Origin of the sequence: Anabaena sp. AL93 (assembly GCF_001672085.1) — a bacterium.
GTDB lineage: Bacteria > Cyanobacteriota > Cyanobacteriia > Cyanobacteriales > Nostocaceae > Dolichospermum > Dolichospermum heterosporum.
The window spans coordinates 1-57,671 of record NZ_LJOU01000021.1; the positions used below are offsets into that span (position 1 = coordinate 1).

Here is a 57,671-nt window from a genome sequence, read left to right on the forward strand (position 1 = left end):
CTCAGTTATCCCAGTTTCAGGCACTGCCTTAAATATTTGGGTTCTTGCCCTGATTTCGTTGGCCCTGGCGGGCGAAATCATATCTGACAAGCGTAACTTTCCGAGAGTCCCTCGGTAGCTTTTTATGTCTTTAGTGACAATATAGTTGTATCACGAATATGGATTAAAATCAATGCAGGATTTATCCTGCCTCTAGTACAAAACGGCGTAAATAAACCAACCATTCTAAATCCTCCAAAAGCCTATACTGTCTTCATTTTGACTTTTGACTTTTGACTTTTGACTTCCGCCTTGCGGTAATCCCTTGTCTAAAGCCCAAATGTGGCTTCCTGAGTCACCCACATTTTCAAGGGTTTTCGGCGTTCTTCCTTATAAATCGGTAAATTATTGATTAAATAGTAATTGCTGAACAGTGATGGCTGAATGCTTATTTCTTAATAACAGTGAAATCTGCATCTACAAATTTTATAAATTATGAATAGCAAAATTTTACTATCTTTGATTGCTGCCACCTTTTTATCTAGCAATTACGCCGTCGCCGAAGTCCATTTATCCAAACCCAAAGTTGCCGAAAAAAAACCTATTGTTCCCGCAGTAATACAGCCCAAATGGCGAACATTTACATCCCCTGATGGATATTTCACCGTATTAATGCCAGGAATGCCCAAGCGAAAAACCCAAATCCAAAAAACCTACATGGGAAAAATAAAATTAGAAATATTTTTAATCCAACCACCGCAACAAGAAGCTGCATATATAGTCACATACAATGAATTTCCTGATAGCTATGTCCAGATGACTAACCCCCAAACAATCATGGATCAAGCCCAATATGTAGAACTAACAACCACCAAAAGTAGATTACTAAATCAGCGCAATATTCGCAGTTCTAACTTTCATCCCGGCAAAGAAATTGAATATGTTAATGCTATCGGTAAAATTACTAAAACCAGAATGTTTGTTGCTCATGGTAGATTATATAAAGTTATGGCTATCGTCTCCAAAAAACAGCATGAAACTTTAAATAAAACTATTACAGGCTATTTAAATTCCTTCAGCTTAGTTGTTAAACCTTAATTGAGAATGAGTAATATCGGTGAAATATTCAGGAGTCCGAAAAAATGATCATCACTGAAATGCCAACGCAATTACTAACTAACACTTGGATAACAGCAACTTGGGATGAATATATTCAGGTTATTGAAAATTATCCTGATCAAAAAGCCAAAGGCTATTATCACAATGGAAAAATGAGGATAGAAATGCCACCAATCGGAAATGATCATGCCAGTGACCATAGTATGATTATTTTTGCTGTTAACCTATTTGCGACTATTAAAGGAATTAAATTTAATAGCAAAGATAATTGTACATACAGAAAAATCGGATTTCAAGAAGTCCAACCAGATGTTTCTTATTACATTGCTGAAAAAGCAAATGCTATTCCCTATGGAACTTCCATTGTTAATTTAGATATTTATCCCATACCAGATTTAGTAATTGAAGTTGCGAGTAGTTCCCTAGCTGATGATAAAGGGGAAAAACGCCTGATGTATGAAGATTTAGGTGTAGCCGAATACTGGGTACTTGATGTGCAGAATGTCCAAGTTATCCCTTTTATGATTGAAAATGGTGGCAGTAAAAGAATTAGTGAATCTCAAGTATTACCAGGGTTACAAATTTCTTTACTAAACGAAGCATTAAGAAAAACTCGACAAATGGATCATAGTCAAGTTTGTGCTTGGTTGTTAAGCCAATTTCAGCAATAAGCGACACGAGCAGTTCGACAAGCTCACTGACCACGGTTTTAACCGCAGTGGTATTTCATGCTAAAATGAGGTTGTGAGTAAGAAAACCAGATTGCTATATAATATTTATAGTCAGTAGGACGGACAGAAATAACAATGTCAGAAAAAACTTTCGATATTGCTTACTTATCAGATAATTTACTTGATTTATTATCAGATATCCAAAATCATGTGGAAATTACGCTAACTCGTCAGGGAGTTCCCTGGGCAAAAGTTTTGCCTCTGTCTCAAGCAGAACCTACAATTGAAAAAGCGGGTTTAAATCATAGTTCGATAGTGATGAGTAATGAAGGTACTTTAGAACCAAGGGTTGCAGGTTTTTGGCAAGGACAGGTTAAGATTTCTGATAATTTTGATGACACTTCAGAAGAAGTAATTGCTGCTTTTTATGGAGAAGAACAATGAGTTTTCTGCTAGATACTCATATTCTGTTATGGTTTTTAGAAAATGATTCTAAGTTGTCAAATCAGGTACGAGAAGTAATTATTAATCGTGAGAATTTAATTGTTGTTAGTGCTATTAGTGCTTGGGAAATTTCTATTAAACAGTCTTTAGGAAAGTTAATAGCTCAGGCTTTGGTAGAAGGGCTAACCATAATTACGGTAGATCAAAAGTTTAAATTTTATGATGTCCCGTTGTTAATAACTGAATCATAAATTAGTTGTGCAAAATAGATTATCTATATTCGACCTCTCCCATAATTGTTTCTGTGGTGTGATAAGCAGGTTTGCTTTTTATGTATTTTTGTTGTTAATCGGCTGGATTATTATATATACTCAAAACGGGTAGAAGCTGGGCTTTTTTATCATACAAAGAACAAGGTTCAAAGCCTCTCCAATTATAAAAGCTGCTCCTTTTCCCTCCCTTGTAGGGGAGGGTCAGGGAGGGGTGCGGGGAGAGGTTTACCAGAGGGGTTTCCTATTTGTGAGCAGAGTATTAATAATTTTGGTGATTATGGCAGGACATAGTAAATGGGCAAATATTAAACGTCAAAAAGCCGTAGTAGATGCAAAAAGGGGAAGTATATTTACCCAACTATCACGGGCAATAATTGTGGCTGCGAGAAACGGTGTACCAGATCCAGCAGGTAATTTTCAACTACGGACAGCCATTGATAAAGCCAAAGCAGCGGGGATTCCCAATGATAATATTGATAGAGCCGTTGCTAAAGGTGCAGGTACTTTCAGTGATCACAGCATCCTTGAAGAAATTCGCTACGAAGGTTACGGTCCCGGTGGTGTCGCCATTTTAATTGAAGCCCTCACAGATAACCGGAATCGAACTGCGGCAGATTTGCGCGTCTCTTTTAGCAAAAATGGCGGAAACTTGGGAGAAACAGGTTGTGTAAGTTGGATGTTTTCCCAAAAAGGAGTTTGTGTCGTCGAAGGTGTAATTGATGAAGACAAGCTTTTAGAAGCTTCCTTAGAAGGAAATGCCGAATCTTATGAAATCATGGCAGAGGAAACAGTTGAGGTATTTACAGAAATAGCAAATTTGGAGAAACTCAGCCAAACCTTAAAAGCAAAAGGTTTTAAAGTCACAGATATAGAATTGCGTTGGCTTCCTGGTAATCAAGTAGAAGTTACAGATGCAGATCAAGCTAAATCTCTCCTCAAATTAATTGATACTCTAGAAGGGTTAGATGATGTCCAAAGTGTGACAGCTAATTTTGAAATGGCAGATGGTTTAATGGAACTTAGTATAATCTAGCACTAAATCAATAAAAAGGCTTGGTAAATCGCCAAGCCCATATATACCAAGTGTTTACTATAGTCGCTTAATGTACCTGAATTAATGCTGAAATTCATCTATCTATGGTAGTGTATCAATAACCCCCTGTGGTTGCCCTAAATACCGGGGTAGGCACAAGGCCTACCCCTACATTAAATCTAAACTCAAGTTGACACTCTCAGCGGCTTTAGCCACTGAGCTTTACCCTTACCGGATATTCCTGTAAAATACATTTGTGACTATATCTGAGCAAATCTTACCACTGTATAAAAACCCAGAACGGTTAGAAAATCGGCTGGGAGAAATTCCCCCAGAACCGGGGGTTTATTTGTTGCGGGATGGCAGCGATCGCCTAATATATATAGGTAAATCTCGTAAATTGCGTTCTCGTGTCCGTTCCTATTTCCGCGACTCCACCAACAAGACGGAACGGATTAACACAATGGTTAAATTAGTGACAGAAATTGAATTCATTGTCACTGATACCGAAGCCGAAGCATTAGCCCTAGAAGCCAATTTAATTAAACAGCATCAGCCATATTTTAACGTCTTACTCAAAGATGATAAAAAATATCCTTATCTGTGCATTACTTGGTCAGATGAATATCCGCGCATTTTCATTACCCGCAAACGTCAATTAGGAAAAGCCAAAGATAAATATTACGGTCCTTATACAGATTCCGGTTTATTACGAGAAATTGTCCATTTGTGTAAAAAGATTTTTCCTTTACGACAAAGACCACAACCTTTATTTAAAGATCGTCCCTGTTTAAATTATGATATTGGTCGTTGTCCTGGTGTTTGTCAAAAATTAGTTTCCCCGGTTGAATATGCAAAAATTGTCCAAAAAGTAGCGATGGTTTTTCAAGGCAGAACTCAGGAACTAATTGATATTTTAACAGCACAAATGGAAACAGCCGCAGCAGAATTGAATTTTGAAACTGCGGCAAAAATTCGTGATCAAATTGGAGCATTAAAATCCCTCCATGCTGCTCAAAAAGTATCCTTACCTGATGATACAGTATCACGAGATGCGATCGCTTTAGCCGCCGATGATCAACACGCCTACATTCAATTATTCCAAATTCGCGCCGGTCAATTAGTGGGACGCTTGGCTTTTGTTGCTGACTCCCACCCTGAACCGGGAGCAATTTTACAACGAGTTTTAGAGGAACATTATCAAACAGCAGAAAGTGTAGAAATTCCCAGCGAAGTCTTAGTACAGCATGATTTACCAGATAGTGAAATTTTGTCCGCTATTCTAACAGAACGCAAAGGTAGAAAAGTGACAATTTTCAATCCTTTGCGACAAAGTAAGGCAGAATTAATAGAAATGGTCGAAAAAAATGCCCAATATGAATTACAAAGAATGCAAAAATTGGGTGATAGTAATTTGCAAGCAACCCAAGATTTAGCCGCTATTCTCGACTTACCAGATTTACCCAAACGCATTGAAGGATATGATATTTCTCATATTCAAGGAACTAATGCAGTAGGTTCTCAAGTCGTATTTATTGATGGTTTACCAGCCAAACAATATTACCGACATTATAAAATTAAAAATCCTGATATCACAATTGGTCATTCCGATGATTTTGCCAGTTTAGCAGAAGTTATTAAGAGAAGATTTCGTAAATATATTGAAGATCCGAAATTAGCAAGATTAGGTAATACTGACTGGCCTGATTTAATTATGATTGATGGTGGTAAAGGTCAACTATCTGCCGTTGTGGGGATTTTAACGGAAATGAATCTATTCGCAGATTTGCGGGTTCTCAGTTTAGCCAAAAAACGAGAAGAAATCTTTTTACCCCACTCATCAAAACCTTTAGAAACAGACTCAGAACAACCAGGAGTCCAGTTATTACGAAGATTGCGAGATGAAGCTCATAGATTTGCTGTCAGTTTTCATCGTCAACAAAGAAGTGATAAACTAAAGCGATCGCATTTAGATGAAATTCCCGGTTTAGGACAAAATCGGCAAAAGTTGTTATTAGCGCATTTTCGCTCTCTTGATTATATTCGTCAAGCTACAACTACACAATTAACTGAAGTTCCCGGAATTGGTTCACGGTTAGCGCAAGATATTTATGATTATTTCCATCCTGTTTAAATATATTTTTTCAGAGATACGAACCACAGAGGACACAGAGGACACAGAGGTAAAACAATTTCTTAATCAATACCTTCTCCATTTTTTGTAGGTCGGGTTAAGCGACAGCGCAACCCGACGCATTTGTTGGGTTATGGCTATGGCTCCTACGTCGCCACGCAAGCTATCGCCACACTTCGTGAACGTACCTCAACCTAGAGGTATTGTTAATTGAATTGTATTGGTTCTTGACTTCTGCTGTATTATTAACCAAATTTGTAAATACCATAGTGTTACCAGATGAAAATCAGTCTCTGTATGATTGTAAAAAATGAAGAAACTAGCTTACCAAAATGTCTAGGAAGTGTTAATAATTTTGTTGATGAAATTGTAGTTCTTGATACGGGTTCAACTGACAAAACCCCACAAATTGCTCAACAATTTGGGGCTAAAGTGTATTATTTCCCCTGGAATAATAACTTTAGTTCGGCTCGAAATGAAGCTTTAAAATATGTGACAGGTGATTGGATTTTAGTTTTAGATGCTGATGAAACTTTGACAGATGAAATTATCCCCTTACTTAAAACAGTTATTAGCAAAGAAGAATATTTGGTAATTAATTTAGTACGTCAAGAAGTCGGTTCAACACAATCACCTTATTCTCTGGTTTCTCGACTATTTCGTTATCATCCTAATATATCTTTTGATCGCCCTTATCATGCTTTAATTGATGATAGTGTCACCGCAATTCTCACTCAAGAACCACATTGGCAAATTGGTTATTTACCAGGAGTAGCAATTCTCCATACAGGTTATCAAAAAGCTGTAATTAATGAACAGAATAAATATGCTAAAGCCGCAGCCGCAATGGAAGAGTTTTTTGCCAGTCACCCCAATGATGCTTATGTATGCAGTAAATTGGGAGCTTTGTATATGCAAATGGGGAAAATTGATGCGGGTATGGAGTTATTAAATCGAGGATTAAATCAATTAATTGGTAATCAGGTTAATGAAGAAAAAAAAACGTTAAGTAAATTTAAACATTCGCAGTCACAGAAATTTGCAGTTGATTTTGATGAAGATATAAATTACGATATTTTATATGAATTACATTACCATTTAGGAATTGCCTACACGAATTTACAAAATTTATCCCCAGCTATTTCTCATTATCAAGCTGCGGTGAAATTGCCTATCTATCCCCTTTTGAAATTAGGAGGATATAATAATTTAGGAAATTTACTCAAAAATGTAGGAGATTTACCAGCAGCAAAAATTGCTTATGAAACAGCCATAAAAATTGATCCTAATTTTGTAACAGGTTATTATAATTTAGGCATGGTATGCAAAGCAATGAGGTTATTTAGTGAAGCTATTGATGCCTATAATAATGCCATTAATTTGAATCCTGATTATGCAGAAGCTTATCAAAATTTAGGGGTTGTACTCTTGAAAATTGGCGATGTTCAAGGTAGTTTAGAAGCTTTTGAATATGCCATTTCTCTCCATGAATTAAACAACCCTGAAGAAGCAAAACGACTTTATCAAGGTTTAAAGGAAATGGGTTTGATTTGATTTTAGGTTACTTTTTTAACAAATAGAACCCGATCATTTCTTTCATAGATTTTATACCAAATTCTATCTTTATCATTAACTTGATATATTTCTTGGGTATTGATAATCTCTTGATTATCAATGTTTCTAAATTCATATTTACCAACTTTTTTAATTTCTTTATCTGGCTGAATTTCCAGATGATTAATTAACTTTGGATCATATTTTGCATAAAATAGATAATAGATATATGGCTGATTTATTTGATTATCAATGACTATTTTATTAAATCTATCCTGATTAATAATTACATAATTCATGAAATCCTTAATTCCATATTGGAACATTTCTCTAGTCAGGGTTTGTTGAGGATATCTATGAAAATAAACATAACTAAAACTAGGAATATTCATTATTCCTAGAAAGATCACAATCACAATCAACTTCTTTTTTAGTTGGATATCTTTTATGGAATCAACTATTATTTTTAACCCAAAAATCACAAATATAATAGTTAAAGGTAATCCATGAATCATTCTTAATGTATGGTAATATGTTTCTGTTAAACTGGCAGGAATTGGGGCAATAAAAAGCCATGCAAGTAATAATAAGATGATCTGACGATGTGGATAAGTTAAACTATCTTTCTTAAAAGCTAGAGTAAAACATCCCAGAATTCCTATATAAAAAAATACTGATAGAAAATCATAATTAGCACCAAAGCCGGGAACTCTCTGCATAACATTAGAATCACTAATACCAAAGTTAAACTCTGGTGAAAAATAGCTCAAATATCTTAATAAAAATTTCCCAAAAATAATAAATATATTTTCTTCTTGACCAAAAATTGAAACAATCTTAAACCTACCGTTGTATCTATCAGGATCAGCAAAAGTTAATAAATATATTGGCGATACAAAAATGATATAACTTAATAAAAATATGGTTATTTTAGTGATATTCTTACGCAAGAAAATTATCATTAATGCTATTAATAGAAGTGGCACAAATAATTTTTGACTTGGGTAAGAATAGGTTAGTATTCCTGCACAAATGGATGCTATAATTAACCTATAAGATTGTTTTGGATTGTTTTTAACAGCCCATAAAAATACTGTCATAAATAACAGCATAAAAAATGGCACAATGCTGGGAGGAATAGCCCATCTGGAAAGGGTGATATGCCAGGGTATAATTGCCAGAAGAAAAGCAGCTATTAAGGCTAATTTTTTATCATTAAGAACTTGTAGACTAAATAAGTATATGAGAACGACCGTACCCACTCCTAATAAGGCAACAGGTAAGCGGATCGAAAATTCTGATAATCCGAATAATTGTACAAAAGGAATTGTGATATAAGTGATAACAGGTGATACCCAATCACCAAAAGATTCCAACATAATTGGCAGAAAATTCCCATGATGATCCCGCATGGTAGCAATTAGGGAGTATGCGTCATAACCATTTATGGCTTCATCTTGATTTAAGGCAATAGGATTATTAGCAAGATTATATATTCTCAGTAATAGAGAAATCGCAATTATTAACACCGAATAGACATTATTCATATTGAGAATGCACCCTAAAAAAAGTCACTGATACCGAAAACTCAAAACTTTTAAGTCTTGAGTTTCGGGAATTAGAAATTATGCTAAATCCGAGAACGGACGAATTTCTCTAATCTATCCATTCCCTTTTCAATTGTCGTCATATCAGTAGCGTAGGAAAGACGAATATTTTTATCAGCGCCGAAAGCAACACCGGGAATAAGTGCAACTTGATGTTCTGCTAATAAAGCATCACAAAATTCCAGGGATTTCAAGCCGGTTTTGCTGATATCAGGGAAGAGGTAAAATGCACCGTCTGGTTTAGCGGTACTCAAACCCGGAATAGCTTTGAGTCTTTCAAACATTACCTGACGACGTTTAGCGAAAGCTTGACGCATTTCCTCTACACAGTCTTGGGAACTTTCTAAAGCGGCGATCGCTCCATATTGAGCAAAAGTACACACATTTGATGTACTATGTCCTTGGATATTGCTGGCGGCTTTGATAATTTCCACAGGTCCAGCTAAATAACCCAAACGCCAACCGGTCATGGAGTAACCTTTAGCGAAACCGTTACTAATTAAGGTGCGAGAAAAGATTTCCTCACCTAAAGAACCTATGCTGATATGTTCTACACCATCATAGAGAATCTTTTCATAAATCTCGTCAGATACAACATAGATATCTGCATCAACTATTACCTGCGCCAAGGCTTTGATTTCCCCCGGCGTGTAGACCATTCCCGTGGGGTTAGAAGGGGAATTAAGGACAAACAACTTTGTTTTTGGGGTAATAGCTTTTTTTAGCTGTTCTGGGGTGATTTTGTAGCCAGTGGAAGCATCTGTTTCCACAATCACCGACTTACCACCAACTAATGTCACCATTTCGGGATAACTTAACCAGTAGGGTGAAGAAATAATCACCTCATCACCTGGGTCAATAAGTGCCACAATCAAATTATACAGAGAATGCTTACCGCCATTGGTGACAAGGACATTCTCTGACTTATAATTAAGACCATTATCATTTTTCAGCTTGTGTGCGATCGCTTCCCGTAATTTTGGTTCACCAGCGGCTGGACCATACTTGGTTTTACCTTCATCCAAAGCCTTTGCGGCTGCGGCTTTGATATGCGCTGGGGTATCAAAATCCGGTTCACCCGCGCTAAAACTACAAACATCTATCCCCTCGGCTTTCATAGCCTTAGCTTTAGCTGCGATGGCTAAAGTGATGGAGGGTGTTACCTGACTTACTCTTGCTGCCAGCTTCATTCTACTTTAATTTCGCCAATATCCTTTCTATCTAAGGATATCCCAGAATCATATCCGAGATTTGCCCTTTCTAAATTCTTTTCTCTCCCAGATGGGGACAATTTAATTTACTTCAAGACTTGACAAGACGAAAATTTTGGTTTACACTTATGTTAAGATTAGAAATCTGTGCGCGCATATATATACTAAACATGGGTGAGATTTAAACTTTTGCCAAATGACAAAGAACCCAGATGCGTAGTAGGGGTAAAGCAAAAGCTGATATGTGTCAACTTAAGCTCAAATCCCTACCACATCTCGTTCCTAGTCAGAGACTAGGAATGCAGTTGATGAGGCTCTGCCTCTAATATCATTGAAGGCAGAGCCTTCTAGAATTCATTCCCAGTCAGAGACTGGGAATGAGACGACTTGAGGTTTTTCGTAATTTTGTAAAAGTCCATGTCTGAACCGTGTTTAGCTTAAACAGTAGAAGCCTCTCACCTACCCGATAGGGAAGTGATGAGATGAATACAATACGCGCGAGTCAGGAATTGCCCAACGAACAAAATTAAGCGCAGCTTAATCAGTGTTGTTGGGCGATGTTAGCGAAGCGGCACGAAGTGCGGAATGAACACTTTCTTGATTTTTTTTCAAATATTTGATATAATTTTCAACACTAGGTGTAACTCAATTAAATGTACCAAAAGCAGCCTATCAAAATAAAAGCTAATTGTTTGGCTTAACCAAAGAACCGTGGGACACACGGTCTTAAAGCTCAGTTAATGTCTTCATAGAAGAGTCGCGCTCGTTGCCCACACTCACCTGAAAGGGAGTGTGTGGAGTATGTCACTAAGTAGGTTGGTGTTGAAAATTGTCGTTATGGCAAGGCAAAAGGCAAAAGGCAAGAGGCAAGAGTGAAGAGGGTTTGGGCGATTTTACATTTCTTTACACAGTTTGGTTTTATTGTGTTCACCTACTTATAGTAAATTTTTGGATTGTCGGAATCAGGATATCTGGTTACTGAGCGAAGTAGAAGTACAGGATTAAAGGATATACAAGATTATGATATTATCATTACCTGAATATCCTGGAAATCCTGATTCAGACAAATAAAAATCACCAACCCCCCACCAAACATCATCCAATAACATCCTGTAAATCCTGAATATCCTGGAAATCCTGATTCAAACAAATAAAAATCACCAACCCCCCACCAAACATCATCCAATAACATCCTGTAAATCCTGAATATCCTGGAAATCCTGATTCAAACAAATAAAAATCACCAACCCCCCACCAAACATCATCCAATAACATCCTGTAAATCCTGAATATCCTGGAAATCCTGATTCAGACAAATAAGAATCACCAACCCCCCACCAAACATCATCCAATAACATCCTGAATATCCCGATTCAAACAAATAAAAATCACCAACTCTTAAAGTAATTTCTCTCCCCGGCGGTAAATTTCCTGGGCGTAGTCTGTCCAAATACCTTGCCCCCAATAACGAAAACAGCTAGTTTGTAATAAGAGATTATGTAATAGTAGTTGGCGGTAGTGACTGTCTTGAGTCAAATTTACACTGGATTGCTCTGATAATAAATCGTCGAATTTCTCATGAAATAAATTGCTCAATTTGTACATGGGAGATAAAACATTTTCGTATCCTTGCACCCAACTAATATGATTAGTCCATGATGCCCCATCAATATGAAAATTGGGGTGTTTTTTTTTCAGTTCTTGAATCGCATTTTCTACAACATCTGGTTGATAATTATCTTCGGCAATTTGCGCCCAGATTTGATGTTGCCCACTTGCTTGACAAATAGGAAAGTCTTCGGGTTGACAACCTGCTGCTGCCAATAATTCTAAATATTCTGTACCGCAAACACCAACAACACCAGTTTTACCTCCCCCATTTTGCACCATATCCCCCCAAGCTCGTTGAAAACCGCCGGGAAATTCGTTCATCATTACACCACCATTTTCACCATCACCTATTTGACTAACTATGGGGGGTACAACAACATCACCTAATTTTTGTTTAGTTAAAGTTTTGGCTTCATAGTATGGCTGCATTTGGGCAACTAATTTAGTATCTGAACCTTGGGTTTTAATCAATGCAGTAATACTAATTTCTTCTCCGTAGGAATTGCGAGCTATTAACCGATGGGGTAAATGTTTAGAATTTAAAGGCTGACCATTAATTGTTTCTACAGTATGTTCTTGCACTAATAACCAACGATAACCACATTCTTTCAATGCTTTAATAAATGCAAATAAGGTATCTGGATGGTTTGGTAAGTGCATTTCTGGAGGGGAAAATCCTTTGACTCTTGCTAATGCTTCCCATCCGAAAATTGCCGCAAAATAATGTTGCCAAGCGATAATGTGTAGTTTAATATCTGCTATAGGTGTGGAAGGGATGACGGCATGACTCCACATAGTCCCCAACCATTCCACATAGGGTTGGTAGGTAGGATTGCAAGTGATGTGTTTGAGATTATCTAGAATATCACTTCTGCCCATTTGTACCAATCCCCATAAAAGATTACCCGAATAATCCAACATCACACGGGGATTACAACCTTGTGCAACTAATTCAGGAATAAAATCTCCCATGCGACTATAACAACTAGCAAAAGGGGCAGCATTGTGGTTATCTCCCTCTTGCTGATGTGTAAACATATATTGCAAATTGCTGATTAATGCACCATTATTCCCGGCTGGGATAGTGGGTTGGTGCATATGTAGAGCGATCGCAAATACTGCATTAATATCTGCTAATTTCAGATTAGTAATCGGTAAAAAAATAGGTTCATTGTGGTTAACTACAGTCAACACTTCCTTTTCCCAACCGCAGATATTTGGCAGATCATCAATAATTTCGGGTAATGTAGGTATATTTGGTAATTTAAACATTCATAATGCCTCAAACATAATGTATAACTAACAATCTTGCACCGAAATTGGCAATTTATGCGTAGTTATTCACTCCCCCCCTACGTCCTGATAGCGCAGGGTGGCGTTAGCCATACTTCTAGCCCTCACAGACAACTTTTTGGTGCAAACCCTACTTAAGCATTTTTAAGACGAAGAGAAAACTGATCTTAAAAGTTTGAAATATTCCCAGATAAATATTCATATTACACAGCCAAGATCAATAATTGGAACCAGGTGGGTGGCCCCAATTTGCCGATCTAGCGTTATCAGTGCCGCGTTCTTGATGAAGGCACTAGAGAACTTTTCGTCCCAGACGTATTGCATTTCATACCCGATTACCCAAAATCTGCTTGTGGTGGTCAAACAGATTGGTGAAGATGAGGAGCAGGCTGACAGAACTAATTACCCAACTTGGATTAGTTAGAATCCGCTAATACCTGTCATTGGTGTGTCCGAGAGTGGCAAGCTCTCAGTTAACATCTATCAATCTACTGCTCATTAGAGATTTGAACTACGTTCTAGCTGGCTCTATTGATAGATTCAGCGGGTAGGCAAATCAGATTATCTCCTTGGGTAAGGATTAAGCCACGTTGACGTAATTTACCCATTAAACGAGTGACAGTAACACGGGTTGAACCAATGGCGCTGCCAATTTGAGCATGGGTAAGGGGGAAGGGTAAGCAATAACCACGAATGACATCAGGATCGGTTTCGCTCATTGAAGGCTCTCCATATTCCTCAATCAGTAGGGTGAGGAATCCTAAGAGTCGGTCAATTGTACGACGTTGTCCTAAAGCGCTCAACCATAACAACTTGCGCTGGTGCTGATATCTAAAAGCATCCATAACTTCACGGCGGAAGTGAGGCCAGTTGTCTAGGTCATGCCAGTACATCCACAGCACTGCTGTTTGGTCAACGTGGGCGTAGGACTGGAGGGTGAATGGAGATTGAGCAACAATTTCAAAAGGTTGTCCTGCTCCCACAAAACCCAAGAAGGCTTCTTCGGGTGTTCTGTTAATGCGTCTAGATGTTAACTGACTAGCAGTAGCACTGACTTGGGCAGTTCCTACCATGCGGATAGCACCTCTTTGGACTAAATAGAGCAAACCAGGTCTAGCTGGAATGCGCTCGTCTTTACTGAAGGTGCGGCAGCGGTAGTGTTCTTGGGCCCAGTCAAGAATACGTTGCCAGGTTAAGAAAGGACGCGAAGCTTCGGAAAAGGAAGATGGAGATTGCATAGGTAACAAAGAGCTATTGGCTGAAAACAAAGACTTGATAAGAAAAGTGCAAGGAGTGTCTTTGTGTTAACGGGGTAGGCATAACGCCTAACAGCGCCAGCCCTCCAATGGGATAGAAAGCTAAATTGCTCTCTATTTTTTCTTATACTTCCTACTGTACAACAAGGGTAGTAAAGATTACCCATTTTTTATACATTATTTATCAAATTTCATCCTACTCTCATTTTTCCCGACATCAGTAAACTTCTATCTCAAGGTAGATGGAACAGGATAAAATGATGCACACCATAATTTTTTTACAAAAGGATACGTGTCGCATAGACTACTTTTTGGGCAAAATAAAGCAATTAAACAGTTAATAGCTGGGTATTTAATGTCTTCTCTCAGTATTTTTACTAATAAGGAGGAAATTACAAGCATAAAAGGGATAAAAGTTCCTCTCTACCAAGGAGGATATAATCAAAAAATTTTATATATCTCTGGTGTGGCTATGAGAATATCAAAATCTCAGAATTTAACAGTTATGGACGGTGCTGGAGCTATCGCCACGCTTGCCGAAAGTATTGCCGGACATTTATCCCAAAACAGTGATAGTTTATTTAGGGTGAAAGTAGTTCCCCCCGGTGAGATTCATATAGAACTCATGGACTCTACTTTAGCTGCTTGGTTACAAAATTTAATAGTTGCCAAAAAAACTGGAGATTTGGTGAATAATTTTTTAGATGACCAATTACCAACTTCATTAAGTTCATTAAAGGTTTTTGCAATTCAATATGCTCATTCCCGCTGCTGTTCTTTGCTGCGCTTAGGACAGAATGAAGGATTGATTGAACTTGATAGGACAGATTTTAATGGTTTTATGGCTGTCAACTCTATACCTTTGCTAAATTGTGAGCAGAAACTTCTTCTTGATCACTTGGATGAGAGGTTTCTAATTTATCAATTAGTTAAGGTGGTAGATGATTTGGTTTGTGCTGATAGTAGTTCTATTGACTGGGAAAAGGCAGGTGGGAATTTAAGTCAAGCTTTTGAGCGGTTTTGGTGTAATTGTCGGATTTGGGGGGAAGTGAAAATTCATGATCCAGAATTAGCTCAAGCTCGCTTGGGATTGCTGATAGCAACTCAGTTGGTTTTAAGGTGTGTGTTAGAGGACAAGTTGGGAATTGTTGCACCTGTGGAACTTTAAGCGGTTATCGCCAGGATGCAATGCAATCGAGGGCGCAGGCCCTGCGCCCCTACAGGTTTTGCGATTTATTGATATTCACACCAACTTTACAAAATCTTTGAGAAATTATCTTGACAAAATAAATATCTCCGCATAAAATCGCAGGTGTGTGAGGAGCGAAATTAGGAAGGACACCGAGACGAAACACGGCCAGTCGTCGGTGTCTTTTCTTATGTGTAGATTTTTAATTAAGTAAGAATTTTTCCATTGCTATGGCTGCACCATCTAATTCTACACTAGGTGCTACCCAGTGAGCGATCGCTTGCACTTCGGCTGGTGCGTCACCCATGGCGACACTAATGCCAGCATAACTGAGCATTTCTACATCATTGAAATTATCACCAATAGTCATGACATGATGACTTTCTAAACCTAGTATTTCTTCTGCTAGATAGCGGACAGCATTGCCTTTATTAACATGAGTATTAGCTGCTTCCAAGAAAGTAGCCACAGATGTTGTCATATATAATTCTGTGGGTTGATATCTGCGGCGTAAATTAGCCAAAAGTTGTTGAATTAAGTTTGCGTCATCACATAAGGCTAAAATTTTAGTGGGTGCATGATCTAATAATTGACGTAAATCACCGACGGGAATGGCGTTTACACCACAGCGTTGTTGATAATTTTCCGTTTCTTTGGTAATTTCTCGGACATAAAGTTGGTCGTTGATGTAAAAATGCACGGAGAGGAGCGATCGCAAATCTGGCTGTTCAAAGTATTCTAGTAGTTGTAAGGCAATTTCTCTAGACACAGATAAATGACGGTGAATTTCCTGAGTATTTGGATCTTGAATCCAAGCGCCTTGATAAGCTACTAAAGGCAGTGTAGATCCAATTTCCTGATGAAACCGCAAAGCCGAGCAATACATTCTTCCTGTTGCTATAGCGACTTTAATTCCCTTTGCTTGTACAGCAGCAATCACTTCCTTGACAATATGACTGAGAGTATTGGAATGTCCAGCAATTGTCCCGTCTATATCTAAAACCAACAGTTTAATATCACTCACTTCAGCAGGTGCTTTGTGCATAAATTCCCCAAAAATTGAAGTTCCAGTAAAAAATTAACAGTAGAGACTTAAGTAGGTTGGCGTTGAAAATTATCGTTATAGCAAGGCAAGAGGCAAGAGTAAAGAAGTTTTCAGCGATTTTACGTTTCTTTACACAGTTTGGTTTTATTGTGTTCACCTACTTAGTTGCGTAAACTTGATTATAAGGGAAATGATGATAATTACAAGAATTACAGCAAAACCAACCTGATTAATTTGTTTTAGGATTTTATTTTTCACTCTAAGTAGGTGAACAGAAAAATTTAAAGGTATGTGAAGAAAAGTAAAATCACTCAAAACTCTCTTCCTGTTCCCTGTTCCCAGTTAAGAGTTCCCTGTTCCCTTGCCCCAACGACAATTTTTAACGCCCACCTACTTACTTTAGAAACAGAAATGGTTTAACAGATAAAATCATCCGTTCTAACTCAGGTTTATTGTGTATTAGAAGATCATGTCCCCATAATCCATTTCTGTTTTCAGCGCATTCTTTAGCAAGTTCTTCTCCGATATTCTGAAGACTTTTAATATGGTTAAAATTTTTAAGCACATCTTCTTTCAAATCTCTTGGTTCAGTTTTTACCCCCAGAATAAATACTCTATCTCTTAGATCCTCTGGAATATAATCTTTTGCATAACTAAATCTATCTTCTTGAGCATCGAAATCAATCAGCAATAACATATTTCTTTGTGGAAATTGTCGCATACTACTAATATGATTATTTTTAAATTCCTCTAGAACTTTTTTCCAACCACCAGCTATTCTCAAAGTTTGAATAACACCAAAATTTACACTTAAATCTTCTTTAAATCCATTAGCAATCTGACGATTATGATCATCTTCCGGTAAAATAATAAGGTGTGGATTATACTTGTCTACACTCATAATTCTATGTCTCCACAAATTAAAGCATTGATCAGATCACCACTACTGGGTATCTCACTAAGCAATCTAATTAAAGTTGGTTCTAAGTGACTTTTTCGATCTAGGAAAAAGGTATTTTCATCAGAGAATTCTCTAATTGCTTCAGGATTATGAGAAGTTACTAAAATTTGTCCACTATTTTTAAATGAACGTTGTAGAGATTTGGTAAAATGACCTACTTCTGATAGAGAAAGATAATTATCAGGTTCATCCCAAAAACAGAAAATTGGTCCATAGAATTTATTGGCAGCTAAGACCACAGCACAAAGAAAAAAGCATTTTTCACCATCTGATAAATCTTGAAAATCAACATTCAAAGTCGCATTATTTTTTTCGAATCTAATAATTAGGGTTTTCAAGTCTTTACCAATAATTTCAGTGACAAAATCTTGAAAATCCGGCATAATATTTCGGAGATATTTGTCAATTTCTCTATAGGCAGCAGGATAACGACCAAGTATCCCAGAAAGCCATTCTCCAACATTTGAACCATCTCGCTTTGGTTCTAAAGTTTCACCAGGGGAATTTCCTGTCATTGAACTGGGAATTGGTGCTAAAATAATCATCTCAGAAAGCCAATTCTTGAAAACATGAAGACTATCATTACCAATTATTGGCATTGCCACTAAATGCCAATCTACTAAAAACTGAGCTTCCTTATTTTGTGCGTTATCGTTATTATGAATAGTTACTTGGGCGGCTTTTCGAGAATAAATTAAATTTCCTGCAACTAGAAGTTGTTCTTCAAAAACTCGCAGTTCTTTAAATTTTTCTGGCAACTCTAATGCTAAGACATATTTATATAATTTATTTTTAAGTAATACTTCTATTTCTAATCGAATAGGAACGTCAGACTTGCCATGAGCGAAATCTTTGGGGCCAATAAGGCGAGGCTCTTTCTCAAGATCCCGCAATCTATTTGTACCTCTAGCAATAGATTGAAGTACCTCCAATGCCTTAGCAATAGTTGATTTACCTACACCATTTTTGCCAATCAAAAGAGCAGATGGCATCTCTTTCATGGTCAGTTCAAAGTTTTCTAAACATCTGAAGTTATTTACGTATAGTCTTTGTAGCATAATAAAATTATTCCTAGAACTGGAAACAGAAAAGCAACCCAAGCGTTGCTGTATTTTATCAACACCTGATTAATGGTAAGGAAGTTATCACAAAATTTAACAGTATAAGTAAAAATTATGTAAAGATGGTAATACTTTTAATATTCATAACTTATGATAATTCACCTTTAGATTTTCTTAAGAATTAATTGAGAATAATTTTTATTTAGCAACGAGCTTGCAATACTTTCAGCAATTTGGTAGGATTATCAAGAATTTCATAATTGGTTTTTTACTGTCAATTTTTTATAAGTCTGAGAAGGTTATCTTCAAAAGCCCTTATTTATGGTTATTTGAGAAATAAATTCTGAAAAATAATACAAAACTTTACTAATTAATAGCAAGTTCTGAGACGAATTTTTAGACAGGAATTATCTCAGAAATTATGTAGAACAAATATACTATTGACAAATAGGACGTTTCATGGATTAAAGGATGATTTTCGGTTGTATAAGTAATGAGACAGAATTAATTACACAATGTCATTGCGTTAGCGCAGCGTGGCGTTAGCGCAGCGTGGCGTTAGCCATATGGAACGAAGTGAAATTAAGCAATCACAACCCTTGCGATTGCTTCCCTTCGCTCGCAATGACTGTAAATATTTTTGTCCAATTACTTAGAGACTTCCAAGAAATAAATTATCCTAAGAAACGAACCACAGAGGCACAGAGTACACAGAGAGAGAATTTCTGCATCAGTTTTGGGACATTTTTTTATTTGGAAGTCTCTTATTAGTTCGTCAAATTTATTTTGATGGGTAATGATCGGAAAAAACGGCGTTGCTGATTAAGGGTATGAATTTTAGTCTCACGCAAAGGCGCAATCACGCTTCGTGATCTCGAAGAGTAGACGCACTGAGGTTTGATTTTTAAAGGTTCAATTTGGAAATTTCATACCTCGATTCAGCAACGCCAAAAAACTTCTGTTCTTCCCTCCTCCCCCTGCTTGCCTTCACCCGTCATTTTCGGGTTGATAGACTACTATGTTGCATATTAAATCTGGAGAAAAAAAATTAGAATGTAATAAGTTTCTAATTTGGTTAAGCAGTTGACTTTTAATTCTTCCGTTATCAACAAACCCATATTCATCCTTGTAGATGGACATTCTCTAGCTTTTCGTTCCTACTTTGCTTTTGCTAAAGGTAGAGACGGAGGACTTCGCACAAAAGCTGGTATCCCCACCAGTGTTTGTTTCGGTTTTATTAAATGTTTACTAGAGGTAATAGCCACACAACAGCCGCAAGCTATAGCTGTAGCTTTTGATTTGGCTTTACCTACTTTCCGTCATGAAGCTGATGATACTTACAAGGCTGGACGTGCGGAAACTCCAGAAGACTTTATTCCCGACTTAGAAAACCTCTATGAGTTATTACAAAGCTTGAATTTACCCATACTCACTGCACCTGGTTATGAAGCAGATGATGTACTAGGAACATTGGCACAAAAAGCCGCTACCTCTGGATATCGAGTTAAAATACTTTCGGGGGATAGGGATTTATTTCAACTAATTGATGCTGATAAAGAAATTACTGTTTTAAACTTCACTCCGGAAGCATTAAAACGTTCTACAAATAGTATTGCTGAATTTAGAGCCGAAGAAGTAAAAGAGAAATTAGGCGTATTACCTACACAAATTGTTGATTTTAAAGCCTTATGTGGTGACAAATCAGATAATATTCCCGGAGTTAAAGGAATTGGGGAAAAAACAGCAGTTCAATTATTAAATACTTATAATTCTTTGGAAGAAATTTATGCAGCTATAGATGATATTAAAGGTGCAACTCAGAAAAAACTAATTACTGGTAAAGAAGACGCAGAAAAATCTCGTTACTTAGCTAAGATAGTTTGTGATGTTCCCTTAGAAGTTGATTTAGAAGATTGTCAATTAACGGGTTTTGATAATAACTTGCTGATTCCGATTTTAGAGAAATTAGAGTTTAAAAGATTTTTAGAGACAATTAATGAAATACAACAAAAATTTGGCGGAGAAGTTGTAGAAAATAAGGTAGCGGAAATCACAGCAGAAACAGATGATGATTTATGGTTTTTTAGTGCAGATGATACAGCACAAGAAATAAAACAAAATGCTTCACCAATTCAACCACGCATTATTAATACAGAAGCTAAATTAACAGAATTGGTAAAACTTTTAAGAAAATTCACAAATCCAGAAAACCCCGTTGCTTGGGATACAGAAACTACTGCTTTAGAACCACGAGATGCGGATTTGGTGGGAATTGGTTGCTGTTGGGGAACGGAATCAGATGAACTTGCTTATATTCCCATTGGTCATAAAATCGGCGATAATTTAAGTCGAGATTTAGTATTAGAAGCACTGCGTCCGATTTTGGAAAGTGCTGATTATCCCAAGGCTTTACAAAATGCTAAATTTGATCGCTTAATTCTGCGGTGTCAAGGAATTAATTTAGCTGGAGTGGTTTTTGATACGATGTTAGCCAGTTATTTGATTAATCCCGATAGTAGTCATAATTTAAGTGATTTATCTTTGCGATATTTGGGATTGAGTGCGAAAAGCTATGGAGATTTAGTTCCTAAAGGAAAGACTATTGCTGATATTAGTATTGCTGCGGTTGCTGATTATTGCGGAATGGATGTTTATTCTACATTTGCATTAGTCTCGAAATTACGGGAAAAGTTAGTAGAAACTCCAACTTTATATAAACTATTAAATGAAGTTGAACAACCATTAGAGGAAGTTTTAGCGGAAGTTGAATATACAGGAGTTCGGATTAATTCAGATTATCTGCAAGAACTTTCACAGCAATTAGAAATAGAATTAGCCAAGTTAGAAATAATAGCTACTGAAATTGCTGGAGAAAAATTTAACTTAGGTTCTCCTAAACAATTGAGTCATATTCTTTTCGATAAATTAGGCTTGAGTACCAAATATTCTCGCAAAATTCAAACTGGTTATTCTACAGACGCAGCAACTTTAGAAAAACTCCAAGGAGTTGATAATACTGGATTTGTGGAAGCCATTATTGAAAATCGGACTTTGTCAAAATTAAAATCTACCTATGTAGATGCTTTACCAGCTTTGGTACATCCCAAAAGTCAAAGATTACATACTGATTTTAACCAAACTGCAACTTCTACAGGTAGGTTATCTTCTTCTCATCCCAATTTACAAAATATCCCGATTCGCACTGCTTTTAGCCGCCAAATTAGAAAAGCTTTTTTACCGGAATCAGGTTGGTTAATGGTAGCTGCTGATTACTCACAAATTGAGTTAAGGATTTTGGCGCATTTGAGTCAAGAACCTGTGTTAATTCAAGCTTATCAGCAAAATGAAGATATTCATACTGTGACGGCAAAATTAGTCTTTGAGAAAGAAGATATTTCTTCAGATGAACGGCGTTTTGCGAAGACGATTAATTTCGGAGTAATTTATGGGATGGGAGCGCAAAAATTCGCTAGAGAAACGGGGATAAATCCGATAGATGCGAAGTTATTTATTGAGCGATTTAATGAAAGATATGCCAATGTTTTTGCATATTTGGAGAAGGTGAAAAAAGAAGCGATCGCCTATGGTTATGTGGAAACTATTTTGGGTAGACGACGTTATTTTGAGTTTACTAGTAATAGTTTACGGCAGTTAAAAGGTAGTAAGTTGGAAGATATTAATTTACAGAAATTAAAGAATTTAGGTCAATATGATGCTGGGTTACTCCGTTCTGCTGCTAATGCACCAATTCAAGGTTCTAGTGCAGATATTATCAAAATAGCAATGGTGCAATTGCATGAAGTTCTGAAGAAATATCAAGCGCGGTTGTTGTTGCAAGTTCATGATGAATTAGTGTTTGAAGTTCCTCCCCAAGAATGGGAAGAATTACAACCACAAATTAAGTCGGTGATGGAAAATGCTGTTTCTTTATCTGTGCCTTTAGTTGTTGATATTCATGCAGGGGATAATTGGATGGAAACTAAGTAAGTAGGTTAGAATTGCGGATCATAAGCATTACGAGGGGAAAAGGGTCTGAATCACGGATTAGACGGATTGCGCTGATTTCACAGATTTTAGTAACTTTTATCATAGCAAACAACCTAATCCGCCCAATCTTTTAATCTCTATAATCTCCCATAGCGTCTCCCACAAAGGAGGAATAAGGGAACACCAAAAAATAAATTACCCAAACTCTTTCCCCCTGCCTTCCCCCAACGACAATTTTTAACGCTCACCTACTTACACCGTAGCAAAGCATCCGAGGGTTGGGGGAATCTCGATTAATTCTGATACTTTTCAAACATCCTCTAATCTCTAAGTAGGTTAGCATACCTTAAACTTATATCGAACCTGGTTACATTTTTTGTAACGGCAAAAATTATGTGTTGGGTTTCCTTCCAACTATAATTATTTTATGATAGTTCTTCCTCATCTATTTTATGATAACAAATTTAAAATCAATTGTCAACCCCCGCATCTTCTTTTTTGCGCGACTCAATTAAGAGATTGAGTGATATTTTTGTAAATATCGAGAGGTTGAGATCCCCGACTTCATGAAATTGGGATTAAAAATTTAAAATATCTAAAGATGCTTCTATTTCTAATTCTATTATTCTAGCTTTTATATCTTGATATTCTGCTAATTTTCCTTCTTGCCAATATAAATCTGCGGCTTTATGAAAATCTGCTACTGCTCCTTGTTTGTCTGCAATTTCTAATAGGGCGTTTCCTCGGTTATAATAAGCATTGATATAGTGAGAGTTCATTTTCACTACTTGAGTATAATCGGTGATTGCTGCTGCATATTTTCCTAAATCGAAATGAGCATTACCCCGACAATAATAAGTATCAATATCATCAGGATTAATTTGAATGGCTTGGGTATAGTCAGCAATTGCTCCTTCATAATCTCCTAATTCAAACCGATCATATCCACGATTTTTATACCCAATAGCATCATCAAAATCAATATTAATTACTGGCTGTGATTTCTGTTGATCATCTAATAGGTAACGAGATATTTGTCTATCTTTCTGTGTGGTAATATAATCAGGATTCAGCTTAATTGCTTGATTATAATCTTCAATTGCTCCTTGAGTATCACCAATATGAGAGCGAACATCAGCACGATTTTTATAATTAATCGCAATATGGGGATTAATTATAATCGCTTGGGTATAAGCCTCTATAGCTATTTGATAATTCCCTATTTGATAATGTGTCAAACCTATTTGATGATATGCTTGCAGATGATTAATATTAATATTTATTGCCTGACTATAGTTAGTAATTGCTGTGTGATACTCGCCTAATTGATAATTAACCAAGCCTAGTTTATAATAAATGTCAGCATCACTATTATTAAACTGTAAGGCTTGATTATAACTATTAATTGCTGCTGCATACTCGCCTTTTTGGAAATATTCATCACCAAGATCTAAATAAAAAATAGTTAAATCAACAGGTGTAGATTGGGGTTTAATTATTTGACTTTGAGATAAATTAGATGGATAAGAATTTGCTGAAATTGGAAATTGTTCTAAATAGGAAAATAGACCACCACCATACAATAATTGATTAATCCCAAAGGAAATTTTCCCAGTTTTCAATTTAATCATTTGCGTGGGTAGAAATCCAGCTAAAAAAAGATGATATGCAGATTGTGCTTCATTGACTTCTTCTTGAATCAAAATACAGACAATTACTGCATTTTTTTCCACTTCTTCGGCACTAACTGACCATCTCACTCTATCAATACTACCGTGACGAGATTTGACTTCAACGCCAATGGCAGAATTAGCAGTGAGTGTAAAATCACTTTTACCATCACCACCAAAGCGTTTTTCATAATCTACTTCCGTAATAAAATTAGCTAATCTTTCCTTAACAACTTCCTCGCCTAATTTACCTTTAAGATTATTAATAAAAACATCACGGACTGGAGAAGTGCGTTTATATTTTTCCGCCATTAACCAGCAAAATTCCCGTAATGCCTTTAATCTCTCACCAGAAATAATAGTTAATTCACTATGTTGACCTTCTATTTGACAATGAAGTAGACAACCAGATGTTAACCTTTTTAGGAAGTCAGATTGTAGCGATCGCAAGAGAGTAATCCAATCCATGTACAATATTTCTGTGGTCTTTTTATGCAAGGGTTTAACACTGCCAAACCCTTACAAATCTGTATAAATCCGGTTCAAACATATCTAGTAGTTCGTCAAATTTATTTTGACGGGTAATGATCGGAAAAAACCTCTGTTCTTCCCTCCCCTACCCCCCAACCTCCCCTACCCCCCCAACCTCCCCTACCCCCCCAACCTCCCCTACCCCTGCTTGCCCTCACCCGTCATTTTCGGGTTGACAGACTACTAGGGTGTGTAAAGCATAGAACGACAGGGTAACGCACCAAATTTTTGATCATGGTGCTAAGGATTTTTTCTTTTTTCCTTGATTTGGCGTAGGGTTTGAATAAGTTTTTTACTAGATTCAGTAGAGACAGCGGGAGCATCACTATTGGGTGTTGCTGACGTGATAGAACCAAGATCATTTACCGGTGGAGTCTCAGGGGGTAATTTTTGAGAGTTGGGAGTTACTGAAGGTTTGATTTGAGGTTCAGGTAATTTTTGAGAGTTGGGAGTTACTGAAGGTTTGATTTGAGGTTCAAATACCTTTTCTGTATTTGAAGTAGCGGGAGGTTGAATCTTAGAACTTACGCCTGTAGCATTGGGATTATTTTGGAACTTCAGTTGGAAAGGATAAGAACTAATTAACTGCTTATCAGCTTGAGGTGGATTGGCGATGAAAAATTCTCTAACCTTAGATTGTAGCTGCGGCGATTCTGCTCCTGCTTGGAACTTAATATCTAAGACCTTACCATCTGCATCTACAACTAATCTACCCACAACTGTTCCTTCCATCTCAGGTGTATCTGTAGAGATGGTTTCACGAATTACCCCTTTCTCTTTTACATTGGGGTATTCTTGACGAATATTTTGTCTAAGAGTATTGTAAGAATTCAGTTTAGCCAGTAATTGTTCCGTTCGTTTACCTTTTGATGCAGATTCATTTGTGATGATTGCTGGTGATTTTCCCTGAGAATTATCTGTTAAAGCTAATTTTTCCCCATATTGAGGGACTTTAATGGCATTATTTCCTGATTCCACTGTTTGTGGTGCTGAAATACCCGCTGTTGTTGTACTGCCAATATCAATGGCTTCAGCAGATGGATTATTTAGTGGTTCTCCTGGTATTTCATTACTTTGTCGCAGTTCTGGCAACTTATTAATACCTAGAGGTGCAGTTTCTCGTATTTGCTGATCTAAATTATTGACAAAAGGAGAGGTCGAAGCGGTTGGGGGAGTATATGTACTTCTGGCTGGCAATCTAGACATTGCTATTTGTAAATCATTGCGAGTCAATCTTTCAATAGATTGCCTACTGGGTAGATAAGACAGGTTCAAGTTGGTTGGCGAACTCGGAATAGCTGGTAATACCGACTGACTAGATAATTCCGGTTGTAAAGGGGGATAGCTAGTTAATGGACTACTCAAATTAATACCTGGTAGTTGTTGCTGTAGGGGTAATTGGGGTTGCTGTAAAGCTACCTGGGATGTACTAGGAGGTTGTGGTAATCGGCTTTGATCAGCCGCGCTCAATTCTATTAATCCGACTGCTTTGGGTGAGTCAGTTTTAGAAGAGTGATTAGAGTTAACTGGCATTAATGGCACAATCAAGGCAATAGCACCGTGGATACCAAGGGAGGCTATGGCAGCTATTCCCGTTGGTTGTCCGAATATTTCTGGTATGTTTTTTAGGAGAGATACGTAAGACATACTGTTATGGTTGATTCTGATCAGTGAAAGTTGAATAGAAATTTTATCAACAAAGAATTCAGGGGTTATCCCAATCGTGAAGTTAATATCCCACAGTATCATCTACTGAGAGACGGGGGAATAATGATACTCAAGGTAAAATTGATTAACTCCTGAAATCGGTGTCTTCTGAACTATTTTTTATTTTTTAGACTATTTTGCCATTGCCAAGACGCATCTTATTCCCATATATAATAACTTCTCCAGGGGATAAGTTCAACAGGGGAATTAATAATAAGTAGGTTGGCGTTGAAAATTGTCGTTATGGCAAGGCAAAAGGCAAGAGGCAAGAGGCAAGAGTGAAGAGGCAAGAGTGAAGAGGGTTTGGGCGATTTTACGTTTCTTTACACAGTTTGGTTTTATTGTGTTCACCTACTTATCTTCAGTTTTTATGTTTGGGAACTGGGAACAGGGAAATTAATTGGTAATATCAAGTCTGGAAAATTGAGTCTTCCCTGTTCCCTGACTCTAGGAATGAATTTAATTTTATCCAACTACTTATAGAATAATAAGTCAAGCAATTTGATACGTAGGAGTATTAAAATGGGACTGAGTGAAGAAATAATGAATTCTAGTCATAAGGACTTAATTGTCCAAGACTGCTGCACCATGATAGACGTACAACTAGCATCTAAGTCAGGCATGAGTGGCATAGCCCTAAAAGCCGCCTTTGCTGCACTGAAGGGAATTCAACCGGGTTATATCCCCAATGTTATTGAGTCCCTCCTCCCAGTTTGCTTAACTGCAATTGATCCCATCTGGAGTGAAGGAGTGCAACATGGTGAACCAGTAAAATATCTCACAGCAAATAGTGGTCGCACTGCAAATGCGCTATTGAGCGTAACCGATGCCAGGGTTAAAAATACGAAACGCCAACTTGTGCGAGGAACTTACGAAAAATTCCGTAATTCCGCAGAAAAGCACGTACAAGAAGCAGTACCAGATTTAGCTCAAGTGATTGGTAAGTATGCGAATAATTAGGATTTGCACCAAAAATAGAAGTTAGTCTTTCGGTCTTTAGATGCGCTTCCACGTAGGCTACGGGAGCGCATATCCCTAAAAGCCAACTTGCAGATATCCTGCTTCGTGATATAATTTATTATTGATGATATTGAGTTAAAAAGTCCCTAATTCAGCCGAAAATATGACACTTACCTATAGAACAGAGGGATGTCTCCGTATTGGTCAACAAGCTCCCGACTTTACAGCAACAAGCGTAGTAGATCAAGAGTTTAAGTCAATTAAATTGTCTGATTATCGTGGTAGATATGTTCTTCTGTTGTTCTATCCCTTAGATTTTACCTTTGTTTGTCCAACTGAAGTAACAGCATTTAGCGATCGCTACCCAGAATTTAGCCAACTAAATACAGAGATATTGGGTATTTCCGTTGATAGTGAATTTTCCCACCTCGCTTGGATTCAAACAGATCGTAAATCTGGTGGAGTCGGTGATATAAATTATCCCCTAGTTTCCGACATCAAAAAAGAAATTAGTGCCGCTTACAACGTTCTTGACCCAAACGCTGGTATTGCTTTGCGGGGTTTATTCATCGTAGACAAAGATGGTATTCTGCAACACTCCACTATTAATAACTTAGCCTTTGGTCGCAACGTAGATGAAGCCCTGCGAACATTACAAGCAATTCAGCACGTTCAGTCCCATATTGATGAAGTTTGTCCTGTTAACTGGCAACCTGGAGACAAAACCATGAATCCTGATCCGGTGAAGTCTAAAATTTACTTTGCTGATATTTAGAGAATGGGAAATTTGGTAATTAAACTTCTAATTTTGAATTTTTTATGCTGACTTCAACTGATTTTACTGGCTTATTTAATGAGCGATTTTTCCATAATTTTCTACCCATACCAGCGCTAGATAATTTTAGATTGGGTGTAGGCACACCAGATTTTAAACTATCAGATATCACTAATAATGCTGTAGTTAAGCTATCTGATTTTCGCGGTAAACAACCTGTAATAATTGCCTTTACCAGAATATTTACCGAAAAGCAATATTGTCCATTTTGTTATCCCCATATTCAAGCTTTAAATGAGAACTATGAACAGTTTAAAAATCGGGGAATTGAAATTTTATTAATTACCAGCACCGACAAAAAGCAAAGTCAAATAATAGTTCAAGACTTGGGCCTAAAAATGCCATTATTAAGTGATTCCAGTTGCCATACATTTCGTACTTATAAAACTGGACAAGCATTGGGAGCGCCCTTACCAGCACAATTTGTATTAGATAAAGATGGCAAACTGCTCTACAGACATTTATTTTCCTTTTTAGATCATAATGCCAGTATAGAGACACTTTTGGAAAAATATAATTGAATAGGACGCAGTTTAATTAAAAGCTCCTAACCTACCTGTACCCCGATTGTATTGATAACTTTCCCGAATTAAACTAGGATGAGGACTAACACAATATCGTTTACCATCAATCATAATTGTGACTAACTTTTCCCCAGAGGTACAGGAAACATTAGTTAATTCCCAGCTTTTAATTAACTCTACATTGGCATCAGTGGCAATCTGGGAAGTTGGTTTTGGATTTTCCTGTACTTTAGTCAAAGATTCTAACCTACCTGTACCCCGATTGTATTGATAACTTTTCTGAATTAAACTAGGATGAGGACTAACACAATATTGTTTACCATCAATCATAATTGTGACTAACTTTTCCCCAGAATCACAGGAAACATTAGTTAATTCCCAGCTTTTAATTAACTCTACATTAGCATCAATGGAAGAGTTAGAAGTTGGTTTTGGCTTTGCTTCTGCTTGAGAATTAGAAGTTGGTTTAGGATTTCCCTCTGCTTCAGGCGCAGATTTTTTAACATAACGCCTATTAAATATTTCTGCGGATTTTTGATAATCTGCAAGTGCATTTTGATAATTACCAGTTACAGTGTAGGCTATGGCGCGGTTAATGTAAGCATTAAAATCATCAGGATCAATAAGAATAGCTAGAGTTGACACTTTTATAGCTGCTGGATAGTCTTTCAAGTTGTTAAACACATCTGCTTGAATTGTGTACCCATAACTATTGTGAGGATCAAGACGAATAGCTTGTTTGGAAGATTCCAACGCCGCTTGATACTTTCCTAATTTAATATAAGCCATACCCTGATGGGCATAGGCAGCAGCATAGTTAGGGTTGAGACGAATTGCTCGGTTAAAATCCTCAAGGGCTGCTTGATCATTTTGTAAGAATATCTGACTCCAGCCCCGGTTGAGGTAGCCATCTAAGTAGTTAGGATCAAGAACAACAACTTGGTTAAAATCTGTAAGAGCTTCTTGATGTTTGCTGACCCATGTGTATGAATATCCCCTTTTAAAGAATGCTTCTATATATTTAGGGTCAAGCTTAATTGCTTGAGTAAAATCTGCCGCTGCGTCCTGATAATTATATTGATCTAGTTTAGTAATACCTCTGGCATAAAAGTCTCTTGCTGACTGAGGATTGTTTAAACGGGTAGCAGGACTTTCACTAGTAGAACTATTATCCTTCTTGATGGGGGTGTTTTTAATAATTGGCTCACTTGTAGCTAAAAAAGTATTAATAGGAATCCCCGCATTAAATCCTGTTTTCTGTGTTACCACTGCTCCCGTTTCTGTTTTATTCTTACCTGAAGTATCAGCTAACCCGTGAATGGCCACAACTCTACCAGCAATATCAAACACAGGACCGCCACTATTACCAGTTATGGTTCTAGCATCGTAAATCAAACCATAGCCATTAATGGCATTACTGGCACGAGAAACAACTATTCCCGTAGTGAAAGCAAAGTCTCTGGCAGCTCCAACCTTATCAAATACGGCTGGAAACCCACCAACAAAGACATCTGCACCCTCTACCATTTGATCAGAGTTTCCTAAAGTCGCAATAGGATAATCTTCTGGAGCCACAAAAGTAGCTATAGCTAAATCTGCGTCATTTCTAGTTTGCTGTAATACTTTAATATCTTTGACAGGATAATCTTTACCCGTGTTTGTGCGTATAGAATAAGTAGTATCTGTAGCGCAAGTAATTTTTCCTGCCCGGCCTAAATCATCACACACCACATGATTAGCTGTGAGTACAGTGTAAGTGTTACCTTGTTTAGAAATAATGACTCCTGAACCGCCGGGAGTAAGATCACCCCCTGCATTAATTTGGACTGAGGTGCTTTTAGCAATTTGAGCAATCTTTTGGGTACTAACAGTATCAGCAGCAGATGTTGGTAGAGAAATTACAATAGTTGCGATTACTGTCGTAGTCAAGATGGTATAATTTACCCTGGTAAAATATAAATTCATATTCTGATTCTGAGTCTTCTTGTAAATTCTAGTAACTATGTTTTATCTTCCTTGACAATTTCTTGTTCTTCGAGAAAAGCAAGAACATTGTCAATAGGAATAGCCCAACTGAGAGATTCCATTTGCAAATAATCTTCTTCTTTTGGTATAGTCCCATCGGTAAAAGTAAAAGCCTCAATACCTTGAAAAGGATACTTTAACAGCCCATTAATACCAATTAGTTCACCTTGCTGATTTAAGGCAGGTCCCCCACTCATCCCTTGAAAGATATCATTAGTGTTGCCTAATTGATAACCTCCAGGGAGAGTTTTAGTAATCTGCATTTTAATAGTTCCAGGTTTGACTTGAAAGGCTTTAACTCCCCAATTTCGGGTTTCTTCCATTTTAGTGATCTTCTTGCCTTTGAAGACAAAATGCCAAGCTGGAAAACCAGAGGCGTATACTGTTTCTCCCTCAGAAATAGCTTTTGACTTTGGCAATTTTACTACTTGATAATCCTGTGTACTAGTAAATTTTACCAGGGCTAAGTCCAATTTTTTCGTATTCATGCCATTGACTTGTTGCCCCTGGTAAATCTTACCATCAGCAGTCAAAATGCCATAACCATCTTCAGGACTATCAGCAACTACATGATTATTTGTCAATACTGTATAAGTTTGCCCTTCACGTTTAATGACCACCCCTGAGCCAGAACCAGATTGAGTTAAAATCCTCACAGTTACCTGATTGGCAATTTTGGCTGCGGTAACATCAGGCTCGGATGTAGCACCTAAAACTACTGGGGTGGAATGGGCATACAACTGAATCACACAAACCGTCGTAATAAATATTAAAAACAACCTGCGAGCTATGGGAGAAAACATGATTAATATTCAAATAATGTGGATTAAATCATGCTTACCAATTGTATATTATTAATTAGGGAAAATATCAGAATTTCATCTGTTCCCTAATTACAGGAATACCCATCACCTTTTTCCCCGCACCTCTCCCTAACCCAGGGGAGGTGGGGGAGGTGGGGGAGGTGGGGGAGGTAGGGGAGGTGGGGGAGGTAGGGGAGGGAAGAACAGAAGTTTTTTCCGATCATCATTACCATCATTACCCGTCAAAATAAATTTGACGAACTACTAGTACAGGTTGGCGTAAATAATATGACTATTAAAAGCTCCGAAAGTTTGATTGATTACAAGGCTTGAAAATGGTTCATTCACTTACACCGCAGTGTAAGTAGTGAGACAAAATTAATTACACAATGTCATTGCGTTAGCGCAGCGTGGCGTTAGCCATATGGAACGAAGTGAAATGAAGCGATTCCAAGGGTTGTGATTGCTTCCCTTCCCTCGCAATGACTGTAAATATTTTTGTCCAATTACTTACTAGCAACTTGAGTTAATAATTACAAACCACGGGAGTTATCTTGAACGGCAGGTGTCTTTGCCGGTTGCCGACCAGAGAGATTACGGTTTCTTGTTAACACATCTTTCAATTTGATCTGTACACGACCTTGTGTTTCACGGACGGAACCTGCGCTAGAACCTTCACGACTGATTTGCATGATTTGGGCAAGAACTTGGTCTGCCTTCTTGGCATTTTCTGGTTTCAGTGTAAACAGAGTATTGCGTCCATTGCAACCAGTGTCATTTGCTGAAACTACGCAAATGACAGTTTTATTGTTAACTCGACCGGTCATCAACACAACATCCTTGAGGCTACCACCACTTTCAGCTACAGCTTGATTTAATTTTGGTGTCACGATTTGGCAACGACCTTGGGGAGTAAATTTCTCACCAAAATACTTTGAAGCTGCTGAAGTCCAGATAATGACAGGGATTGGCTGACCACCGGGTCGCTGACCAACCGTAGCCACGCTACCATCACCCTGGGGGACGCAGGTAAATTTAGTCCCAGTGTTGGCTACCTCCGATGGTTCTACATCTGGCATCGCACTACTGTTACTATTATCAATTGTATTATCCACTGGTGGTAAGGCTTGAACCGTATCTCCCAAACCAACAATGCTAGATATGGCTAAAGTGGCAACTACAATCGCTGTTTTTAATTGATATTTCATAAGACTCCCTAAATGTTAAAAAGAAGAAGAAATGAGACTTTTCCAGTTTTAGACTGATGTAAATGTCTAGTTTTCTCTAGACTTTATTAGCAGGATGTTGATAATTACAAACCACCGGGGTTATTTTGAGCAGGAGGGTTTCTTCTGGTTTGCCGGAGTGGGTGATTGGCATTCATGGTTAGCAAATCCTTCAATCTCACCTGGACACGACCTTTTGTTTCCCGAATTACGCCGGCACTGGAACCCTCACGACTGATTTGCACGATTTGGGCAAGAATTTGGTCTGCCTTCTTGGCATTTTTCGGGTTGAAGGTAAACAGAGTATTATTGCCATCACAACCAGTGTCATTAATAGAAACTACGCAAATGACGGTTTTACTTCCGACTTGACCGTTCATCAACACAACATCTTTGAGGCTACCACCACTTTCAGCTACAGCCTGATTAAATCTTTCTGTCACGATTTGGCAACGGCTTTGAGGACTAACTTTCTTGCCAAAATACTTGGAACTATCTGAAGTCCAGATAATGACAGGGATTGGTTCTCCACCAGCTCGCTGACCAACGGTGGCTACGTTACCATTTCCGTCAGGTACACAGGTGAATTGAGTTCCTGTATAGGATTCCTCCGACGGATCTACATCTGAATTAACACTATTATCTACTTTTGGGAAAGCTTGAACTGTAGACCCCAAGGCAAAAATGCTGGAGAGGGCTAAAGTTGCCGCTATCATCGCTGTTTTCAATTGATGTTTCATAAGACTTCTTAAATGTTAAAAATGGGAGGAGATAAGCTGTTCTGGATCTGATTTACGCACGAACCACAGAGGCACAGAGGTCACGGAGAAATTAGGGTTTGAGAGATATTTTGTTTGTGTATACTGAAAACGGTTCATGGTTTAACCAATATTAAACCCCTCTGGTAAACCTCTCCCTAACCCGCTTACCGGATGTCTCTATAAACCCCCTTTTCTCCGAGACGAAGTAGATGTAGGGGAATCTGCTAAAGCTTTGAGGTTACCAGTAGCCTGATTATATTGGTAACGTTTAGCTGTTAAGTCAGGATGGGGCGTAATGCAGTATCGTCTGCTACTCATGATGATGGTGACGACTTCGCTACCAGGGTTACAGGCTATAGGTGTTAGTTCCCATTTTTTTAGCAGTGCTATGTTAGGATCATCGGCTGATAAATCAGCGTTTTGCGAAGGATCTGGTGTTTCTGTCGTTGTGACATCAAACATGGTGTTGTTTTTCGTAGCATTGTTGAAGTTATAACGACCATTATTAGCAATGACATTGCCACCTGGGTTATTACTAGTCCCCAAATCAGGTAAAGCATCATGAATGAGAACAACACCATCCCGAGTGTTGTTCTGAATTGTATTTTTACGCACTGAAGGTTTAGCGGATTCGGAAATCACTATACCATCTTTGTTTTGAACGATTTGATTTTCTGTTAGCAAGGGCGCGGAAGTATTACCAATGGCTAAACCAAAGCCGTTATTCTGAAATAAATTATTACGAACTTCTCCCTGGCTTGATTTGGTTAGGGAAATACCGTTGGCGCTGTTTTGTACAAATCTGTTATTTTCAATTTTAGGATTTCCTGTACCTGTAACAAAAACTCCGTCTCTAGCATTGTTAGTAAAGGTACTGTTTTTGATCGTTGGGTTAGTTGATTCTACCCATACACCTGTACCCCTTTGATTGGTGTTGGTGACGGTTACACCTTCGATTGTGGTATCTTGATTTGTCAGGATGGTAATATTCTGTTTAGCGAAGGTGCGACTGATATAATCACCACCACCGGAAATAACTACTCTCTCACCCCTGCTGGATTCATCACCCCGTAATGTTACGCCTGGTTTGAGTAATATGGGGAATGATTCGTTGCTATAATTACCAGGAGCTAATTGAATAACTGTACCCGGTTTGGCTTGACTGAGGGCGGAAGTAATGGTTTTGTAGGGGTTTGCTGATGTTCCAGCTTCAGCAGCATTTAAACCATTAACAGGGTCAACATAAATTACTCGGGCAACGGGAGGCAATTCGGCTTGTACTGGGAATGTGACAATTAGGGAACTAGATATGGCTAATGTCGCCACGAACCAAGAGGTTTTTGATTTGAACCGATTACTCATAAATAACTCCTTGATTTGATGAGTATATGCTTATTCTATTAAAAATTAAACCATAAATACTAGGATAATCTCAAAGTTATACATATACATTACTTATATACACCTGATCCGGATTAGTTGCTAAAATCCCCGTCATTCCGTTGATAATCCCAAAATCCCCGGTTTGAGCAACTCAGGAAATGCTTATGAAACGAAAAAAAATCTAGCAGGTTGGTTGTAGGTCAATACTTGTCGGTTAAGCTCAAACAATGAAATTGTGTAGGTTGGGTTGAGCGATAGCCATTGGTGTCAACTTAACGTAAAACCTCTATCCCGCAAAGAACTCAAGTCATCTCATTCCCAGTCAGAGACTGGGAATGAATTCTAGAAGGCTTTGCCTTCAATAATATTAGAGGCAGAGCCTCATTAACTGCATTCCTAGTCAGAGACTAGGAACGAGATGTGGTAGGGATTTGAGCTTAAGTTGACACCAATGAGCGACGGCTATTTGATCCCGGTTCTCAATTGTTTGAGTATGCCACCAATACCGACGAAACCTGTATTTCGAGAGAGATTCTTGAGAGCTTTCGGTTCACTGTTGAGGATAATCCCGTTGTAAGCAACAATAGCATCATTCAGCTTATTGATATTTACACTTAGCCCAGCACCGCCTTGAGCAATGACATAAACAGGTTTGAGAGCTTTGGTTCCTGCTATCAGCTGTCCTGATGTTGCTTGGGCTAGGGGCTGATTTGGTAAGGAAGCGTTAGTAGAACCAAACAAACCTGTGAGAGATGAGACTAGTGCTGTTGCTTGTTGTGGGGAAATACCCGCAGCGATGAGACTGTTTGTCAGAGCTACCGCAGCTTGTTGTGACCCAGCACCGCCTGTGACTAGTGAAGCAACGGATGCTGTACCACCATCCCCGCCCGTTGTACCATCCCCGCCTGTTGTACCGCCTGTTGTACCACCTGTTGTACCATCCCCGCCTGTTGTACCATCCCCGCCTGTTGTACCACCTGTTGTACCACCTGTTGTACCACCTGTTGTACCACCTGTTGTACCGCCTGTTGTACTAAGAGTCTGAACAATAGCAGCAGCCAACTGATTCACAGCAACCTGGACTTGTGGTGCAAGACTCATCACAATAGTATTTGGCGTTGCACCTTCTGTCACAGTGACGCTAGATGAAGTTGATTCTACGGTCGCTACTGATATCGGAACTGTCGCAGTTGTGTCACCACCTGTAGTTGTGTCACCACCACCTGTAGTTGCGCCACCACCACCTGTAGTTGTGCCACCAGTTGTAATAACCGCCGACGTAGTACCTGTTGTGGAAACACCAGTTGTAATGGCGGTTGAAACACCAGATATGATGGGAATGGTGATAGAAATTCCTGTTGCTGTTGTTGCTGTTACTGCTGGTGTTGTTGTTCCTCCTATCGTTGTTGTTGTTGTTGGTGTTGTTGTCGTTGTTGTTGGTACGGCAAACCCACTAGTTTGTGAAGCACCAGTAGCAGCGCCAGCATCAACACCGGCTGAACCTTTACTGGGACTGAAACTCTGGGCTTGGCTTGGTAACTGCCAAGCAAATAACAGCAGAGGACTCAAGCTGAGGGCAAAAATGAGATTTCTGGTTTTCAACATGATGATTATCTAAAATATGGAACTGTTTGACAATTGATGCTATAGTCGCTGATTCCCTGGATATTTTTTGGCTATAATATCCCTTAAAATCTTTATATACAAGGGTTTCAGGTTTATCGCCACGCTACTCTATCAGCAAGCCCTATTTAGGCAAGAAATTGAAACCATAACCTATACTTAGCGCAAATGTTGTGCCGCCTACACTGTTATCTGTGAGATCCGCGCCTTGGAGTGTAATTGTTAAGGGTAACGTAGGTACAGGCACGAAAGAAGCGCCAAGGTTTAAGCCAACTCCACTCCAGCCGAAGCCCACACCGACTTGGGGATGAACTTGCACACCTGCTCCGGCAAATACACCAGTACTGGCGTTACCTTGCCTAAAGTCACCACCTCCAACCCCCAGGGAGAATGAGACGGGCATTTTATTCACAGCATCATTAGGCTTTAAAAGAGAGTAGCTTGTTACCACACCATAGACGCTGGAAGGCCTGATCTCTTCATTACTGTCCTTAGTTTGATACTGGGCAAAGGCTTTCCAGCCAGCAGCTACACCAACTTGATTGGTTCCTTTAGCGTAGACAATGCGGTGAGCTTTTAAGTCAAAGGTGCCATTAGCACCAAAGTTTTTGATACTACCGTTGTTGAAGGATAATTCTAGACCAACTAGTTTCTGGGAATTCCCTAAACCAAAACCGACGCTAGTGCTTCCGTCTATGTCATTTATAGAGTTACCTCTATTACCAGCGGTTGCTGCTGATGCTCCCACAAACGCATCACCCATGTTAGCGCCGAAGGCACTGGGAGCAGCAAAACTGAGTCCAGGTGGGTAGGTTTGTTTAGGTGCTACTATTTTAACTTTGATGAGGGGTTCAACTAGTAGCTCTTGGCGGATTTTATTAATATCGTCCGGATTGCTGTCCGCTGTTTGTGCAATTAGTTGTGGTTGTTGTTGCTCAGAAATAGATTCAACCTTTGGTTCTAATTTGGCGGCTGTGACTACTTTATCTGTGATTAATTCACTGGGCTGATTTTCAGTTACTATGTCATCTGCCGCAGATGCGGAATTAACCGAAATGGTGGTGGTTAGCAGCAAACTTGGTAGGGTTAGTAATAAACCCAAGTGGCAAAAGCGTTTGTAGTGATTAATTAGTATAAGAGAATGCTTTTTCATCTATATCACTCCTCACAAGATGTTATTCAGTGGCAACAATCCATGCCCCTGTATACAGCTATACAAGATAATTTTTGAATTTGACTGAATTAAGTAGGTGGATGTGAAATATACTGCGAACGGTTCATAGTTTAACCAAATATGAAACCCCTCTGGTAAACCTCTCCCTAACCCTCTCCTAAGAGGAGAGGGAAAAGGAATAATATTTAATACTGGAGAGGCTTTGAACTGGTTCTTTGTATGATAAAAAAGTCCAGCTTCTAGCCGTTTTGAGTATAACCAAAATGTGTAACGATATGTAAATTCACCTCGATGGGTTATTATCGTTGAGTTTTAGCCATTTCAAAAAACGAAATATATTTTGATTTTCCTCCGCCCAGGTACTTAATATTCAGACGAAATACTAACTATTTTGCATATATATCTACAAAGGACTTGACCACACACTTTTTATTGTACAGGAAATGTAACTTTAAAGGCAAGCTTTACATAAGTAAATATTTTCTTTAAATTAACTACGAGTTTTTAAATATATATAAGCTAATATTAGGCTGTAGCAAATTACTACAGCGCAGGATGTGAAAAATTGGGGAGAGTTTTTTGTAAGGGTGACAAAATAGCAGTTCTGGATTGTTTTCTCAGGAAATGCTCTCAATAGTTCTTACAATTTAACTTGTGCTAAATGACTGCGGGGGTTGTAAGTGCGGATAGCCCGAATTTTTTCATAACATTCTCGTTCTTGGGGGGTGAGGTCTTTGGGGGGAGCGATCGCTACTTTGACAAATTGATCACCACGTCCACCTTTAGCTATAGGCCAGCCCTTACCACGTAAGCGCAGAGATTGACCAGAACGAACTCCCGCAGGTAGCTTAACACTGACATGACCATCGGGTGTGGGTACATCTATCGCTGCACCTAATGTGGCTTCATCAGGGGTAATTAAGACTTCGCAAACCAGATTGTCCCCTTCTATTTGGAAAAAAGTATGGGGTTGTAATTCTACCTTTAAGTATAAATCTCCCCGTTGTTGACTCATGGGGTTAATTTGGCCTTTTCCTTTTACCCGTAAACGAGTCCCAGTTTTAGCACCACCAGGAATACGCACATCAATAGTTTCGTTTCCTAAACTAAAGCGTTTTTGAACACCGGAAAATGCTTCTGCAAAAGTTAAAATAATTACAGCTTCTGTATCTTGTGTGCCACCAGTACCGCTATCTGGAAAACCAAAATCGTTAAAACCGCCACCTGGTCTACCGGAAGGAGTCCGATAAGAGTAACTTTGTCGTCCGCTGCGAGGACCTGCACCACCAAATAATTCGTTTAAGAAGTCATTAAAACTGCCGTATTGACCAAAATCAACTCCGCCCATATCCCCAGGACCACCACCGGGAAAACCTTGACCGGCTTGTTTCCAATATTGACCAAATTGATCGTATTTTTTGCGTTTATCTGGGTCTGATAATACTTCGTAGGCTTCATTAACTTCTTTAAATTTGGCTTCAGCCTGTTTGTTATTGGGGTTAACATCAGGATGAAATTTACGGGCTAGTTTGCGAAAAGCTTGTTTAATTTCTTCTGAAGTGGCGGTTTTACTAATTCCTAACATTGCATAATAGTCTTTAAAGTCGGTTGCAGCCATCTACTAGCCTCCTATATAAGTTTACGTGGCGTTGCTGATTAAGGGTATGAATTTTAGTCTCACGCAAAGGCGCAATCACGCTTCGTGATCTCGAAGAGTAGACGCAAAGGTAAGATTTTTAAAGGTTCAATTTGGAAATTTCATACCTCGATTCAGCAACGCCGTTTACGTTATGTTTTTCTAACTTTTATTTGGTCTAATCTCAGATAAAAAGACCCTGACATTAGACTAACAAATCATTCCTATGATCAAGTGTGGTTCTTGCTGAATGGGCGATCGCAATTCCCGTACTTCTGCTATGATTAAAAGAATATAAGCTCATCTATTCCTTCTTCTACACTAGGGGGAGCATCCTGGAGTTGACGGTGCATTCGGAGAATGATATCTTGGGGAACTTGGCGAATCCGTCTTTGATTTCGGGCCAAACATAGCCAAACTGGAGTTTTTACCCAAACCCCCATGATATAACTAAAGCCACAATCACGGGCGAGAGTAATTACTTCCCGACGATTTTTCCTTTGGGCGTTGGTAGCATCAAAAATCACTTCTTGATCTGCGGTTATGGCTTGCTGTAATTGCTGTTCCAGTTCGCGCCAAATTAGCAGCCAGGGTCCTTGAATTGCTTCTGAGCCAAAAAGCTGCCCTCGGATAGCATCTGTGGAAATTAGCTGCATCTGAGGGCATTCTGTCAATAATTGTTTTGCTAAGGTTGATTTACCGCTACCAGGAAGACCAATTAGCAAAATTAATTTAGTCATAGGGAATAGGGAACAGGGGACAAGAAAGATAAATCATCCAATTACCAATTACCAATTACCAATCACTACTAACTAAATAATTGTACCATCAGGAATTAAAGCATTTTTGAGAACAACGACAATGCCGCTACGGATGTAAAAGCCTTGCTTTTCTCTTTCTGCTTCTTGGATGTTGTCTTTATTGATAATTTTCACATTGTTACCAATGCGGGCATTTTTATCAATAATGGCACGGCGAATAATGGTATCTGTGCCAATACCGACGGGAACATCATCTTGTTCTAAACTGCATTGTCTTTCTACAGATGGTTGGTAATAGTCAGCACCCATGATCAGGGTTTCTTCAATTACCGATCCTGATTCTATCCGCGATCGCACTCCCAAAACTGAATGTTGAATCCGACAATCTTTCAAAATACAACCGTCGCCAATCATAGATTCTGTGATTTGGCAATTCAACAGTTTAGAGGGGGGTAAGTAACGAGCGCGAGTATAAATCGGTGCTGCTTCATCGTAGAAGCTAAAAGGAGGTAGGGGTTGCTTAGTCAGGGCTAAATTAGCCTCATAAAAAGATTCAATTGTCCCAATATCTTCCCAATAGTCGTCAAATAAGAAAGCTTGAACATTGTGATCCTTCGCTGCGTCAGGAATAATTTCCTTACCAAAATCAGTCCGTTCTAAAGATTCTTTTAGCAACTTAATCAAAACATCTTTTTTAAAGACATAAATCCCCATTGAGGCGATATATGGCTGTAATGCAGCTTGTTCCTTTGTCAACCCCAAGATGGTGGTATCAACACGCATTTGTGCTAAAGCTTCACCTTTGGGTTTTTCGCTAAAGTCAATTACCCTACCTGAATCATTAATTTTCATCAAGCCAAAGTCTGAGGCGCGACGATCATCCATAGGAATTACAGAAAGTGTAATATCAGCATTGGTATCTCTGTGACGCTGGATAAATTGTCGGTAATCCATGCGGTAAAGATGATCACCGGAAAGAATCAGAAATTCTTCTACATCCCACTCTTGTAACATCCAGATGTACTGACGCACAGCATCAGCCGTACCTTGGAACCAGTTGGGGTTTTCTGGGGTTTGTTGTGCTGCTAACACTTCCACAAACCCATCGCTAAACCCACTGAAGTTGTAAGCACGGGCGATGTGACGATTCAGAGAGGCTGAGTTAAATTGAGTGAGGACGTAGATTTTGAATATTTCCGAATTGATGCAGTTGCTAACAGGTATATCTATTAGACGATATTTCCCTGCTACTGGTACTGCTGGTTTGGCGCGGAGTTTAGTTAACGGATAAAGCCGGGTACCCGCACCCCCACCCAGAATAATTGCTAAAACTTTTTTCACAAAATTTCTCCCAACTGCCTTTCACTCTCATCTACAGTTTAGGACTGTATGTAACAACTAATAAAGGGGGATCAAAGAATCTTAGGGATGAATTTTTTCTTTACCCAGAAATGGCGATCGCGCGATCGCATCCAGACTCTTTAGCTTGACAAAGAGCATCATCGGCACGTTTTAGTATCACTGTGTCGGTTTTATCATCAGCTTGATAGACAGTTACGCCAATACTGATAGTAATTTTCATGGGTTGAAAGGTAGTATCTATCTCTAAATTACGAATTTGTTCACATAGATGTTCAGCTATTTCCATCGCTTTTTGTAACGTTGTCGCTGGTAAAATGATCATAAATTCCTCACCTCCCCAACGCCCTACTGTATCTTCATTGCGTAACCACTTAACTAACAGTTGAGATATTTCTTTTAATACTTGATCACCAATGGGATATCCATAGGAATCATTGACAAATTTCAAGTGATCAATATCAATTACTAAAAGTGAAAAAGGTTCTTTGTAAGATTGAGTTCGTTGAAATTCTTTTTTCAAAATTGCTAAAATGTTGCGTCTATTGGCAATTCCAGTTAAGGGATCAGTATTTGCTATTTTTTTCAATTTCTGACTTAATATTTTCTGTTTGTTTAAAGCAATTCTTAATTTATTCTCAATTTGATTGCGTTCACTTACATCTCTCATAGAAACAATTGAGACTTTTTGATCTAACCATTCAGTTTTCCCAACGGTAATTTCTGCCCGTCTGAGAATTCCCCGAGAACGAATAATATCAAGTTCTGCAACTTTTCCTACTACAATTGGTAGTCCCAATTCACGATTAATTAAATCGGATAATGGTCTATCAAACATTTGCGCCGCAGCCGGATTAGCAAATTTTACAACTCCTGCTTCATCAACAATTAAAATTCCATCTTTGATATGAGTAACGATGGTATTGAGTTTATTTTCACTTTGTTGTAACTGTCTAGTTTGGCGTTTTAGTTGAATATGTGTCCGCACACGGGCTAATAATTCTGTAGATCGAAAAGGCTTGGTTACATAGTCAGCCGCGCCCTTTTCAAAGGCTTCTAATAAATGTTCTTCTTCGTGACTAGCAGTCAGAAATAAAATTGGTATATGATGATAATCTGGATTTTTCTTAATTTGTTCGCAAACTTCCAAGCCACTCATTTCTGGCATCAATAAATCTAATAAAATTAAATCTGGTTGAATTGCTTGAAGACGTTGGAGGGCTTCTTTTCCACTTAAAGCATAGGTAATGGAATAACCTTGTGTTTCTAGGGTTCTTCCTAAAACTTGAATATTTTGAATCAGGTCATCAACAATTAATATTGTACAATCTTGGGGATTAAAAGCAATTTTTTCCATTATTTATATAGGGGTTGCTGAAAAAGTCTTCTCGTGGGGGCAGGCAAGAGGCAAAAGGCAAGAGGCAAGAGTGAAGAGTGAAGAGTGAAGAGGGTTTGGGCGATTTTACGTTTCTTTACACAGTTTGGTTTTATTGTGTTCACCTACTTATTTTCTTTTTTAGCAGACTCAAACCTTTGATAAGTAGTGAGACAGAATTAATTACACAATGCCATTGCGTAAGCGTTGCGTGGCGTTAGCCATATGGAACGAAGTGAAATGAAGCAATTCCCAGGGTTGTGATTGCTTCCCTTCCCTCGCAATGACTGTAAATATTTTTGTCCAATTACTTATATTTGTAGAATTTATGATAATCTTTTAGGGTAGCAATTTTTGTAACTTTTTGCTAATTTGTGGGAAATTAGCAGCGGTGTCAGCCAAATGAGCCAAATCAAAGGTATCAATTTGGGTTTTTAGCGTATTAGCGTATTCTATCAAATCAGGACATTTATACTGTTCTCCCCAATTTTGTAATCGCAGCGCAAAAGCTCGTAGTTGGTCAATTAGGAGGGTTTGATGTAAGGTTTTCCAGACAGACGCTTCTTCCTGTTGTAACAATTCTATCAGTTCTGGTAAATTTTCTAAGACTTGGGGCGACATTGGGGAAATGATGGTTTGTGTCTGGGAAGTAGATTTTAACTCTACTGATAACTGGGAGGGAAATAAACGTTGCAACTCACTAAAAAGATCCTGACGACTAACTGGTTTGCGAAGAAATCCTTGAGCTAAGGGTTGTAATTCTTCAAAGTCCTGTTCTTGAATGGAAGCTGTGACGATGATTACACAAATATCCGCTGTTGAGGGATTTTGCTTCAGGGCTTGTAGAACGGTGATTCCATCCATTTGCGGCATGACCAAATCTAGTAATATCAGGTCAGGATGATGTTCAATGGCTAATTTAAGAGCGATCGCCCCATTGTCTGCCATGATAATTTGGTGAGCAGTAGCATTAAAATAGGCGAAGAGCAAATCTCGGTTAGATTGTACGTCATCAACAATGAGAATTTTCAGAGCCGGAAATTGACTTAAATCATGATTTTGTGGGGTTAATGAGGGTGAAATTGCTGTGGTTTGAGTGACTGTAATTTCGGGAAATATTAAGGTGAAGGTGCTACCCTGTTCCAACTCACTTGTTACCTCAACTGTACCACCCATCATTTGCGTTAGACGGCGGCTAATAGTTAATCCTAGCCCGGTTCCGCCGTACTTGCGATTACTTTGTCCTTGACTTTGACGAAAAGCATCAAAAATCAAAATTTGATCACGGGGAGAAATCCCAATTCCTGTGTCAGCAACAGAAATTTCTAAATGGGCGTTATTCTGAATATTAGGGTTAATGCGGCTATGGACACGGATGGTAATCCCACCTTTTTCGGTAAACTTAATTGCATTACCGACGACATTCACGAGAATCTGCCGCAACCGGACTTCATCAATATATATTTCGACGGGAATGGATTCATCAACGTGGAGATTTAAAAATAATCCTTTTTCTTGCGCTCTTTGTAAGAACATTTGTTGAATGTCTTGCAGAAGTGAGGGAAGATTCACAGATTCATAGTTGAGTTTGAGTTTCCCAGCTTCAACTTTGGACAAATCTAGGATATCATTAATTAAGGTAAGCAAAGTCCGACCATTGGTTTGAATGGCTTGGAGATAACTTTGGGCTAAGTCGTCACTGACAAGGGTTTGTAATAGTTCGGAGAATCCTAAAATAGCATTCATGGGCGTGCGAATTTCATGGCTCATGTTGGCGAGAAATTCACTTTTGGTGCGACTGGCGGCTTGAGCTTTTTCGGTGGCTGCTTCTAGGGCTAAGTTTTGTTGAGCAAGTTCTATTTGTCGCTGTTCAGCCTGTTGTAGAAGTTTAGCATGAGCGATCGCAATTCCCACTTGAGCAGCTACAGCTTCTAAAAGGGCAACATCTTCAGTAATCCAATGGCGTTGATGATTACATTGGTGTAAGCAAATCAGCCCGTTGGCTTTTCCTTGATAGGATGTACGAATTGCCAATACTGATTTTAGTCCAATTTGTTGAGAAATTTCTCTACTTGATGATACCAATGGATCTGCAAATACATCATCTATAATGATTGCTGTATCTTGCTGAAGGATTTGATGAATTTGGGGATTACCGGCAATAGGTCCTAGGACTCCTTGAAGGGAAGCAATATCACCGCTCAAGTATTCTGCTACTATTGGTAGATGTTCCGTTGGTTCAAGTTCGTAAGTATGCAGGAAACAACGATCTACGCCAAAGGCTTCACCAATGCGGTTTGCGGAGGTTTCAAAGATTTTTTGGGGTTCGAGACTTTGGCGAATTTCGTCGGTGATTTGTTTTAATAGTCGTTCCCGTTGTACCTGTTGTTCGAGAATCTTTTCAGCAGCTTTGCGATCGCTAATATCAACTAAATAGCCTACACACTCTAACGGCTCATTTTCTTGATCCCTAATTAACCGCAACTGAGCAAAAAACCACCGATAGTCACCATCAGCGCAGCGTAACCGATATTCTAAGGAATAGGTATTATCAAATTCTAACCTATTTAATCCTGCTAACACCCGATTTCTATCTTCGGGATGGATATAATCATACCAAAATCCAGTTTCATCTAAAAATACTTCAGGAGAATAACCAAGAATCAACTGCACGTTATCACTAATAAAGGTAGCTCGATAATCTCTAGTAGGTTGACAACTAAATAAAATAGTTTGGCTAGAGTTCATTAAAGCTCGTAATCTTTCTTCACTTTGGAGCAAAGCCATTTGTGCTTGTTTGAGTTCGGTAACTTCCACAACTACCGCACTGACAGCCTTACCCCCATCAAGTTGATTAACAGGATAATAACTAGCAATCCAATGTCTTTGGATATTTGGTTGTGAAGGTGTAAACCCAGAAATCTCTATATTGCGAATTGGTTTTCCTGTTGTTAATACCTGATCTAAAATCGGTTCAACCCGATTGGCTAAATCTGGTAATACTTCTCGGAGTTTTTTACCAATATGTGCATTGGCTGGTAAACCATTAATTTCCGCCATTGCTTCGTTAACTCGCACAAAGCGGAATTCTTCGTCATGAAGTACCAACCCCACAGGATTTGTATTATAAAGTTTTTCTAATTCCTCCGTGCGACGTTGTAGAGCTTCCTGGACTTGCTTAATTTCATTAATATTTACAAAAGTAATGACCACACCATCGGCTTGTCCATCATCTCTGAGATATGGATATAACCGCATCAACAAATGATTTTCTGTATTATTAATTCTTACTTCTTGTTCAATGGGGCGTTCTGTTTCCACTACCCGCTGTAATAGTTCCAGCAGATTGGGACAATTCATATTATGGGTAATATGCTGAACCGGACGTTCGACATCAGTTTCTAACAGGTTAATAGCAGTTGTAGCTGCGGGAGTAAATTTACGAATTCGCAATTCTCTATCTAGGAAAATTACGCCAATTTCACTACTTCGCAGCAAATTATCCACGTCGTTGGATAATTCTAATAATTGACGAATTTTCGTTTGATATTCTGTATTAACTGTATATAGTTCTTCGTTAACGGAATGTAGTTCTTCATTGGTACTTTGCAACTCTTCATTAGAAGCCAAGAGTTCTTCATTAGTGGCTTGTTGTTCTTCGTTAGTAGTTTCTAATTCTTCAATTGTGGCTTGGAGATTTTCTCTGGTTTGCTGTAATTCGTATTCTAAATCAAGAATGCGTTGGGTTGCTTCCGCGTCTTGCTGAAAAGCTTCAGGACGGTTGGGTAAAGAAGGACGTTCTTCATTCTCAATAATTAACATGAAGAAGTCCGTCATGCGGGTATCTCCCGTATGATAGGTAACTTCTAAATTGACACTACGAATATTATTGCCCTGATTTAAGTGAATATTACCGTAAAGAACAGTTTTTCGTTCTCGTTTGGCACGATGTAGGGCAGTATTAATAGGTAATTTTAGGGTAGTTGGGACTAAATCAGCGATCGCTCTGGTCATTTGTCCTTCTGGGACTTGCATAATCTGTACCATATCAGTAACGACGTGGAAAAGTTCCAAATCATCATTAACTAACAAACAGGTACATTGTCGGCGGCGGACAAAAGCACTAAAAGCTGCACCCAAAGCCGGATCAAATTGCACTGTCCCCCGTCTGGTTTGACTAGGACGAGCAACGACGGGAGTTATATATTCTAAATTTTGATTCAGAATCGGTAAACGCACATTTCGCCGCTTTTGATAAATTTTAAACTTCTCATACAGGGGACTAAATTCTTCAATTAATTCCCCTGGTGTTTCCGCTGCACCCAACAACAAAATACCCTTGTGCATTAAGGAAAAATGCAGCATTCTCATTACGTGCTGTTGCAAAACTGGCTGCATATATATCAGGACATTACGGCAGCTAATCAGGTGCATTCGCGTAAATCCGGCATTTTTCGCCAAGTTGTGGGGAGCAAAAATAATCATTTCCCGCAACGCCCGCGACACATGGAAATTACGGTTACGGAAGGTAAAATATTTTTCTAAGCGTTTACGAGAAACATCAATACTAATACTTTCAGGATAAATCCCTTCGGCGGCTTTACTTAAAGCGGCTGCATCTATATCTGTGGCGAAAATTTTCACACTCAGTTGTTTACCTAAACGGTTGATGACTTCATCCATCAAAATCGCCATAGAATAGGCTTCTTCCCCGGTAGCGCAAGCTGTCACCCATACCCGCAACTGTTGACCATTTTCTAAGGGGCTAATTAATTCAGGTAAGACTTCTTTATCTAAGTATTCCCAGGCTTCTGAATCCCGGAAAAATCTTGTCACCCCAATCATTAAATCATCTCGCAGCAGCGCTCGTTCTTCGCTGGAGGTGGTTAGATATTGTACATATTCATCTAAGAGATTATGCCCACTCAGGGAACAACGGCGGTAAATGCGGCGGCTGAGGGTGCTGGGTTTATAATAGGAAAAATCGAGCTTTTCATATTGATTAAGAATTTGAATAATGGCGCGGAGTTTCTCTGATTCTAGTTCTGGAAGTAATGATTCCCCTGGACTTGCTCCTTGGCGCTGCATTTGGATGATTTCATAAATCGTCCTTGCCATTTCTGCCGGTGGTAGCACTTGATCTACAATACCTGTAGCGATCGCACTTTGGGGCATCCCATCAAATTCTGCTGTTCCTGGTGACTGGACAAAGGTTAACCCACCGGACTCGCTAATGCTTTGTATCCCCCTTGTGCCATCACTTCCCGTTCCTGAGAGAATCACAGCCATTGCTTGTTCACCATGATCTCTTGAAAGAGAATCGAGAAAAATATCAATGGGGAAATTCGGTTGTTGTCGCGGCGGTTCGCTTTGCTGAATTAACTCTAATATCCCATCATTAACAACTAAATTATTCTGAGGCGTAATTAAATATACTGTATTCGGTTCAATCTGCATTCCGCTTTGTACCCGCTTCACTGTCATGCGAGTGCGCCGTTCTAGCAGTTCTTTCATTAAACTTTTAAAGTCTGGAGACAAGTGTTGGACTACAACGAAGGCAGCACCACTGTCTGCGGGCATATTATCAAAAAACTCTTCTAATGCTCGTAGTCCTCCCGCAGAAGCTCCAATGCCAACTACAAAGCAATGGGTCTTAGTCTCTTCAGACACTACTTATAAACTCCTAATTTTATTTGTTAACTATTGTATAGCACCAAAAGATAAATTACTCAATTTTGTGGGATGGGCATCCTGCCTGTCCTTGACCATAACATCTGCTCAAAGTCTCGAATACCGTCCATGATTCGGTAATATTTGGGATTACTTTGAAATAACCAATATGCCATTATTTTTTTCCTTGAGAAGTTGGTCGGGTGACGGGGGCGATCGCCTATTCAAGTTGGCTAAACTGTGGTAGCGAATTATATTCGCCAAATTTTTTAGCCTTAATCTATTATTTTTCATCCTCTTCCCAATTCAAAATTTTTGAATCTAATTGTTTCAGGGTTTCTTTCACTGTATTGTCTAATGTATGACGGTCATACCCCTGGATTGATTCTGCTTCGATTTCAATGGTAATTTTAATGTTGGATGCTCCTGCTTGAAGTGGTGTAATTACACCACGAACTAGATTAGATAGTTTACTCCAAGGTAAATCTGCTTTGAATTTAACTTTTTTAACTTTAGTTTGAGTTTTTGCTTCACTGGAAGGATTGACATTATAAGTTCCAGATGGAGTTTCAACCTTGCCAGGATTTACTAAAGGATTTTCACCCGTTGAATTAGTTGATGTTGAATTACCTGATGAAGTTTGACTTATATTTTCTGGTGTTTTATTACTATGAGAATCTGAATTATTATTTGAATTATTATCAGATTGAGTTTGTAACTGTGTTTTTTCTGCTTGAGCAAGTTCAGGACGTACTAAAATAGCTGCTAATGTCACTTCATGAAGATTATCTTCATAATAAAGTTTTTCATTAAATCTAACACCAAATTTACCTTCTTTAACTCCTATTTTCACTGCTTCTAAAATGACTAATTCATTTTCTAATAAAGGTTTCTGTCCAGGAGTTCTGAGAGAGTTATTATAAATATCTTGTAAACTTTTCTCAGTTTCATTAGCACTTAATCCCTTTAAAAGTACATTTGGTGCAATCTTAGAAATAATATGGCGTTGATTTTTGAGGTGATTTTCTATCCGTTCTAGCCAAGAATTACCTTCTACTTTTGTAGCTGTACTAAAATCATTATAATCTATAGTATTTTGACCACACCATGCTAGATGACGATAAGCTACAATCAAACCGTTTACTGTGTCTTTTTTCGCTTGGCTCAGTTTGTCCTGTAAATCAGTTTTAGATGATAATGAAAGAGTCTTTTTCAGGTCTTGATCTTCTGTGATAGCACTTAAAGCCAAATAGCGTTTTAGGTGCTTTTCTAGTGTTACATAATTAGCAGCATCTACAATTACTAAAAATACTGTGTTTTTATAAATGCGAAAAGATGTATTGCTAAATAATTCTTGGGTAAATTTCTCAGTCTCTTCATCTCCCTTTTTATAATTAGGATGTAAAATCACTAATTTAAACTTAGTATGATCAGGAATATCCTGAGACTCTTTCCAAATATGGGTTTCAAAAAATTTACTTTTAGGCTGTTCTTTGATTAATTCCCGTAATTTATCTGTAATTTGTTCATCATCAATTAATTGCTCCCTATCAACAATAACTCGGTTTAGATTGGGTTCATTTTTAAAACTATAAAGAGGTTTTTCTTCATGAAAATACCAAAGATTATCGGCTAATTTTGCTATAGCATCTCCAATGATCGTAGAAGGAATACTACTATTAAGTAAGGCTATTCTTAACCAAGATAAACTAACTCCTCTTCTATCTGAACCACTAAAAGAATAGAAAAATACTCCTGTTGCTAATTTGGACGCAATATTATATTTTTCATATTCACTTCCCATATCTCTATCAATCTGTTGAGATTTACCCATGATATCGGAAGTAATAATACTATCAAATTCATTGCCAATATGTTTAATTAATTCTCGTTTTAATGCTGGATTTGATAGGTTTATTTGTGATGATTGAATTAAAGGATCTGCACCTTGTTTATAAAGGTCTTTAATTACTTCTGCTAATAGCCTTAATACTCCTCTAGTGCGCTGAAATGTAGGAAATGAACCCCATCTTTCATACAGAGTATCTATCAATTCGGGATGAAAAGGATAGGCTTGTTCTATTTTATCCCGATAGCTAATTTCTTTGACTTCTGAGGGTACATCATTACCTAGTTGTTGATAAAGACGAAAATAGGTTTCTGCTGTTTGTTTATGCTGGTCAATATCTCCTATACTATCAAATAAACGTTTTCTGACAACTTCATAAATCTCTATACCGTCTACAGGTACATAAATAGTTTCTACTCTACCAGCTATTTTTTCTAATTGCGATAATGCTCTAGTTGCGGCTTCATCAAATTGTTCTAAATCACTTTTTGGTAAAGTAAGAATTAACACTGAATTATCAGAAGCGGCGATGACTTCGGTAATTTCTTGTAAAAATACTAAAGTTTGTCCTTGGGCAATTTTTTCCTGTTTTTCTAGTTGGTTAGCTTTGGTAATATATGCTAATAATTCATCTATTAAAATCAAAACTGAGCCACTTTGTTTGATGATTTCTCTTAATAGTTCCTTCCCTGGAGCAATACGTTTTTGGTCATGGTCTTTAATTAAATGATAACAACCCAGTTGTTCTGCTATTTTCCCCCAAGGAGTTTTACCATTAATTACATCAGCTTCTGTTCCTACAAATACCGCTACTTTGGTACTAGGAATTGATAAGTTATTAGCTAAAGATTGAATTTGGGATAAATGATTAATTTCACTAAATGATTTAACCAGATGATAAATTGCTAATAAAGAATGGGTTTTACCACCTCCAAAAGGGGTTTGTAGTTGAATAACTTTATCTCCCGTACTATTAGCTATACAGGTTAAAACGTTACAAATTAATCTTTGTAAACCGCTAGTTAAATAGGTTTTTTCAAAGAATAAACGAGCGTCTAAATATTCTTGGGGTGCTGTACCTTTAACCACTTCTGCAATATCCACAGCAAAGGATGATTCGTTAAATGTACCGTCACAAATTTCTTTTCTTGGGGTGGCAATATTCCACCATGCTGGTAATGTCATTGTTTTTTCTCCTGTTATTTGATTTGGTAATAATATAATCAATTAGTTAAGGATAAGGGAGTAAATTAATTCCAGAAATAAAGCGATAATCACTTTGGTTCTTTGTTAGTAAAGGAAAATTATTAATAATAGATGTAGCAGCAATAAAGGCATCTGGCATTAATAATCCATGACTTAAACGGTAGGTTTTGATTAATTCTACCGTAAAAATTGATATATTATCATTGATTTGGCTAATGTCATAACGGGATAAAAATTTGTTGATATGCTGTAATTCTAGTTTGTTTCTACAGCCTACTATTAATTCCATTTCAGTAATGACGCTAATACTAATCTGATTCGTTTTTTCTTCTAAATCAAGACGATTAATAGCTATGTCAATATTACGACTAACATCTATTAATATATATGTATCTACTAAAATCATAATTTATCTCCACTCTTTTTGTCTAATATTTTTCACCCATTCAGTGCTATTTTCCATATCTGTTCTATCAGACCATATTCCAATAAAAGGCTCTTCTTTTAATGGAGTTAATTCTGGTTTTTTTGGAAGTATAGAAAGGATTTTTGTTTGCAAAATTTGTTTTTCTTCCAAGGTTAAAGTATTGATGATGTGAACTAGGGAATCAACTAATTGTAAGTTCATAAACAACTCCTTGTGATTTTGTTTGAATTTTGGCTAACATTTATGGCTCTTGCGTCTCTTTTATGGTGATTGAGGATTGATGATAACAAAACCCTTACGGGACAAGGGTTATAAACAATTATTTCCATATTTTCAATGAAATGCCTACACAATAGGGCTTTCAATGATTTTGAACCAGGGTTTCCATAAAAATAACCGAAGAACCACATTTATTAACTAGTATTAACTAGCAAGAGAAATTACAGTTTCAGATGCTGTAGGTTGGGTTGAGGAACGAAACCCAACATTTGTAAGTTATTACTTGTTAGCTTTTGTTGGGTTTCACTTCGTTCTACTCAACCTACGGACTAGCAAGAGAAATTACAGGTTCAGATGCTGTAGGTTGGGTTGAGGAACGAAACCCAACATTTGTAAGTTATTACTTGTTAGCTTTTGTTGGGTTTCACTTCGTTCTACCCAACCTACGGACTAGCAAGAGAAATTACAGGTTCAGATGCTGTAGGTTGGGTTGAGGAACGAAACCCAACATTTGTAAGTTATTACTTGTTAGCTTTTGTTGGGTTTCACTTCGTTCTACCCAACCTACGGACTAGCAAGAGAAATTACAGGTTCAGATGCTGTAGGTTGGGTTGAGGAACGAAACCCAACTATTACTTGTTAGCTTTTGTTGGGTTTCACTTCGTTCTACTCAACCTACGGACTAGCAAGAGAAATTACAGGTTCAGATGCTGTAGGTTGGGTTGAGGAACGAAACCCAACTATTACTTGTTAGCTTTTGTTGGGTTTCACTTCGTTCTACTCAACCTACGGACTAGCAAGAGAAATTACAGGTTCAGATGCTGTAGGTTGGGTTGAGGAACGAAACCCAACATTTGTAAGTTATTACTTGTTAGCTTTTGTTGGGTTTCACTTCGTTCTACCCAACCTACGGACTTCAGATCCTCTCCCTATAGAAAAGAGGTGTAATAATTTTCCAACAACCCTGATTAAAACAACCCTAATTGTTTACTTTCACTTCCTGCTTTTTGATAACTTTCCCGTCCATAAAGTAAACCTTGTAACATCTGCTTTTCCTTATCACCATCTGGTAATACTTCAGAAATAGATTGTGCTACTTGCCAAAAGGCATTATTATTTAATTTTCCTGTGCTGGTTAAAAGTTCTGTAATTTTCTCTCTATTATTCTTCTCCCATAATAATAACATTTGATGCAGGATATCAACCATGTTTTCTAGTTTTTCTTGGTCAATAAATTTTTTATCTCTATCTTTGGGACTAAGAACTGTAATAAATTCTTTATCTTTCTTAATAAATCCTTTATTCCAATATTCGGTAATTTCTATACCACAAGCTGATGCTAATTTTCGTCCTTCGTCAAATATGACTTTACTATTACCAAATGTCCACCGCCATAGTAAATAAAAGCGGGTTTGGGGGTCAATTCCTCCCAGTTCTTGCGGGTTTTTGAGAATTTTAGTTAATGCGTATTCACTAACGGTTTTACGGATAAATTCTAATAGGGTTGCTGCTTCTATGGTGTCTCCTGCATAAGTTTCTACGGTTTGGTATTTTCCAAATACTTCTAATGCAGGACCAATGGCAGAAATAAAGAAGTCACTACCGCTTATTCCTTGACTCCAAAAATGGTCTAATCTTTCTTTGATCTTTTCCTGTAGTTGGGTTTCTATTTCTTCAAAATAGGCTGTTTCTGCACTGGTACGTTTACGACATACCATGTATATTGATGATGCTAATGCGGCTGAATCCATTGCTCTTAATCTTGATTTCATTTCGCTATGAATAGGAATACTTCCTGTTAAATATAATCCTGCTTTTGAAAGGGCATTAATAATAGTTTCCCAAGCATCTGTAGATTTATGGGCAAAAACAATAACAGCTATTCCTGATGGTTTTAAGGTGCGGGAAATTTCTTGAAATGCTTGACCGATTTTTTCTTCAAAATATTGTTTTCCTGCTTCTGTACCGCCGTTATCATGACTATAAGCTACGGCTTCATCTGATTTAGGAGTTAGAGGAGTGGCAAATAGTTCGGGGTAATATTCTCCTATATTTCTTGATAGCCAAACATAGAAAAAATCTGATAAGTAGGAATAGGGTACACTGTCATAATAAGGAGGATCTGTAATTATTGCATCAAAATAATTATCAGGATAGGGTAAATTTGTTGCTGATGATTGAGTTGTTATAGCAGAAATATTTTTTAATTGTGAGCAATGATCTATAATTTTAATTATCCATTCCTGCATATTAGGAAATCCAACATTAGTAAAACTATTAAGTTCTACATAATCCCATAGCATAGGTAAAGCTTGACGAGCAAAAACGTGCTGTATTTTTTCACAAGTATTATCCCAACCGACTAAATTAGAATTTTTATCAGCTAAACGATCTAAAATAATAGCCAAATAAGTAGCGATCGCTTTAGCATAATCTTCATCATACCCTTCTTTTAAGATTAATTGATGAGCTTGTTTTACAGCATCAGCAAACGTAATTAAAGCTAACTTTTGACGGGAATTAAATAAAGATCCCCAGGTATTCATTCCATATAAAGGAACATTAAAAACACCACTCATTAAAGGTAATTCTTCATCAGGAATAGGATCAATACCCCACTTATCCCATAAATCATTCTGCTTAGATTCTAAATAAGATTGAGCATCATTAAATATTTCCATATCTTCAGCAGTTGCTAACCGATAGGTTTTACCAGATTGTTTAGGATTGTGTAAAACCACCGCAACCATTCTTTGACTAGCAATACCATCTATAAATTGTTTTCTAGTATCTTTATCAGTTAAACTACTACCACAACAGGGACAAATTACCTTAGCTCTTGCTACTGTACCCGTTGTAGGATCAAAATCAATATTATCATTTGCGACAATTTCAAAATCAATTTGATTATTTCCTGATTCATTAATTATAGGAATGATTTTTAAAGCAACTTTCTTATTATCTTTTTTAGCCAACCACAAATTAGAAGTTAAGGGAATTTCTACCCCACAATCAGGATTTTGACAAGTAACCGTTCTCATCCAATAATAACCTACAGGAATACGCCCATCGGCTTCATGAGGGTAAAATTTACCGATTTCTTCCTTAGCAGTTTCTAATACCCAATTACCCCATTTTTTCACATCTTCCAATAGAGGATTATATTCCTGTTCAAGTGTGGGATTTTGAACTTCTTTGTTTTTAGCATCTGCAAGTTCAATAATTCTAGTTTTTAATTGTCCATATTTTTGGGGAAATTCTAAAGTTGCCTTTTCAATTAAAACTGCTACAGGGTTTAAATCATTAGCATAGGTTTCACAACCCAATCTCAACGCTTCCAAAGGAATAGAACCACCACCAGAAAAGGGGTCTAAAACCTTGGGAGGAATGCCATTATTAGCTTCTAAAATATCAGCCCTAGCTTGATTTAATAATTCTTGATTATTAGCATTTTCCCATTTAGAAAGTTCTGCTATAAATTGATTTTTCTGTTTAATTTCTGATTCTGTAAAAGCGGGAACTAAAGCAGCATAAATAGTAGCACGGGAAGCAGCTAAAGGTTTTCTTGACCACCAAATATGTAAGGTAAAATATGTCCATGTCTAATGTTTTTTTCTTTAGCGGAATATTCGCTAACTTCTTGGATGGGAAATGATTGTTCTATAGCTGCTTGGTTCATAGTTTTAGTGGTTGTGAGGTTTTCAGATCCCCGACTTCTTAGAGAAGTCGGGGATCTTTTGGAGGGGTATCTTTAGCAGAGAAGTCAGGGATCTGAATTTGGTTAATTTTGCGGTAAATAGGAATCAATTAACTGCTGAAATTCCTCCAGAGAATTAACATGAATACTGGGTAAAAGTAAATTTTCCAGGATAGACATATCATCAATTTGCTTGATAGTATAGATCATCTTTTCTGGAAGATTAGCAAATCTGTTAGAGAGGATTTTGATAATGTTTTCTTGACAAGTTTTTCTAGCACCAATTTCCTTACCTTTTGCTTGGGCGTTTTCTTCAATAGTGCTGAGGAATGGCATATTTAACTCCTTTTCGTAATCATCTAATTTGGTTTCAAATGCTGTTTGTAATGGTGGTGGTAAAGTCATCATTTTATCAATGATCTTAACTAGATTAATAATATCAAACTTAGTTAAGCCCTTTTGATATAATGCTCTAACTAAACTCCATTTCCATTGTTCTCTTTCAGTTAAATTACTAGTGGTAGCTTTGGTTTTCAGATGTGCCATTACTATTGTAGCAAAGAGATTATCACTTGTGGTCAGATATTCCCATTCATAGTCTAATAGTTTGACTATACTAAATTCAATTTTGACTCGACTATTACCTAAACCGTATTCATAACTATTTGGTCGCCATTTTTTGTTTTCATCTCCTAATATTGCTAAACTAATTACTGGTTGATTAAATAAATCAAAAGAACGATAATTGTAGATAAACATTCTTTTTGGAAACTCTTTATCATATTGACTTTGTACTTCTATATGAATTAAAATCCAAATTATTTCACCATTTAATAACCACACTTGAAACAATTTATCCGCATACCGTTTTTCTGTTTGACTTGATGCGGTAATTTGTTCTAATTCCTTATCTAAGGATATTGGTTGTTTACTCCAGTCAATTTCTTGGTGAATTTCTGGATAGAAGAATAGTAAGAATAATTCCAGATATTCTCCTATTGCTTCTTTCCATGTATCATCATAATTTGCGGTAATGTCGCTCATAATTAATATTATATCCCTGGTTATTTTATTAATTTTATCAGATCCCGGACTTCTCTAAGAAGTCCGGGATCTAACTCTGATTGCTTTCACAATTAGCATGATAACGCCAATCATTAACGACATACCGAATTACACTTACCTCCTCAGCAGGGTTTAAATGAAGTGCTGGATTTTGAATTGTGTATAATGTAGGATTAGTTGCTGCATTTTCCACAATATAAAGCCAATATTCATCTCCTAAACGATTAGCCATTACCCATTCATTAGGAGTTAAAGAAATTGCTCCAGTAGCAGACCTAGCTTTAACTTCGATATAACGATAATTACCTGAATCATCACAGGAACGAATGTCATAACCTACATATTCTAAAGAAACATCTTGAGGATTTCTCTGCTGTTGTTTCTCGTATTCAATAGTAGTTTCCATACCAATTAATTCAATTTCTTTATTACTATGTTGGTCAGAACTGCCAAATTTAGGAACAATAGGTATGACTTGAATAACGCTTAAAATCTCAGGTTCTGAAAGATAAAGATTAGTTTGGACTCTAATATCTTCTTCTAACTTGAGTTTTTTCTGTTCTAAATCATCTCGGTTACGCTGTTCATTACCAATAATGACATCAGGAATATTATCACCTTGGATTTTTCTAATCTCATAGTCAGTTAATTTGGCTTCTGACTCTAAAATTAAAGAATCAATGGATTTTAAACCGTATTTTCGCTTAATTTGAGCATCTGATAAACGTTTCTGTAATAATTCTTGTTGATAGGGGTCT

At 37.8% G+C, this 57,671-nt stretch carries 40 protein-coding genes and 2 pseudogenes (1 of these 42 running past the window's edge); 12 read left to right on the plus strand and 30 right to left on the minus strand.

Annotation, left to right across the window (positions count from 1 at the left end; translation table 11 throughout):
* The first annotated feature begins 474 nt into the window (after positions 1-474).
* The 7 genes from AN486_RS07445 to AN486_RS07475 all read left to right on the plus strand — a co-directional run bounded on the left by AN486_RS07445 (position 475) and on the right by AN486_RS07475 (position 7,206).
* A complete protein-coding gene (locus tag AN486_RS07445) occupies positions 475-1,077 on the plus strand; it encodes a hypothetical protein (protein ID WP_027401100.1) in 603 nt (200 codons plus the stop codon).
* A 44-nt stretch (positions 1,078-1,121) separates the two neighbouring features.
* A complete protein-coding gene (locus tag AN486_RS07450) occupies positions 1,122-1,769 on the plus strand; it encodes a Uma2 family endonuclease (RefSeq protein WP_053539484.1) in 648 nt (215 codons plus the stop codon).
* A gap of 135 nt (positions 1,770-1,904) precedes the next feature.
* Entirely contained in the window at positions 1,905-2,213 is a 309-nt protein-coding gene (locus AN486_RS07455; protein ID WP_039200745.1) for a hypothetical protein, read from the plus strand.
* On the plus strand, positions 2,210-2,464 hold the full coding sequence (locus AN486_RS07460) for a type II toxin-antitoxin system VapC family toxin (protein WP_039200744.1): 255 nt from the start codon (positions 2,210-2,212) through the stop codon (positions 2,462-2,464). The genes AN486_RS07455 and AN486_RS07460 overlap by 4 nt, the downstream gene beginning before the upstream one ends.
* Before the next feature lie 298 nt (positions 2,465-2,762).
* Positions 2,763-3,518 carry a YebC/PmpR family DNA-binding transcriptional regulator gene (locus AN486_RS07465; protein ID WP_039200743.1) on the plus strand — a complete coding sequence of 252 codons (756 nt, stop codon included), beginning with the start codon at positions 2,763-2,765 and terminating at the stop codon, positions 3,516-3,518.
* Between the two features lie 256 nt (positions 3,519-3,774).
* Positions 3,775-5,652: an excinuclease ABC subunit UvrC gene (gene uvrC / locus AN486_RS07470; protein ID WP_053539485.1), complete on the plus strand. Its 1,878-nt coding sequence runs from the start codon at positions 3,775-3,777 to the stop codon at positions 5,650-5,652.
* Between the two features lie 279 nt (positions 5,653-5,931).
* Positions 5,932-7,206 carry a glycosyltransferase gene (locus AN486_RS07475; protein WP_168636725.1) on the plus strand — a complete coding sequence of 425 codons (1,275 nt, stop codon included), beginning with the start codon at positions 5,932-5,934 and terminating at the stop codon, positions 7,204-7,206.
* 2 nt (positions 7,207-7,208) lie between these two features.
* Here AN486_RS07475 and AN486_RS07480 read toward each other — a convergent pair whose 3' ends face one another.
* From AN486_RS07480 to AN486_RS07500, 5 genes are all read right to left on the minus strand, one after another.
* On the minus strand, positions 7,209-8,753 hold the full coding sequence (locus AN486_RS07480; RefSeq protein WP_053539487.1) for a phospholipid carrier-dependent glycosyltransferase: 1,545 nt from the start codon (positions 8,751-8,753) through the stop codon (positions 7,209-7,211).
* A gap of 83 nt (positions 8,754-8,836) precedes the next feature.
* Positions 8,837-10,003 (minus strand): pyridoxal phosphate-dependent aminotransferase, encoded by a 1,167-nt coding sequence (locus tag AN486_RS07485; RefSeq protein ID WP_290599937.1) that lies wholly within the window; start codon positions 10,001-10,003, stop codon positions 8,837-8,839.
* 1,116 nt (positions 10,004-11,119) lie between these two features.
* On the minus strand, positions 11,120-11,299 hold the full coding sequence (locus AN486_RS07490; RefSeq protein ID WP_053539489.1) for a hypothetical protein: 180 nt from the start codon (positions 11,297-11,299) through the stop codon (positions 11,120-11,122).
* 123 nt (positions 11,300-11,422) lie between these two features.
* Entirely contained in the window at positions 11,423-12,907 is a 1,485-nt protein-coding gene (locus AN486_RS07495; RefSeq protein ID WP_290599940.1) for a glycosyl hydrolase family 57, read from the minus strand.
* A gap of 539 nt (positions 12,908-13,446) precedes the next feature.
* The gene (locus AN486_RS07500; protein WP_027401051.1) at positions 13,447-14,166 is read right to left on the minus strand and encodes a Crp/Fnr family transcriptional regulator; all 720 of its coding nucleotides are present in this window, start codon (positions 14,164-14,166) and stop codon (positions 13,447-13,449) included.
* Between the two features lie 373 nt (positions 14,167-14,539).
* On the opposite strand from AN486_RS07500, the gene AN486_RS07505 reads away from it, so the two are divergent.
* Positions 14,540-15,352, plus strand: a complete 813-nt coding sequence (locus AN486_RS07505; RefSeq protein WP_071992741.1) for a DALR anticodon-binding domain-containing protein — start codon at positions 14,540-14,542, stop codon at positions 15,350-15,352.
* A gap of 223 nt (positions 15,353-15,575) precedes the next feature.
* Here AN486_RS07505 and AN486_RS07510 read toward each other — a convergent pair whose 3' ends face one another.
* The 3 genes from AN486_RS07510 to AN486_RS07520 form a co-directional block, all read right to left on the minus strand.
* Entirely contained in the window at positions 15,576-16,418 is an 843-nt protein-coding gene (locus tag AN486_RS07510) for a Cof-type HAD-IIB family hydrolase (RefSeq protein WP_190383663.1), read from the minus strand.
* 394 nt (positions 16,419-16,812) lie between these two features.
* Positions 16,813-17,319 carry a hypothetical protein gene (locus AN486_RS07515; RefSeq protein WP_053539497.1) on the minus strand — a complete coding sequence of 169 codons (507 nt, stop codon included), beginning with the start codon at positions 17,317-17,319 and terminating at the stop codon, positions 16,813-16,815.
* Complete coding sequence (locus AN486_RS07520; protein WP_053539498.1) at positions 17,316-18,437, minus strand: AAA family ATPase; 1,122 nt, start codon at positions 18,435-18,437, stop codon at positions 17,316-17,318. The genes AN486_RS07515 and AN486_RS07520 overlap by 4 nt, the downstream gene beginning before the upstream one ends.
* Before the next feature lie 1,086 nt (positions 18,438-19,523).
* Between AN486_RS07520 and polA the strand changes: the two genes are divergently transcribed.
* Positions 19,524-22,427: a DNA polymerase I gene (gene polA, locus AN486_RS07525; RefSeq protein WP_290599945.1), complete on the plus strand. Its 2,904-nt coding sequence runs from the start codon at positions 19,524-19,526 to the stop codon at positions 22,425-22,427.
* A 578-nt stretch (positions 22,428-23,005) separates the two neighbouring features.
* On the opposite strand, the gene AN486_RS07530 is transcribed toward polA, so the two are convergent.
* Both AN486_RS07530 and AN486_RS07535 read right to left on the minus strand, forming a co-directional pair.
* Complete coding sequence (locus tag AN486_RS07530) at positions 23,006-24,565, minus strand: tetratricopeptide repeat protein (protein WP_039201332.1); 1,560 nt, start codon at positions 24,563-24,565, stop codon at positions 23,006-23,008.
* 303 nt (positions 24,566-24,868) lie between these two features.
* Positions 24,869-26,275, minus strand: coding sequence for a hypothetical protein (locus AN486_RS07535; RefSeq protein WP_290599947.1), 1,407 nt, complete (start codon positions 26,273-26,275; stop codon positions 24,869-24,871).
* Between the two features lie 582 nt (positions 26,276-26,857).
* Between AN486_RS07535 and AN486_RS07540 the strand changes: the two genes are divergently transcribed.
* The 3 genes from AN486_RS07540 (at position 26,858) to AN486_RS07550 (ending at position 28,651) form a co-directional block, all read left to right on the plus strand.
* Positions 26,858-27,295: a hypothetical protein gene (locus AN486_RS07540; RefSeq protein ID WP_053539501.1), complete on the plus strand. Its 438-nt coding sequence runs from the start codon at positions 26,858-26,860 to the stop codon at positions 27,293-27,295.
* A 163-nt stretch (positions 27,296-27,458) separates the two neighbouring features.
* The gene (locus tag AN486_RS07545) at positions 27,459-28,070 is read left to right on the plus strand and encodes a peroxiredoxin (protein ID WP_168636733.1); all 612 of its coding nucleotides are present in this window, start codon (positions 27,459-27,461) and stop codon (positions 28,068-28,070) included.
* Between the two features lie 44 nt (positions 28,071-28,114).
* Positions 28,115-28,651 carry a peroxiredoxin gene (locus tag AN486_RS07550; RefSeq protein WP_053539503.1) on the plus strand — a complete coding sequence of 179 codons (537 nt, stop codon included), beginning with the start codon at positions 28,115-28,117 and terminating at the stop codon, positions 28,649-28,651.
* 12 nt (positions 28,652-28,663) lie between these two features.
* On the opposite strand, the gene AN486_RS07555 is transcribed toward AN486_RS07550, so the two are convergent.
* The 20 genes and pseudogenes from AN486_RS07555 to AN486_RS07645 all read right to left on the minus strand — a co-directional run.
* Positions 28,664-30,583 carry a tetratricopeptide repeat-containing serine protease family protein gene (locus AN486_RS07555; RefSeq protein WP_290599950.1) on the minus strand — a complete coding sequence of 640 codons (1,920 nt, stop codon included), beginning with the start codon at positions 30,581-30,583 and terminating at the stop codon, positions 28,664-28,666.
* 71 nt (positions 30,584-30,654) lie between these two features.
* Positions 30,655-31,482 (minus strand): serine protease, encoded by an 828-nt coding sequence (locus AN486_RS07560; RefSeq protein ID WP_053539504.1) that lies wholly within the window; start codon positions 31,480-31,482, stop codon positions 30,655-30,657.
* Positions 31,483-32,015: 533 nt separating this feature from the next.
* Positions 32,016-32,690, minus strand: a complete 675-nt coding sequence (locus tag AN486_RS07565) for a COP23 domain-containing protein (protein ID WP_053539505.1) — start codon at positions 32,688-32,690, stop codon at positions 32,016-32,018.
* A gap of 104 nt (positions 32,691-32,794) precedes the next feature.
* Positions 32,795-33,448 (minus strand): COP23 domain-containing protein, encoded by a 654-nt coding sequence (locus AN486_RS07570; RefSeq protein WP_053539506.1) that lies wholly within the window; start codon positions 33,446-33,448, stop codon positions 32,795-32,797.
* A gap of 480 nt (positions 33,449-33,928) precedes the next feature.
* Positions 33,929-34,831 (minus strand): annotated as a pseudogene (locus AN486_RS07575) (DUF1565 domain-containing protein); the annotation flags it as partial.
* Positions 34,832-35,314: 483 nt separating this feature from the next.
* Positions 35,315-36,457, minus strand: coding sequence for a hypothetical protein (locus tag AN486_RS07580; protein WP_290599955.1), 1,143 nt, complete (start codon positions 36,455-36,457; stop codon positions 35,315-35,317).
* A gap of 142 nt (positions 36,458-36,599) precedes the next feature.
* The gene (locus AN486_RS07585) at positions 36,600-37,628 is read right to left on the minus strand and encodes a hypothetical protein (protein ID WP_290599957.1); all 1,029 of its coding nucleotides are present in this window, start codon (positions 37,626-37,628) and stop codon (positions 36,600-36,602) included.
* A 661-nt stretch (positions 37,629-38,289) separates the two neighbouring features.
* Complete coding sequence (locus AN486_RS07590) at positions 38,290-39,267, minus strand: J domain-containing protein (RefSeq protein ID WP_290599959.1); 978 nt, start codon at positions 39,265-39,267, stop codon at positions 38,290-38,292.
* A gap of 302 nt (positions 39,268-39,569) precedes the next feature.
* Positions 39,570-40,025, minus strand: a complete 456-nt coding sequence (locus tag AN486_RS07595; RefSeq protein WP_168465300.1) for an AAA family ATPase — start codon at positions 40,023-40,025, stop codon at positions 39,570-39,572.
* A 72-nt stretch (positions 40,026-40,097) separates the two neighbouring features.
* The gene (locus AN486_RS07600) at positions 40,098-41,387 is read right to left on the minus strand and encodes a glucose-1-phosphate adenylyltransferase (protein ID WP_096669720.1); all 1,290 of its coding nucleotides are present in this window, start codon (positions 41,385-41,387) and stop codon (positions 40,098-40,100) included.
* A gap of 100 nt (positions 41,388-41,487) precedes the next feature.
* Complete coding sequence (locus AN486_RS07605) at positions 41,488-42,762, minus strand: diguanylate cyclase (RefSeq protein WP_290599964.1); 1,275 nt, start codon at positions 42,760-42,762, stop codon at positions 41,488-41,490.
* A 357-nt stretch (positions 42,763-43,119) separates the two neighbouring features.
* Positions 43,120-48,450: a chemotaxis protein CheB gene (locus AN486_RS07610; RefSeq protein ID WP_290599966.1), complete on the minus strand. Its 5,331-nt coding sequence runs from the start codon at positions 48,448-48,450 to the stop codon at positions 43,120-43,122.
* Positions 48,451-48,733: 283 nt separating this feature from the next.
* A complete protein-coding gene (locus tag AN486_RS07615) occupies positions 48,734-51,484 on the minus strand; it encodes a DUF499 domain-containing protein (protein ID WP_290599968.1) in 2,751 nt (916 codons plus the stop codon).
* 46 nt (positions 51,485-51,530) lie between these two features.
* Positions 51,531-51,911, minus strand: coding sequence for a type II toxin-antitoxin system VapC family toxin (locus tag AN486_RS07620; protein ID WP_290599970.1), 381 nt, complete (start codon positions 51,909-51,911; stop codon positions 51,531-51,533).
* A gap of 3 nt (positions 51,912-51,914) precedes the next feature.
* Positions 51,915-52,133 carry a hypothetical protein gene (locus tag AN486_RS07625; RefSeq protein ID WP_053539518.1) on the minus strand — a complete coding sequence of 73 codons (219 nt, stop codon included), beginning with the start codon at positions 52,131-52,133 and terminating at the stop codon, positions 51,915-51,917.
* Between the two features lie 986 nt (positions 52,134-53,119).
* A complete protein-coding gene (locus AN486_RS07630; RefSeq protein ID WP_290599973.1) occupies positions 53,120-55,483 on the minus strand; it encodes a hypothetical protein in 2,364 nt (787 codons plus the stop codon).
* A gap of 183 nt (positions 55,484-55,666) precedes the next feature.
* Positions 55,667-55,729 (minus strand): annotated as a pseudogene (locus AN486_RS26645) (DUF1156 domain-containing protein); the annotation flags it as partial.
* The gene (locus AN486_RS07635; protein WP_205748600.1) at positions 55,705-55,830 is read right to left on the minus strand and encodes a DUF1156 domain-containing protein; all 126 of its coding nucleotides are present in this window, start codon (positions 55,828-55,830) and stop codon (positions 55,705-55,707) included. The pseudogene AN486_RS26645 and the gene AN486_RS07635, both read right to left, overlap by 25 nt.
* A gap of 102 nt (positions 55,831-55,932) precedes the next feature.
* The gene (locus AN486_RS07640; protein WP_168636741.1) at positions 55,933-56,892 is read right to left on the minus strand and encodes a hypothetical protein; all 960 of its coding nucleotides are present in this window, start codon (positions 56,890-56,892) and stop codon (positions 55,933-55,935) included.
* A gap of 70 nt (positions 56,893-56,962) precedes the next feature.
* Positions 56,963-57,671: the end of a helicase-related protein gene (locus tag AN486_RS07645; RefSeq protein WP_290599976.1), read on the minus strand. Its footprint extends 2,651 nt past the window's final position; 709 of the gene's 3,360 nt are visible here — the last part of the coding sequence; its start codon lies beyond the right edge, outside the window; the stop codon is at positions 56,963-56,965.

Bases quoted from the DNA above. Each gene is read 5' to 3' on its own strand.
- AN486_RS07445 (WP_027401100.1), top strand. From the start codon at position 475: ATGAATAGCAAAATTTTACTATCTTTGATTGCTGCCACCTTTTTATCT.
- AN486_RS07450 (WP_053539484.1), top strand. From the start codon at position 1,122: ATGATCATCACTGAAATGCCAACGCAATTACTAACTAACACTTGGATA.
- AN486_RS07455 (WP_039200745.1), top strand. From the start codon at position 1,905: ATGTCAGAAAAAACTTTCGATATTGCTTACTTATCAGATAATTTACTT.
- AN486_RS07460 (WP_039200744.1), top strand. From the start codon at position 2,210: ATGAGTTTTCTGCTAGATACTCATATTCTGTTATGGTTTTTAGAAAAT.
- AN486_RS07465 (WP_039200743.1), top strand. From the start codon at position 2,763: ATGGCAGGACATAGTAAATGGGCAAATATTAAACGTCAAAAAGCCGTA.
- AN486_RS07475 (WP_168636725.1), top strand. From the start codon at position 5,932: ATGAAAATCAGTCTCTGTATGATTGTAAAAAATGAAGAAACTAGCTTA.
- AN486_RS07480 (WP_053539487.1), bottom strand. From the start codon at position 8,753: ATGAATAATGTCTATTCGGTGTTAATAATTGCGATTTCTCTATTACTG.
- AN486_RS07485 (WP_290599937.1), bottom strand. From the start codon at position 10,003: ATGAAGCTGGCAGCAAGAGTAAGTCAGGTAACACCCTCCATCACTTTA.
- AN486_RS07490 (WP_053539489.1), bottom strand. From the start codon at position 11,299: ATGTTATTGGATGATGTTTGGTGGGGGGTTGGTGATTTTTATTTGTTT.
- AN486_RS07495 (WP_290599940.1), bottom strand. From the start codon at position 12,907: ATGTTTAAATTACCAAATATACCTACATTACCCGAAATTATTGATGAT.
- AN486_RS07500 (WP_027401051.1), bottom strand. From the start codon at position 14,166: ATGCAATCTCCATCTTCCTTTTCCGAAGCTTCGCGTCCTTTCTTAACC.
- AN486_RS07505 (WP_071992741.1), top strand. From the start codon at position 14,540: ATGTCTTCTCTCAGTATTTTTACTAATAAGGAGGAAATTACAAGCATA.
- AN486_RS07510 (WP_190383663.1), bottom strand. From the start codon at position 16,418: ATGCACAAAGCACCTGCTGAAGTGAGTGATATTAAACTGTTGGTTTTA.
- AN486_RS07515 (WP_053539497.1), bottom strand. From the start codon at position 17,319: ATGAGTGTAGACAAGTATAATCCACACCTTATTATTTTACCGGAAGAT.
- AN486_RS07520 (WP_053539498.1), bottom strand. From the start codon at position 18,437: ATGCTACAAAGACTATACGTAAATAACTTCAGATGTTTAGAAAACTTT.
- AN486_RS07530 (WP_039201332.1), bottom strand. From the start codon at position 24,565: ATGGATTGGATTACTCTCTTGCGATCGCTACAATCTGACTTCCTAAAA.
- AN486_RS07535 (WP_290599947.1), bottom strand. From the start codon at position 26,275: ATGTCTTACGTATCTCTCCTAAAAAACATACCAGAAATATTCGGACAA.
- AN486_RS07540 (WP_053539501.1), top strand. From the start codon at position 26,858: ATGGGACTGAGTGAAGAAATAATGAATTCTAGTCATAAGGACTTAATT.
- AN486_RS07545 (WP_168636733.1), top strand. From the start codon at position 27,459: ATGACACTTACCTATAGAACAGAGGGATGTCTCCGTATTGGTCAACAA.
- AN486_RS07550 (WP_053539503.1), top strand. From the start codon at position 28,115: ATGCTGACTTCAACTGATTTTACTGGCTTATTTAATGAGCGATTTTTC.
- AN486_RS07560 (WP_053539504.1), bottom strand. From the start codon at position 31,482: ATGTTTTCTCCCATAGCTCGCAGGTTGTTTTTAATATTTATTACGACG.
- AN486_RS07565 (WP_053539505.1), bottom strand. From the start codon at position 32,690: ATGAAATATCAATTAAAAACAGCGATTGTAGTTGCCACTTTAGCCATA.
- AN486_RS07570 (WP_053539506.1), bottom strand. From the start codon at position 33,448: ATGAAACATCAATTGAAAACAGCGATGATAGCGGCAACTTTAGCCCTC.
- AN486_RS07580 (WP_290599955.1), bottom strand. From the start codon at position 36,457: ATGTTGAAAACCAGAAATCTCATTTTTGCCCTCAGCTTGAGTCCTCTG.
- AN486_RS07585 (WP_290599957.1), bottom strand. From the start codon at position 37,628: ATGAAAAAGCATTCTCTTATACTAATTAATCACTACAAACGCTTTTGC.
- AN486_RS07590 (WP_290599959.1), bottom strand. From the start codon at position 39,267: ATGGCTGCAACCGACTTTAAAGACTATTATGCAATGTTAGGAATTAGT.
- AN486_RS07595 (WP_168465300.1), bottom strand. From the start codon at position 40,025: ATGACTAAATTAATTTTGCTAATTGGTCTTCCTGGTAGCGGTAAATCA.
- AN486_RS07605 (WP_290599964.1), bottom strand. From the start codon at position 42,762: ATGGAAAAAATTGCTTTTAATCCCCAAGATTGTACAATATTAATTGTT.
- AN486_RS07615 (WP_290599968.1), bottom strand. From the start codon at position 51,484: ATGACATTACCAGCATGGTGGAATATTGCCACCCCAAGAAAAGAAATT.
- AN486_RS07620 (WP_290599970.1), bottom strand. From the start codon at position 51,911: ATGATTTTAGTAGATACATATATATTAATAGATGTTAGTCGTAATATT.
- AN486_RS07625 (WP_053539518.1), bottom strand. From the start codon at position 52,133: ATGAACTTACAATTAGTTGATTCCCTAGTTCACATCATCAATACTTTA.
- AN486_RS07635 (WP_205748600.1), bottom strand. From the start codon at position 55,830: ATGAACCAAGCAGCTATAGAACAATCATTTCCCATCCAAGAAGTTAGC.
- AN486_RS07640 (WP_168636741.1), bottom strand. From the start codon at position 56,892: ATGAGCGACATTACCGCAAATTATGATGATACATGGAAAGAAGCAATA.